This is a genomic window from Paracoccus actinidiae (genome assembly GCF_030863885.1).
In the GTDB taxonomy this organism is placed as follows: domain Bacteria; phylum Pseudomonadota; class Alphaproteobacteria; order Rhodobacterales; family Rhodobacteraceae; genus Paracoccus; species Paracoccus everestensis.
On the sequence record NZ_CP132956.1, the window covers coordinates 1675140 to 1730335 of the forward strand.

Sequence of the window (55196 nt, forward strand, 5' to 3'; positions counted from 1 at the left end):
CTGGCCGCCGCCGGAGGGATTTGGCTGACCGCCAGCCGCCCGCTGTTGCTGATCGCCCCGGAAGGCGAGGCGGTGGGCCTGATGACCGCGCAGGGCCGGGCGGCGTCGAAACCGTCGGGCGGGGCCTTTATCGTCGATACCTGGCTGCAAGAGGATGGTGACATGGCCAGCCAAGAAGAGTCAGCCGCCCGGCCTGCGTGGCAGGGTGACAAGCGCGACCGGATGGCCGCGCTGCCGGGGGGCTGGCAGATCTGGCACTTTACCGGAAAGGGCGCGGCCGACCGCGCGCCAGCCGCGTGTCAGCCGCGCAGGATTGTGGTTCTGTCGGAGAAGCTGCCAGCGCGCGCCGAGTGGCCCTGCGTGATGCTGGACCTGGGGCGCCTGCGGGTCACAGGCGCCGTGACGGTCGAGATGGACGAGGCCGGCCCCGTCCTCCGCGGCGTCAACCAGATGCTGCGCAGCCCGGGATGATGCCGAGAATCAGATCCCGGTGTCGATGATGGCGCGGGCCAGGACCGGCACGGTGTGCTGGTTCAGCCCGGCGATGTTCAGCCGCGAATCGCCCACCATATAGATCGCGGCCTCGGATTTCAGCTTGGCCACCTGTTCCGGCGTGGCGCCCAGCCGGGAAAACATCCCGCGATGCTGTTCGATGAAATCGAAGCGGTCGCTGCCTGACAGGTCACGCAGTTCCGATGCCAACTGCGACCGCAGGCCCAGCATGGTGCCCCGCACTTCCTCAAGCTCGGCGGCCCAGTCGGCGCGCAGGGCATCGTCGGTCAGGATGGTGCTGACGATGCGGGCGCCGTGATCGGGCGGGAAGGAATAGTTCTGCCGGTTCAGGAAGGCCATCGACCCTTGGGCCAGATCGCGCGCAGCCGCATTGTCAGCCAAGGCGAACAGGATGCCGGTGCGTTCGCGATAGATGCCGAAGTTCTTGGAACAGGACGCGGCGATCAGCACTTCGGGCAGGCGTGCCGCGATCATGCGGGTGGCGGCCGCGTCTTCCTCCAGCCCGTCGCCGAAACCCTGATAGGCCAGGTCGATCAGCGGGATCGCGCCGGATTGCTCCAGGATCGCCGCGACTTCGTTCCACTGGTCCATCGACAGGTTGGCGCCGGTCGGGTTGTGGCAACAGCCGTGCAGCAGCACGATGTCGCCCTTGCCCGCCTTGGCGATGTCGGCCTTTAGCCCGTCGAAATCGACGCCCCGGCTTTCCGCATCGAAATACCGGTATTCGACAAAAGGCAGGCCCATGAACTTCATGATCGACAGGTGGTTGGGCCAGGTCGGGTTCGACACATAGACCGTCACCCCCGGATTGGCCAGGCGCGCCAGTTCCAGCGCCTGCCGGATCGCGCCAGTGCCGCCGACCGTCGCCAGCGAGGCCAGCCGGTCCCCCGGCACATCCTTCAGCACCATCCGGGCCATGGCATTGCGATAGTCCGCCTCGCCCGCAAGACCGGTATAAGCCTTGGTCGTCTGGCTTTCCCAGATGCGCTGTTCGGCCGCCTTGACCGCCCGCATGACCGGCGTCACCCCCTGCGGATCCTTGTAGACGCCGACGCCCAGGTCGATCTTGCCCTGCCGGGTATCGGCCTTGAACTCCTCGATCAGCTTCAGGATCGAATCGGGGGCTTGGGGTTTCAGGTTCGACAGCATTCAGGCGTCTCCGGTTGCGATGGGCAGGTCGGGGAAGCTGCCCCATTCGGTCCAGCTTCCGTCGTAAAGCGAATGGTTGCGGTGCCCGATCCGTTCAAGCGCCAGCGACAGAACGGCGGCCGTGATGCCGCTGCCGCAACTGGTGATGACGGGCTTTTTCAGATCCACCCCGGCGGATTCGAATTCGGCGCGCAGGGCATCAGGCGATTTCATCGTGCCGTCCGTGTTCAGCAGCCGCCCAAAGGGAACGTTGCGCGCACCCGGGATGTGCCCGGACCGCAAGCCGGGGCGCGGTTCTGGTGCTTCGCCCCGGAATCGTTCGGGGGCGCGGGCGTCGATGATGCCGTGATCGGCCAGCTTGCTGGCAGACGCCACCTGCGTCACGTCGCGCACCAATCCCGCCTGGCGCTGCACGGTGATGTGGCGGTCGCGCAGGATGGGGGGCATATCTTCAACCGGGCGGCCCTCGGCCTGCCACTTGGCGAAGCCGCCATCCAGCACGGCCACGTCGGTCTTGCCCATCAGGCGGAAGGTCCACCAGACCCGCGCGGCGCTGCGCACGTCGGAATTGTCATAGACCACCACCTGATGCCCGTCGCCCACGCCCATGGCGCGCATCCGGGAAATGAACATCTCGACCGGGGGGGCCATGTGCGGCAAGGCGCTGCGCTTGTCCGAAATCGCATCGATGTCGAAGAACCGCGCGCCGGGGATATGGGCCGCCTCGTATTCGGCCCGCCCGTCGCGGCCCGTGGCCGGCATATGCCAGCTTGCATCCAGGATGCGCAGGTCGGGATCGTTCAGGTGGGCCGCCAGCCACTCGGTCGAAACCAGCGTTTTCGGATCGTCCTGCAAGGCCCCCTCCTGTTCATGGCGCGGGACCGATCTACAAGGGCGACCGGACTGGTGCAATGCTAACCCTGCTTCAGAAGCCGCTGCTTTTGCCGGTTCCAGTCGCGCTTGGCGTCCGTTTCACGCTTGTCGTGGTTCTTCTTGCCCTTGGCCACGCCGATCTTCAGCTTCACGATGCCGCGGTGGTTGAAATACATCACCAGCGGGATCAGCGTCATCCCCTCGCGTCCGATGGCCTGCCACAGCCGCGCCAGTTCCTTGCGCGATACCAGCAGCTTGCGGCGGCGGCGCTCCTCGTGGCCGAACACCCCGGCCTGCTTGTAGGCGGCGATATAGCCGTTGATCAGCCACAGCTCTCCTCCCTCGACCGAGGCATAGCTTTCGGCGATGTTCGACTGCCCGGTGCGCAGGGACTTCACCTCGGACCCGGTCAGCATGATGCCGACCTCGAGGTCGCTTTCGATGAAGTAATCGAACCGCGCCCGCCGGTTTTCGGCGATGATCTTGTAGTTCTTGTCGGGATCTGTGGCCATGACGGGGTTAGATAGGGGGCGGCAGGGGGCGTGTAAAGATGCGCGTTGCGCCCTGGCGCCCGCAGGGGATAGCCCTTGCACTATGCACGGGGGGCATCGCCATGCTGGGACAGATTGCGTTAGGATCGTGCCTGATGCTGGGCAGCATCGCCATTGCCGGTTTGTGGATCTGGCTGCTGGAGGGGGCCTTTGCCCGGTGGGAAGGGTGGCTTGTGCGCGCCCCGCACCGGCCCAAGTTGATCCTGATCGTGCTGGCCTCCAGCCTGGCGGTGCTGGCAATGGTCACGATGTCGGTCTGGTTGTGGGCCTTGACCTTTCACCTGCTGCGCATCTTCGCCAGTTTCGAGGAGGCGATGTATTTCACATTGGTGACGTTCACGACGCTGGGTTATGGCGATGTGCTGATGCCGCGGGACTGGCGCATCCTGGGTGGGCTGGCCGCCGCCAACGGGCTGCTGAGCTTTGGCCTGATGACGGCGCTGATGGTGGAATCGCTGCGTCATGTCCGGGTGCGCCAGATCGAGTTCACAAGGGAATAGCATGGAACCAGGACCGCTGAACCTGATCACGGACATCCCCGGCCTGCGGGTCGGCAATGCCGCCGATCCGCGCCTCAAGTCGGGCGTCACCGTTCTGACCGCCGATGCGCCCTTTGCGGCGGCCTTTCATGTGATGGGCGGGGCGCCGGGAACGCGGGACACCGAATTGCTGGCCCCCGACAAGCTGGTGGGCGGGGTCGATGCGCTTGTGCTGTCCGGCGGTTCGGCCTTTGGACTGGCGGCTTGCGACGGGGCGATGGCGGGGCTGCGCGCGGCGGGACGGGGCTTCGCGGTCGGCACGACGCGGGTGCCGATCGTGCCGGGGGCGATCGTCTTCGACCTGCTGAACGGCGGGGAAAAGGACTGGGCCGACAATCCCTATCCTGCGCTTGGGCGGGCGGCTTACGATGCGGCGGGGGCGGATTTCGCCATCGGAACGGCTGGCGCGGGGACGGGGGCCACGACGGGGAACCTGAAGGGTGGGCTGGGTTCGGCCTCGGCCATCCTGGCGAACGGGCTGACTGTGGGTGCCCTGGTCGTGGTCAACGCGCTTGGACGGGCAACCGTTGGCGATACCCGGCATTTCTGGGCGGCGCCCTGGGAACTGGACGGCGAACTGGGGGCGCTTGGCCTGCCCGTCCGCTTTCCCGCCGCCGATGAGCCCCGGCCCGCGAAACGCCTGGGCGAGGCCACGACCATCGCCATTGTCGCCACCGACGCGGTTCTGGACAAGGCCGCCCTGCAACGTCTTGCCATTGCCGCCCATGACGGCATGGCCCGCGCCCTGGTGCCCAGCCACACGCCCTTCGACGGCGACCTGGTCTTTGCGGTATCCTCTGGCACCAAGCCCTTGGCCGACCCGGCGGTCGATCCCTTCCTGCTGGGCCATGCCGCCGCCTCCTGCCTGGCGCGGGCGATTGCACGGGGAATCCATGCCGCCAGCCGGGCACCGGGCGACCTGCAACCCGTCTGGCGCGACCTGCAGGCATGAAAAAGGGCGGTGCGCCACTGGCCCACCGCCCCGATCAGAGAGAGGGTCGCCAAGAGGGAAGGCTTGACGATGCCCTTTCAACGCATCCGGTCCCGGTCGGTTTCACGGCAAAGGCGATTTTTAGCGATTGCCACACGCGCCGCGTTGCGCCCCGGCTTTGACAACGTCCCGTCTGCGTGATGATCATGCCCCAACCGCCCAAAGGGAGCCATGCCATGACCAAGCATTCCACCGACCTCAAGACCCTGCTGCGCGACCCCTCGTTGCTGGAAACCCGCGCCTTTGTTGCCGGCGAATGGGTGGACGCGCCGGACGGCGCGACGTTTGACGTGATCAACCCGGCACGCGGCGATGTCATTGCAAAGGTCGCCGACCTGTCCCGCAAGGACGCGGCCCGCGCCATCCAGGCCGCTGCCGAGGCGATGAAGGGCTGGACCGCGCGCACCGCCAAGGACCGTGCGGGGGTCATGCGCAAGTGGTTCGACCTGATGATGCAGAACCAGGACGACCTGGCCCGCATCCTGACCGCCGAAATGGGCAAGCCCTTCCCCGAGGCCAAGGGCGAGATCGCCTATGGCGCCAGCTTCATCGAATGGTTCGGCGAGGAAGCCAAGCGCGTGTACGGCGAAACCATCCCCGGCCACCTGCCTGACAAGCGCCTGACCGTGATCCGCCAGCCGATCGGCGTGGTGGGCAGCATCACGCCCTGGAATTTTCCCAATGCCATGATCGCGCGCAAGGCCGCCCCTGCCCTGGCCGTTGGCTGCGGCTTCGTTGCCCGTCCTGCAGCGGAAACCCCGCTGTCCGCCCTGGCCATGGCGGTTCTGGGCGAACGCGCGGGCCTGCCCAAGGGCATCCTGTCCGTCGTCACCTCGTCGCGATCCAGCGACATCGGGAAGGAGTTTTGCGAGAACCCCTTGGTTAGGAAGCTGACCTTTACCGGCTCGACCGAGGTGGGGCGCATCCTTTTGCGCCAGGCCGCCGACCAGGTGATGAAATGCAGCATGGAGCTGGGCGGCAACGCGCCCTTCATCGTCTTCGACGACGCCGACCTGGACGCGGCGGTCGAGGGGGCGATGGCGTCCAAGTTCCGCAACAACGGCCAGACCTGTGTTTGCGCCAACCGCATCTATGTCCAGTCCGGTGTCTATGACACATTCGCGCAAAAGCTGGCAGCGGCGGTGGACAAGCTGCGCGTCGGCGACGGACTGGAGGACGGCGTGACCACCGGTCCGCTGATCAACCAGGATGCGGTGGAAAAGGTCGAGGAACATATCCGCGACGTGCTGGATGGTGGCGGACAGGTCGTCACGGGCGGCGAACGGATGGAAGGACTGTTCTTTCAGCCCACGGTCGTGACCGGCGTCACCGACCGCATGAAGGTCGCGACCGAGGAAACCTTTGGTCCCCTGGCCCCCCTGTTCCGCTTCGACACCGAGGAGGAGGTCATTCAAAAGGCCAATGACACGATCTTCGGCCTGGCGTCATATTTCTATGCCCGCGACATCGGCCGCATCACCCGCGTCCAGGAAGCCCTGGAATACGGCATTGTCGGCGTGAACACCGGCATCATCTCGACCGAGGTGGCGCCCTTTGGCGGCGTCAAGCAGTCGGGCCTGGGCCGGGAAGGCAGCCGCCACGGGATCGAGGATTACCTGGAGATGAAATACATCTGCCTGTCTATCTGACAGATCGTAACGATTTCCGGCGCTTGGGGGGAACGCAAGGCGGGCATAATGCATTGACACGCGAAGGCCCCGCCATTCTGGCTTCAACGGGGTCGTTTGCAAAAAGGGGAAGTGCATGGAAGGTTTCGGCTGGATTCTGTCGATCATCCTGGGGGCCATCGCAGGCTGGATCGCGGAAAAGATCATGAAGACCAATACCGGGCTGCTGATGAACATCATCGTCGGCATCGTCGGCGCCCTGATCGGTAACTTCCTGTTCGATATGCTGATTGGCCGCAGCGGTGAAGGCAGCGTCATTGGCCAGCTTGTGGTCGCGGTGATCGGCGCCTGCATCCTGATCTGGATCGTTCGCATGGTGCGCGGCCGGGCCTGATCCCCGGTCTGCAAAGGAAAAGGCCGGTGCGGGATCATCCGCACCGGCCTTTTTTCATGGACCCCGATCAGCGGGCCTGATCGTCGTCCTCATCCTCGTCATCGCCCGCATCGGGCAGGTTGAAGAAGCTTTCCGCGTCCAGTTCACGGTCCGGCGTCTTTCCCTCGTCCCGCGTCAGCGTGAAATTCTCAAGCCCTGCCATTGACGACGGCAAGCGCGGCTCGTCGCTCATCGCCAGAGAGGTTTCGGTGCTGACCAGCTTGCGGCGTTCGTCATCGCTCATCACCTCGCCGGTGCCGCCTTTCTTGGCGGCCTTCTGCACCGCCGCGTCCAGTTCGGTCTGGCGGCACAGGCCCAGGGCCACCGGGTCGATGGGCTGCATGTTCTGGATGTTCCAATGCGTCCGTTCGCGGATCGAGGCAATGGTGGGCTTGGTGGTGCCGACCAGCTTGGCGATCTGCGCATCGACCAGTTCGGGGTGAAACTTGACCAGCCACAGGATCGCGTTCGGGCGGTCCTGACGCTTGGACAGCGGCGTGTAACGCGGGCCGCGGCGCTTTTCCTCGCCTTCCGAGGCGGGATTGTGCTTCAGCTTCAACCGATAAGCCGGGCTGGCCTCGCCCTTCTTTATCTCATCGGCATCAAGCTGGTGCGAGGCAACCGGGTCATAGCCCTTGACCCCCGCCGCCACGTCGCCATCGGCGATGCCCTGCACCTCCAATTCGTGCAGACCGCAGAAATCGCCGATCTGCTTGAAGCTCAGCGTGGTATTGTCCACCAGCCAGACGGCAGTCGCCTTGGCCATCAGCGGCTTGCTCATGTCAATCTCCTTCGCGTGTCTGCCCCCGAACGATAGCAGGCTTGGGCCGGAAAAACGGCTTTGGCGGGTGCCATTCCTCGTTTTAGGGGGGAATTGTCAGCCGATATAGCGATTCTCACGTCCGGGGAAAAGAGGATTCGCATCGGCCCGTGGACGTGCCTGCCCAGGCCGGGCATGGTGAGGCCATGAAACCTGCATTCCTGATCCCGCTTGCCCTGGCCCTGTGGCCCGGCGCAGTCCCCGCGGACGGCGTCGCCGGCGATTTCGATTACTATGTCCTGGCGCTCAGTTGGCAACCAAGCTGGTGCAGCAGCACCGGCGACGCGCGCGACGCCGCCGAATGCGGCCCCGGCAGCAGCCGGGATTTCACCGTCCACGGGCTTTGGCCGCAGCATGAAAAAGGCTGGCCGGATCATTGCGACACCCCCGAACGCGACCCCTCGCGCCGAGAGGCACAGGCCCTGGACGACCTCATGGACCCCGGTCTGGCCTTGTACCAATGGCGAAAGCACGGCCGTTGTTCGGGCCTGTCGGCAAGGGATTACTATGCGACGATGCGCAAGGCGGTGGAGGGGATCACGATCCCCGGCCCTTTCGACGATTTGCCCCGCGACATCACCCTGCCCCCGACCGGGGTCGAGGATGCCTTCATCGAAGCCAATCCCGGCCTGACCCGCGATGCCGTCACCGTCACCTGCAAGGCCCAGGCCTTGGCCGAGGTCCGCATCTGCCTGACCCGCGACCTGCGCCTGCGCGATTGCGCGCCGGACGTGCGCCAGGATTGCCCCTTGCCACGAGTGCTGATGGAAAAAGTGCGGTGAAGCGGTTCCCGAAAGCCGGGGGCTTCACGCCCCCGGACCCCCGTGGGATATTTCCGTGAAGAAGATAATCGCCGAATTCTTCTTCACTTCAAATATCCCCGCCAGAGGCTCCTGACCGTGCCTCAGGCACTGTCGCCTCCCACTTTCAGGACGATCTTGCCAATATGCTGGCTGCTTTCCATCCGGCGATGCCCCTGGACCACGTCCGCCAGGTCGAATTCGCTGTCGATCCTGACCTTCACCGAACCTGCCGAGATCAGCGGCCACAGCCGTTTGCGCAACGCTTCGGCTATTTCGGCCTTGGCGGCATCCGATTGCGGGCGCAGGGTCGATCCGGTCACCGTCAACCGTTTCGCCATGATCTGCGCGAAATTCAGTTCGACCTTTGGTCCCTCCAGGAAGGCGATCATCACCAGCCGCCCGTCCGGGGACAAGGCCTTGATGTTCTTCGGGATATAACTGCCGCCCACCATGTCCAGGATCAGGTCGGCCCCCTCCTCGGCGGCCATGATCTTGGTGAAATCCTCGGTCCGGTAATTGATCGGCGTCGCGCCAAGCGCTGCGATGGCCGCGCATTTCTCGTCGCTGCCGGCGGTCGCGAAGACACGCGCGCCAAGGCTGCGGGCGATCTGGATCGCCATCATGCCGATGCCCGACGTGCCACCATGAACCAGGAAACGCTCGCCCCCGGTCAGGCCGCCTCGCGTCACGACGTTCGACCAGACGGTAAAGGCCGTTTCCGGCAGGCAGGCACCCTCGCGCAGCGACAAGCCATAAGGAATGCGCAGCGCGTGATCGGCGTGGCAGGCGACATATTCGGCATAGCCCCCGCCGGGCAGAAGCGCGCAGACCTGTTCGCCCTTGCGCCAGCGCGTCACGCCCGCGCCCATGCCGACGATCTCGCCCGATGCCTCCAGCCCCGGCAGGTCGGATGCGTCGGGCGGGGGCGCATAGCTGCCCATGCGCTGCAGTACGTCGGGGCGGTTGACCCCTGCATAGGCCACGCGGATCAGGATCTGGTCGTGGCGCGGTACGGGGACCGGGCGGCGGGTCAGGTGCAGCACGTCGGCATCACCGGGCGCGGTGATCTCGACCGCGTTCATGGCGTCGGGGAACATCGTTTCTCCTGCTTTCAGGGGCGGGTTCGGCCGGGAAGATCGCGCGACCGGGGCGCGCGGATCCAGCCAAAGGCAAGGTTCGTCATGGTTTCCGCCCCCGGCAGCTTGCGCAAGGTGGATTTCAGCGACTCGATCCGCATGACCCCGTCGATGCGGCGGTCGATGAAGGCGCGGGTCTCGGCATGGTCGGGCGAAGTGTCGCCCAGCCAGAACAGCACGCTGGCGCTGATCACGGCCGCCAGGGTGGCGCGCTTGGAATACCAGTTCACGTCCCGGGACGTATCGCCCAGGCCCGTCCAGATCACATCCGCCGTTTCCCAGACAAGGCGCGCGGCAAGCGCGGCGTTCTGCGGCAAGGACAAGGTGGCCGCACCGGCGCGCACCAGTTCGGCATCGACCAGCATCAGGCGGCGCCAGATCGCCTCGGCCACGCGGTCGCGGAAACGGCCGCCCGGCGGGGTCTGGGCCAGGCTGTCGCGCAGCATGGCATCGGCGCGGCGATGATAGGCCGCAGCCAGCCCCGCGCCCCCTTGCGGAAAATGCACCCGCGCCAGGTCGGGCGAAAGGCCCAGGTCGCGCGCCCCTGCCATCAGGGCGCGATCGTTCATCCCTTCGAACGGGACATGGGTCAGGGCAGCGTCGAGAAGGGCGTCACGGTCGGTTCGGGTCATGGACAAGCCTCTGGCTGGACAAGGGCGCCCGGCTTTGATAGGGGGGCGCATCCTGCAATCTTGCAACTCTAACCTAGGAAGGTGGTGACAACCACATGCAGGTCAATGTTCGCGACAACAACGTCGAACAGGCGCTTCGTGCCCTGAAGAAAAAACTTCAGCGCGAGGGTGTGTTCCGCGAAATGAAGCTCAAGCAGCATTTCGAGAAACCGTCCGTCAAGAAGGCCCGTGAGCAGGCTGAGGCCGTGCGCCGCGCCCGCAAACTGGCTCGTAAAAAAGCACAGCGCGAAGGCGCACTGTAAGACGACGCGATCCGCGTTATCCGCAAACCCCCGCAGCGCAAGCCGCGGGGGTTTGCATCCCAAGCCTGCCAAAAGGTTGTTGCCTGACCCGTTGACCTGTGTGACGTTTCCATGAACGCCAGTTTGTGTGTACGGGTCACGAGTTCAAATGGTTTTGCAAACGTCGGCCGATCCTCAGGGCTCGGCTTCATGAGCTTTCATATTCCCGTCATGCTGGGACTAGTGCTGGCCGACTTTGTGCTGATCCTGGTTCACGCGCTTCTAGGCGCGTTATCCGTAACGGGAACGATCGCCGTCTTCCCTGACGCTTTGAGGATCGACCGCGACTGGGGCGTGGGCGAAGTCCTGAATTATGCGAAGTGGCTTGCCCTCGCCGGGATTTCGGCCATGCTCTTTCATCAGCAGAAAGCGATGATATTTCTGGCATTCGCTAACCTATGCGTAATCGCCCTTCTGGATGACAGCCTTCAGTTGCACGAACGGTACGGGATCATCCTGACTGACGCCTGGCTCCAAGGGCTGAAACTGCCGAACGGTTCAGGAGAGATAATCTTCCTGGCCCTCGAAGGGGCAATAGTTGCCGGACCCCTAGTATATGGCTGGATTGTTGCGCCCTCGCCGGTCCGGCGACAGGTCATGTCCCTGTTCCTGCTGCTTGGGTGGGCGATATTCTGCGGCGTCGCTGTCGACTTCGTTCATGCCCAGGCCATGGGCGGCTCGATCAAGGCCGGCATCCTCGGCATCATCGAGGATGGGGGCGAGATGATATTTCTGTCGCTGACAGTAAGCCATGCAGCCAGCCTGTTGATCCGGGCCAGACCTGCAACCGCCTGACATGCTATCGCCACAGATGCAGGTCCAATGCGTCTGCCGTGGATGGCACCATCAGCGAACCGTGGTCTTCCTGCGGATAAGGGCGGTACAGAACCTCCAACCCCCGGACCCCTGACAGGATCCGCACCAGGGCGGTGGGATCATGGGGATGGTTCTGACGCGCCCGGCCCGCCTGGGCGATCATCACCTGGATGCCAGGGTCGATCACCCCGCCCGCCGCCAGGACGCCGCCCACAAAGGCCGCCGCCTCGCGCTGCGATTCGCCCGCGTTCCACCATACCGACGGATCGGCGGCGACATGGCGCGCGAACAGACGGGGGCGGGTGAACAGCGCGTGCAGCACGAACAGCCCGCCCAGCGAATGGCCATAAAGGGTCATCTGGCTGCGATCCAGGGGATGACGGCGGGCCAGTTCGGGCAGCAGTTCATCCCCGATCATCGCCAGGAAGTCCGCGCGCCCACCGGTCAGCCGGTCCGCAGGCGCCGCGCGATAGCCAAGGATCGGCGCGATCGGCTTCATGGACCGCGAGGTCAGGTCGCGCCAGCGCCGGTTGGGGCCTTCATAGCTGATCGCGACCAGGATCACCGGAGCCTGCGGTGCCCGTGCTTCGCGGTGCCGCCAGAACAGGGGAAAGGTCCGCTGCCCATCCAGCGACAGGATGACCGAATAACCCTGGGGCGGCGACGGCGCATCGGGAAGGCCCACAAGGATGCGCCATTGATCGCCTGCGGGACCAAAGGCGAAATGGCTGGCGCGGGGGTGGACGATGTCTTCGGGCGGGTCGCGGCCGGGCTGCGCCAGGGCGGGCGCGGCGGCACTTGCCGCCAGCAGGGCCAGCAGGCTGCGGCGATCCATCGCCGTCAGACCGGAATCGCGGTGGTGCGGAACACCGTGCGCAGCGCGAAGGACGAATGCATCTGCGCCACCCCCGGCAGGCGGGCCAGGTGCTGGCGGTGGATGCGGGCGAAATCGTCGGTATCCTCGACCACGATCTTCAGCAGGTAATCGGCGGTCCCGGCCATCAGGTGGCATTCCAGTACGTCGGGGATGGCGCGTACGCCTTTTTCGAACGCCTCCAGCACCTCGTCCGCCTGGCCAGAGAGGGTGATTTCCACGAAGACCGTGGTCTGGCGGCGCAGTTTGCGGGCATCCAGCAGCGCGACATAGCCGTGGATCACGCCTGCTTCCTCCAGCCGCTGCACGCGGCGGTGGCAGGCGGACGGCGACAGGTGGACGCGCAGCGCCAGGTCGGCATTGCTGATTCGCCCTTCCTTCTGAAGCAGGGCCAGGATGCGGCGGTCTATTGCATCAAGATCGGACATGACGGGATATTCTTCGACCGGCATCCCGGTTGCCAGTGTTTTTTGTCGCGCAAGGCCGCCATGGGGCAACAGCTTCGCAGCACCTTGCGGGCGGCGAGTGACACAGTGGTGCGCAAGACAAGGGAGGATAAGCATGAAGATCGGTTGCCCGAAGGAAATCAAGCCGCAGGAATTCCGCGTGGGCATGACGCCCGCCGCCGTGACCGAGGCGGCCTTTCGCGGCCACGAGGTCGTCGTGGAAACCGGCGCGGGCCTTGGCGCGGGCTTCACGGATGACGATTACATCGCCGCCGGGGCCGGCATTGCGGCGGATGCCAAATCCGTTTTTGACACGGCGCAGATGATCGTGAAGGTCAAGGAACCCCAGGCCGCCGAACGGGCGATGCTGCGCGACGGGCAGGTTCTGTTCACCTATCTGCACCTGGCCCCCGACCCCGACCAGACCCGCGACCTGCTGGGATCGGGCGTGACCGCCATCGCCTATGAAACCGTGACCGACGCGCGGGGCGGGCTGCCCCTGCTTGCCCCCATGTCCGAGGTGGCCGGGCGCCTAGCCCCGCAGGTCGGTTCCTGGGCGCTGCAAAAGGCCAATGGCGGGCGCGGGGTGCTGATGGGCGGGGTGCCGGGGGTCCGGCCCGCCAACGTGGTCATCATCGGCGGCGGCGTGGTGGGCACGGCGGCGGCGCGGGTGGCCGTCGGCATGGGGGCCAATGTCACGGTCATGGATCGGTCGGTGGCGCGGCTGTCTTATCTGGACGACATCTTCATGGGGCGGCTGACCACCCAATATTCCAGCGCCGCAGCGACCGCCGACCTGATCCGCACGGCGGACATGGTGATCGGCGCAGTGCTGATCCCCGGCGCGGCGGCACCCAAGCTGGTCACGCGCCAGCAGTTGTCCACCATGCAGCCCGGCGCGGTGCTGGTGGACGTGGCCATCGACCAGGGCGGCTGTTTCGAGACCTCGCGCCCGACCACCCACCAGGATCCGATCTATGAGGTGGGCGGGATTGTGCATTACTGCGTGGCGAATATGCCGGGGGCGGTGGCGCGAACATCCACGCAGGCGCTTGGCAATGCCACGCTGCCCTTCCTGCTGGCGCTTGCAGACAAGGGCTGGCGTCAGGCGGTGCTGGAGGATCCGCATCTGCGGGCGGGCCTGTCCACCCATGGGGGCCGCTTGACCTCGCCCCCGGTGGGCGAGGCCTTGGGACTGGAGGCGATCACCCCCGATCAACTGCTGGCAGGCTGAACACCCGGCCCGGCGCGGATCATGGCCGTGCGGGGCTGACGCCGCTATGGCCGGGGCAGCGGATAATCCGCCATCACGGACCGGTCGGCCAGCAGGTCGCGGATCTGGGCCAGCAATTCTTCCTGCGTGGGGGCCGCCACGACGACTTCCTCTTGCTTGCGGACCGCCATGCGTTGCAAGCGGTTGACGGCCTTGACCAGCAGGAACACCGCCCAGGCGATGATCAGGAAGTTCAGCACCGCCATCGCAAACGATCCATAGGCAAAGACGGCGGCGCCCGAATCGCGGGCCGCAGCCAGGCTGGCGCCTTCGGGGACGTTGCCGGACAGGACGAAATACTTGTTGGTGAAATCGACGCCGCCGGTCAGCAGGCCGAGGAGCGGGTTGATCAAGTCGGCGACCAGCGAGCTGACGATTGCCGTAAAGGCCGCGCCGATGATGATCCCGACCGCAAGGTCGATGACATTGCCGCGGGCAATGAATTCCCGGAATTCTCTGATCATGGACAAGCATCCCCCTATGACAAGCGCCGTGCGGGCGCAGGCCAAGAATGCGGCCGGTCTTGCTGAAAAGCAATTCCCCGTGATACCGGAGGCCCGCCCGGCGCCGGACGGGCCGCGGTCGTTGCTTACTGGCTGCCCGCTTCGGCCAGCTTGGCGTCGATCACCTGCTTCATGTCGTCCCAGGGCTGGTTCATGACCTTTTCGCCATCGATGATGAAGGTCGGCGTGGCCTCGATCTCGTCGGCGGTGGCGTTCTTCTGGAAGGTCGCGATCAGCTGTTCGGCCTTGGCGGTATCTTCCCAGCAGGCATTCATCTGGTCTTCGGTCATGCCTGCCTTCAGGCCGATCTTGCGCAGGTTCGCGGCGATTTCCTCGCCCGTGCCGCCAGCCAGCCATTTCTGCTGTTCCTCGAACAGCATCGAGGAGACGGGATAGAACTTCTCATCCCCGCCGCAACGCGCCAGCACCCCTGCCCACAGGCCCGGCTGGTCGAAATAGACATCGCGCTGGATGAATTTCACCTTGCCGGTATCGACATACTCGGCCTTCAGCCTGGGCCAGCTTTCGGTATGGAAATTCGCGCAATGCCCGCAGGTGAAGCTGGCATATTCGACAATGGTCAAGGGCGCGTCCTCGGCGCCCAGCGCGATGTCGGGCAGGGTTTCGGCTGCAGGGGCGGCGGGCGCATCCTGGGCCATCGCGGCGGGGGCGGCCAGGGCCAGGGCAAGGGCTGCGACGGCAGAGCGGATCAGCATGGAAAATCCTTTCAGTGGTTCCGGTGTCGTTTGGTTTCGATGTTCAGCGCCAGTTGGGCCATCGCCTGGGCCAGGATCGGATCCTGGAACTGGCGGGCGACCTGATCGGCCTTTTCGATGATCTGCGGGTCGGGGGGCGCCACCTTTGCTGCGGGCGCGGCAAAGACCGCCTGCCCTTCGGCAAATCCGCTGGCCGCCGTCTGGGTCAGCACGATCCGCTGCACCGCGTTATAGCCATAACAGGCGTTCACCCGTTCTCGCAGTTGCGGCAGTTGCATTTCCACCAGCGGCGCGGCGGGCCCGGTGGTCAGCAGGGTCAGCGTCGCGCCGAACCCGCCGCGCGCATGGCTGATGCGAACGGGCCGCGTTACCCGGGCAAGCTGGGCACCGGCGATTTCGGGCCAATGGGTCAGCAGGCGGGCCATGGCAAAGCCACGCCCCTCGGCCGCCTTCTGCACCCGGTCGGCCAGCAGGATTGCCGCCTGCTGAAACCCGCGCCTGCGGCGGGTGGGCGGTTTGCGGGTGCGGTCGGGCGACTGTGCCATCATTGCCTGTCCTGATATCACGCCCATATCCTTACGCAGACGCGTGGCCGGATGAAAGCGCGGGATCGGAACAAGGGCCTGAATATTGCGTGACGCCAAGGTGATCGCCCCGCAACTGCTGGAATGGTACGACCGCCATGCGCGGGTTCTGCCCTGGCGCATCCCGCCGGGCGCAGGCCCCGCTGATCCATACCGCATCTGGCTGTCCGAGGTGATGCTCCAACAAACCACCGTTGCGGCGGTCAAGGCCTATTTCGAACGCTTCACCGCCCTTTGGCCCACCGTGCAGGATCTGGCGGCAGCCCCCGACGCGCAGGTGATGGCCGAATGGGCGGGGCTTGGATACTATGCCCGCGCCCGCAACCTGCTGGCCTGCGCCCGTGCGGTGACAGCGGCAGGTGGGTTTCCGATAACGCGAAAGGAACTGCAGGCGCTGCCGGGGATCGGGGCCTATACCTCGGCCGCGATTGCGGCGATTTCCTACGATGCGCCGGAAACGGTGGTCGATGGAAATGTCGAACGCGTGGTGGCGCGTCTGTTCGCGGTGGAAACGCCCTTGCCTGCCGCCAAGCCCGACCTGGTGGTCCTGGCGGAAACGCTGACGCCCGTCGGGCGCCCCGGCGATTATGCGCAGGCGATGATGGATCTGGGCGCGACGATCTGCACGCCCCGCAGTCCCGCCTGCGGCATTTGCCCGCTGATCTACGATTGCGACGCCCGTGCCCAGGGGATTGCCGCCAACCTGCCGCGCAAGGCCCCCAAACCCGCCAAGCCCGACCGCACCGGCATCGCCTGGGTCGCCCGCCTCGGCGACGCGGTAGTGTTCGAGGAACGCCCGGCCAAGGGGCTGCTCGGCGGCACGCTGGCCTTTCCCTCTGCCCATTGGGACGGGCGCGACCTGCCGCCGCCCGGGATGGCCGAATGGCGCGATGTCGGCCAGGTCCGCCATGTCTTCACCCATTTCAACCTGTCCTTGCAGGTGATGGTGGGCGATCTGTCCGCCGCCCCCGATCGTGGCCATCTGGTCGCCCTGGCGCAGATCGACCGCGAGGCCTTGCCCGGCCTGATGCGCAAGGTCTGGGATATGGCGCAGGCCCAGATCGCCGCGTAAGGTCGCGCGCATGAGCGTTTCAACCCCCGGCAGATTGCCCGCCGCAGCCCCCTTCTGGATGTCCCTGGTCATGCTGCCCTTGGTCGCGCTTGCCGCGGCCCGGGGCGGGTTGTGGTGGATGCTGTTGCCCGCCTATGCCTGGTATCTGACGACCGCGCTTGACGGCCTTCTGGGTGAAAGCAAGGCCAACCCCGATCCGCACACCGAAACCCGCGCCCTGTTCTGGCACCGGGCCGTTACGATTGTCTGGTTCCCGCTGCAATGCGCCGCGATCTTCGGGACGATCTGGTATGCGGCCCAGGCGGGCCACCTGTCGGGCCTGGAAAAGCTGGGCCTGTTCTTCGGCGTGGGCGTGCTGTCGGGCACCATCGGCATGGTCTATGCCCATGAACTGCTGCACCAAAGGACGGCGGTGGAACGCTGGATGGGCGACCTGCTGCTGGCCTCGGCGCTGTATTCGCATTTCAGGACCGAGCATCTGCTGGTCCACCATGCCTGGGTTTCCACCCCCCGCGACGCGGTGTCGGCGCGTTACAATGAAGGGTTCTACCGCTTTTTCTGGCGCGTCCTGCACAAGGGTCCGGCCAGCGCCTGGCGGGCCGAGGCGCGCCTTCTTGCACGGGCCGGGCGCAGACCCTGGGACCGGCGCAACCCCTTCTGGCGATACGCCGCGCTGCAGGCGGGAATGCTGGGGCTGGCGCTGATGCTGGGCGGCCTGCAAGGCCTGCTGCTGTTCGTCTTCCAGGCCCTTGTCGCGATCTGGCAGTTGGAACTGACGAACTATGTCGAACATTACGGCCTGACGCGAAAGCATCTGGGCCAAGGGCGATACGAACATATCCTGCCGCGCCACAGCTGGAATGCCAGCCACAGGGCCTCGAACTGGCTGCTGATCAACCTGCAGCGCCATTCGGACCACCATTACAAGCCCGACCGCCGGTTCCCGCTGTTGCAGACCTATGGCGCGGACCAGGCGCCGCAACTGCCCCTGGGCTATCCGGCGATGACCTTTGTCGCCATGGTGCCGCCCTGGTGGCGCCGGCGCATGAACCCGCGCGTCCGCGCCTGGCGCAAGCAGTTCTATCCCGAGGTGACGGACTGGGGGCCCTATAACCGGGGCGAGCTGCCCATGCCGAGGAACGCTCTTTAGGCCACGATCACCCGCGTCCCCGGCCGCGCATGGCGCGCGATCCAGATCAGGTGCGGACGCGCAAAGGCGATGCAGCCCTCGGTCCCGTATCCCGGCCTGCGCCATTGATGCAGGAAGATCGCCGAGCCCCGGCACGGCACGGCATCCGGCCAGTTCCAGTCCGTGGTCAGGATCAGGTCATACAGCGGATCGGCCCGGCGCAGGTTTTCGTGGCTGGCCGCCAGAGGCGCGCGGGCATGGTGGTTATAGGCCGGATGATCGGGTGCATCGCACCACAGGTCGCCCGGCCTGATGGGCCGCGCCCAAGGGGCAGGCCGCGCCAGCCGGTCGGGCCGATACCAGAGGCCCGTGATCCGCATCACCCCTGCGGGCGTGGCCCCGTCGCCTTCGCGCTTGTCGCGCGTCACGCCGCGCTTGCCGATGATGCACGGGAACAGGCGCCCGCGATACCGAACCCCTTGCGGCGTCAGGACCAGATCGTCGGGCCTCACAGCAGATGCCCCGACTTTTCGGCCTTGGTGTCCAGATAGCCTGCATTGAAAGGATTGCGGCCCACCGCCAGCGGCACCCGTTCGGTGACGGCGATGCCATGGCTTTCCATCATCGCCACCTTGCGCGGGTTGTTGGTCATCAGCCGGGCCTTCGAAAACCCCATCCGCCGCAGCAGGGCCGCGCCGATGCGGAAATCGCGCTCGTCATCCTCGAAGCCCAGGCGGTGGTTGGCCTGGACCGTGTCGAAGCCCTGGTTCTGCAGGGCATAGGCGCGCATCTTGTTGGCAAGCCCGATCCCGCGCCCTTCCTGGTTCAGATACAGCAGCACCCCCTGTCCTGCCTGCCCCATGGCCGTCAGCGCGGCATGAAGCTGTGGGCCGCAATCGCATTTCAGGCTGCCCAGAACGTCGCCGGTGAAACAGGCCGAATGCAGCCGCGCCAGGACCGGCGCGTCGCGGGGCGGATCGCCGATCTCGATGGCGTAATGCTCGGCCCCGCCGTCGTCGGGGCGGAAGATGTGCAGCCGCGACCGTTCCGCAGCCAACAGCGGCAGGTTCGCGGCGGCGACCGGGGCCAGGGCCGCCTCATGCGCAAGCTGGGCCAGCAGCGGGCCGGGCGTGATCTGCGTCAGGCCGGGCAGCGGCTCTACCTCCACCACCAGCACGGCGGGCAGAAGCTGCGCGGATTTGGCAAGCGCCAGCCCGGCCAGATGCGGCGTGGCGTCCCCTTCGCGTTCGGTGAACAGCGGCCCCTTCATCGGCGTCATCAGATCGCCCGCAGGATCGGCCATGGCCCGCAGCCAGGCGTGATCGGCATCCCCCGGCACGATCACCCGCGCCAGGCCGTCGTCATAGGCCCGCGCCTTCAGCGTCTCGGCCCGCCGTTCGGTCAGCGCCAGCACCGGACGCCCAAGCGCGCGGATGTCGGCCAGCCGCGCGGGCGCCAATGTCTCCACCGCCGCGACCAGATGACCGCCGATCATCACCGGCAGGCCCATGCGCAGATCGCTGCGCGCGCGCGACACGGTTTCGGCCAGGGTGGGGATCAGGCTCATGGATGGTCCCGATAAATTGAAACATATTGAAACATAAGCGCCCTTGCCGACAACTCCATGTGAGATTTCCGACATGAGGCTGGACGGGACCGCGCGCCGCGCCCACCTACTCTCGCAACAAGCGAAGGGAGGCAACATGCCCGGACTGAAAAAAATCCTGCTGGTCGATGACGAGGAAGACCTGCGCGAGGCCCTGGCCGAACAACTGACCGCCACCGAGGATTTCGACGTGACCGAGGCCGGCACGGGTGCCGCCGCCGTGGATGCTGCCAAGGGCGCGATCTTCGACCTGGTGATCCTGGACGTGGGCCTGCCCGATACCGACGGGCGCGAATTGTGCAAGAAGCTGCGCAAGCTGAACGTCAAATGCCCCGTCGTCATGCTGACCGGCCATGACACCGATGCCGACACCATCCTGGGCCTGGACGCGGGCGCCAACGACTATATCACCAAGCCCTTCAAGTTTCCGGTACTGCTGGCCCGCCTGCGAGCGCAATTGCGCACGCATGAACAGTCCGAAGACGCGATCTTTCAATTGGGGCCGTACACCTTCAAGCCCGCGATGAAGATGCTGATCGACAGCAAGGACCGCAAGATCCGCCTGACCGAGAAGGAAACCAATATCCTGAAATTCCTGTATCGCGCGCAGGACGGGGTGGTCGCCCGTGACGTGCTGCTGCACGAGGTTTGGGGATACAACGCGGGCGTCACCACGCATACGCTGGAAACCCACATCTATCGCCTGCGCCAGAAGATCGAGCCGGATCCCAGCAATGCGCGCCTGCTGGTGACGGAATCGGGCGGGTATCGGCTGGTGGCGTGACCACATTCGACGCCCGTGAATGGCCCGGCATCATGCCGGGCCTTTTTACGTTCCGCCTGGTACGCGCAGGCAATCGCCGTTTTGGAATTTCCACCTCAATGGTCGGCCTGCAACAGGGTCCAGACGATTAACCATTAAACCAGAATGGCAACCCTTTTCCCGCCGATCCTTTTATCATAATCGGGCAGGCAACTGATTTGAGGGTAGTTACCAGTGTATATTTTCAGTCACGGCCTTCGCAGTCATGCGGCCTGAAGGCGTCTTCAACAAGGATACGAACCGCTCACACGATCCTTGCTGGCGACAGGATTTTCAAGAAAGGCACGAACCCGGGTTCTGATCTTTCATCATCCCAACCGGATTTGCTGGGCCAGCATCTATCCTTATTTTCATCACGGCGCCGAACTGGCGGCGCGCTATGGCACCGACTTGCGCGCCCGACCGATCGCCGATCTGTTCGGCGACGACGCTCCGCCTGCCGATATCGTGCTGGTCCAGCCTTGGTTTACAGAAAACATCGACCGATTGGCCCAGGCGATCGCCCGTTATCGCGCCCGCCACAATTCGGCCCGTGTGATCTTTCTGGACAGCTTCGCCCATGTCGACCTGCGTTTCGGCCGCGCGCTTGAACCGCTGGTCGATCTTTATCTGCGCAAGGCCCTGTTCCGCGACCGCCGTGACTTCCTGACGCCGCGCCTGGGCGACACGAACCTGACCGAATACTACATGACCCTATATGGCATTCCGGGGAAGATCGTGGACCGGCAGGTGCCTGTTGCCTTGCTGGACAAGCTGGGGCTGATGCCGAACTTTCTGACCGCACCGCATCTGATGCCGCAATTCCTGGGGGAACTGCCGGACTTGAAGGGGCGCCCGATTGATCTTCATGCCCGCATCGCTACCCAGGGAACGCCTTGGTATCAGGCAATGCGAGAACACGCGGCCCGGGTCACCTGCGACTTGCCCGGTATCGTCACCACCCCGAAGGACCGCATCGCCCAGACGCGCTTTCTGGAGGAGATGCGTCAGTCCAAACTATGCTGGAGCCCATTCGGCTATGGAGAACTCTGCTGGCGCGACATCGAGGCCTATATGACCGGCGCGGTGCTGATCAAGCCCGATGTGTCCCATCTGGACAGCCTGCCCGACCTTTATCGCCCGCATGAAACCTACCTGCCGGTCCGCTGGGATTTTTCCGACTTCGAGGATGTCGTGCGAAATGCGTTGGCCAATCCTGAAGACTTGCGCCGGATCGCCCTGACTGCATTCCAAGCCTGCCGCGATTATCTGAACAAAGGCAGGTTTGTCGATGATTGCGCGGGGCATCTGACATTCGCGGACGCTTCTATCGTGACGGATGCCGCCTAGCCGCCGATGATTTTTCCCTGACAAAGGGGCCAGTTTCTCGCGTGCCTGGATATCAAGGCACGGGAACCTTTGTCCTGTTTCCGCGTTACAGCCTCGAAGCCCAGTGGCCGGCGGACGCGGCCACATTCTCTCCCTCCTCTCTCTGATGCCCCGGCGTTGTCCCGCGCCGGGGCTTCCTTTATCCCCTGTCATGCGGGGCGGACCAATCGGCGTCCGGTCCGATGGGGATGATCCGGTGCGGATTCACGGTGTCGTGGCTGAAATAGTAATGCCGCGTGAAATGGTCGGGCCGCACCGTTTCGGCCACGCCGGGCCGTTGATACAACTCGCGCGCCCAGGCCCACAGGTTCGGATAATCGACGATCCGGCGGCGGTTGCATTTGAAATGGGTGTGATAGACCGCGTCGAAACGGGCCACGGTGGTGAACAGGCGCCAGTCGGCCTCGGTCAGCCGGTCGCCTGACAGATAGCGGCTCTCGGCCAGGATCCCCTCGATCCAGTCTAGGCTGTCGAACAGCGGATGGATGGCCTTGTCATAGGCTTCCTGCGACGTGGCGAAGCCCGCCTTGTAGACGCCGTTGTTCACCGTGTCATAGATCCGGGTGTTCAGATCCTCGATCCGGTCGCGCAGATCCTGGGGCCAGTAATCGTCCGTGTTGCCGGTGATGCCGTCGAAGGCGGAATTGAACATACGGATGATGTCGCTGCTTTCATTGGACACGATCCGGTCTCCATCGCGGTCCCACAGCACCGGCACCGTCACCCGGCCCGAGGCCTTGGGATCGGCGCGCAGATACAGCTTGTACAGATAAGGCTCTCCGAACAGCCGGTCGCCGGTGGCGCCGTCGAAATCGGTCCGAAATTCCCACCCGTTCCACAGCATATCGGGATGCACGGCCGAGATGTCGATGTGGTCCGCCAGCCCCTTCAACGCGCGGAAGATCAGCGCCCGATGCGCCCAGGGGCAGGCATAGGACACATAGAGGTGATACCGCCCGCTCTCCGCCTTGAACCCGCCCTCGCCCGTCGGGCCGGGGCTGCCGTCGGCTGTCACCCAGGTGCGATGCTTGGCGCTGTCACGGACGAACTCGCCGCCGCTGGCCTCGGTATCGTACCATTCGTCCTTCCAGACGCCGTTGACCAACTGGCCCATTGCCCTATCCTCCGTGCTGGTTGACAGGGAAACGGGCTACACTGGCCTGGGGTTTCAGGCGATGGCCTGATCGCGCGTTTCGGTTTTCACCAGCAGCAGCGCAAGCGCCCCCAGCAGCAGCAGCGCCGCGAAGACGCCGATGGCGAAACCAAAGCCCTTGGCAAAGACGAATGCCAGCAGGCTGGGCGCCAGGATCCCGCCAAGCCGGGCCATGGCGCTGGCGGTGCCCATCCCGGTGCCGCGCAGGTGGGTGGGGTAAAGTTCGGGGGTAAAGGCATAAAGCGCCCCCCAGGTGCCCAGCAGCGAAAAGCTCATCAGGATCAGCGCGCCCGCGACCATCGCGGTGCCGCTGGCCACGGCGAACAGCGCGCAACCGGCGGCGCTGAGCAGCAGAAAGCCCAGCAGCGTCGCACGGCGACCGACAGCCTCGACCCCCCAGGCGGCCAAGGCATAGCCCGGCACCTGCGCCAAGGCGAGGATTACCAAGAACTCATAGCCGCGCACAAAACCGAAACCCTCGGTCGCCAGCTGCCCCGGCACCCAGACGAAAACGCCGTAATAGGACAGCGAGACCAGAAACCAGACCGCCAGCACGCCAATGGTCCGCGCCCGCAGCATATCCGAAAAGATCGAGGTTTCCGCCCCTGTCGGCACGGCCGCGGGGACCAGTTCCGCGTCGGCGGGCAGCGCCTGCATCCCGTTCGTGACCAAAACCCGGTCAATCACAGCCTTCGCCTCGGCCGCGCGTTCCTTGCGGACCAGATACATGGGGGATTCGGGCACCCAGAGGCGCAAGAAAATACCGACCAGCGCCGGAACGGCGGCCACGGCGAATATCCACCGCCAGGGTGCCACGGCCCCTTGGGACACGGCGATCCAGGCAGTCAGGGCCACGACAATGGTGCCCACGGCCCAGAACCCTTCCAGCCAGACCAGCCAGCGGCCCCGATTCCGGGGCGGCAGGAACTCGGCCATCATCGCATAGTCCACGGGCAAGGTGCCGCCCACGGCGACGCCAGTCAGAAAGCGCAGCACCAGCAGCAGCGTGAAGTCCTGCGCAAAGACCGATGCCAAGCCAAAGATCGCGTCCATGCCGACCGTCAGAACCAGGATGTTGCGTCGCCCGATCCGGTCGGCGATCCGGCCAAAGGCAAAGGCGCCCAGGAACATGCCCGCAAAGAACACCGTGCCGATCTGGAACGCCGTCACGCGCTCGATCCCGAAGGTAGCGGCGACAGAAGGTGCCGCAAAGCCCACGGCGATCACCTGCATGGCATCCGCCGCCCAGACCAGGCCAAAGATTCCCAGAAGCCGCCACTGGAACCGCCCGGCCCCGCCGCGCGCCAAAGCCTCGTCCACCGTCAACTGCATCTCGTCCCCCTTTGCGGATGGCATTGCTTAGCGGCAGTTTCCCTGATCACCAAGCCGTGACTGCGCATCCGCAGAAAAAACTTGCCCCTGCGTCAACTCGACAGCGTGGCGCGCTGCCATTAGGGTCCGCGCCGATCAAAGGAGCCTGCCCATGTTCACCATCGCCACCTGGAACATCAACTCGGTCCGCCTGCGCGAAGGGCTGGTCGCGCGGTTTCTGACTGAGGAAAGCCCCGACGTCCTCTGCCTGCAGGAATGCAAGTCGCCGGTGGACAAGATTCCCTTGGATCAGTTCCGGGCGCTCGGCTACAGCCATGTCGTCGCACGCGGGCAAAAGGGCTATAACGGCGTGGCGATCCTGTCGCGCCTGCCGATCACGGATGCGGGCGACCGCGATTATGCGCGCCTGGGCCATGCCCGCCATGTCGCGGCCCGGCTGGAAAACGGCGTGACGATCCACAATATGTATGTTCCCGCGGGCGGCGACATTCCCGATCGCACGGTGAACGAGAAGTTCGGGCAAAAGCTGGATTTCGTGGCCGAGATGCGCGACGTGTTTCATGCCGCCAACCCGCAAAGGTCGATCTTGGTCGGGGATCTCAACATCGCGCCGCGCGAAGACGACGTGTGGTCACACAAGCAGATGCTCAAGATCATCAGCCACACCCCCATCGAGATCGATCATCTTCTGTCGGCCCAGGATGCCGGCGGATGGGTGGATGTGACGCGCCAGGATATCCCAACGGGCCTGCTCTATTCCTGGTGGAGCTATCGGGCCAAGGACTGGCACACCGCCGACAAGGGTCGCCGCCTTGACCATATCTGGGCCAGTTCCGACATCGCCAACGCCGCCCATGCCAGCCGTATCCTGCGGCCCTGCCGGGCCTGGGACCAGCCCAGCGACCATGTGCCGGTGCTGGCATCCTTCGACCTTTGACGTCCTTTCATCTTGGCTTAAATATCCCACGGGGGCCTGGGGGTGTGAAACCCCCGGCTTCGCCACCGGAAACAACCCTTCCCCTTGGGCGTCCCAGCCCCCATATTGCCGCAAACCGTTCAGACCGGAACCACTTGGGATCCCACCGCCATGCTTTTCGACACCGCAGCCGACGCCCCCAAACCTGCCGACTTCATCATGGACGTGACCGAGGCGACCTTCATGGCCGAGGTCGTGCAGGCCTCCATGCAAGTGCCGGTCATCGTCGATTTCTGGGCGCCTTGGTGCGGCCCCTGCAAGACCCTCGGCCCGCAGCTCGAGGCCGAGGTGGCGCGCCACAAGGGCCGCGTCCGCATGGCCAAGGTCAATGTGGACGAAAACCAGATGATCGCCGCGCAACTGCGGGTGCAGTCGATCCCCACGGTCTATGCCTTCTTCCAGGGCCAGCCGGTCGATGCCTTCCAGGGCGCCGTCCCGCAAAGCCAGATCAAGCAGTTCGTGGACAAGCTGGCCGCGCTCGGGGGCGATGACGGCGGCCTGGCCGATGCGCTCGCCGCCGCCGAACAGATGCTGGAGGAAGGCGCCTTTACCGACGCCGCCGAAACATTCGCCGCCATTGCAGAGGAAGACCCAACCAGCAATGACGCTTGGGCGGGCCTGGTCCGCGCCCATCTGGCCGCCGGCGATCCCGATGCCGCACAGGCCGCCTTGGATCAGATCCCTGCCCCCGCCGCCGCCAGCGCCCCGGTCGAGGCCGCGCGCGCCCAGTTGCACCTGGCCCGGCAGGCCGCAAAGGCCGGTCCCCTGGATGCCTTGCAGGCCCGCGTCGATACCGATCCCGCAGACCAGCAGGCGCGGCTGGAATACGCCCAGGCCCTGCACGCCGCCGGCCGGGTGGAAGATGCCATCGATGTCCTGCTGGACAGCTTCCGCCGCGACCGCGACTGGAACGAAGGCGCGGCCAAGGCGCAGCTGCTGACGATCTTCGACAGCCTCAAGCCCAACGATCCCTTGGCCCAGAAGGGACGCCGCCGCTTGTCGTCCCTGATCTTCGCCTGATCCGGCCATGCGGTTCCGCTTCGATCTGCCCGCGCGCCTTCCGCTGTTCCCCTTGTCCGGGGCGGTCCTGATGCCGCGCGCGCGGATCCCGCTGCATGTGTTCGAACCGCGATACCTGCAGATGCTGGACGATGCCCTGAAAACCGATCACCGCCTGATCGGCCTGATCCAGCCCGAGGGAGAGGGGCTGGCGGCCATCGGCTGCGCAGGCCGGGTGGTGGCGTTTTCCGAAACCGATGACGGACGGCAGATGATCTCGCTGCTGGCCGTATCGCGCTTCCGCCTGACCGAGGTGCAGGAAGGCTTTACCCCTTACCTGATGGCCGAGGTGGACTGGTCGTCATTCACCCACGACCTGAAAGGGACCGAGGACGACCCCGGCCTGGATCGCGACACGCTGTTTCCCTTGTTGCGCCGCTACATGGATGCGCACGAGCTTTCCACAGATTGGGACGCCGCCTCCGAGGCCCAGGACGAGGCGCTGATCAATTCGCTGTCGATGGTCCTGCCCTTTTCGCCCGGCGACAGGCAGGCGCTGCTGGAAAGCCCGACCTTGTCGGACCGGCGCGAACTGTTGCAGGGCTTGATCGAATTCGCCCTGCATGGCGGCGACACCGAGGATCGATTGCAATGACCCAGAACCCGCCCCCTTTCGACCGCCACATGATCGAGGCGCTTGTCTGCCCCGTCACCCACGCCACCCTGTCCTATGACGCGGCTCGCCAGGAACTGGTCTCGCGCGCGGCGGGGCTGGCATTCCCGATCCGCGCGGGCATTCCGATCATGCTGGTGGCCGAGGCGCGCCAGATCAAGGCGGATTGAATGGTGGCCCAGTCTGACCCCCTTGTCGCCGTCCGAAACGGGGTTCAGCCCCGGCTGCCCTTCTGGGTCAAGGCCGTGATCGGGTTGTGCTGCGCGATGCAGGTGGCGGCCATGGCCGGAGATCTGCTGGGCTATCCGATCCTGCGTCAGGCCTTGATGATCTTCGGGGGCTTCTGGTCGCCGGTGGTCTGGGCAGGCCACGGGATCTTTCCGGGCCATATCCTGTCGATCTTCGTGACCTATGGCTTCTTGCACGCGGGCCTGCTGCATCTGGGCATGAACATGCTGTCGCTGGTGGCCATCGCGCGGGAACTGAACCGCCTGATCGGGCCGGGGCGCATGGCCCTTGTCTATGCCGTGACCCAGGTCGCCGCCGCCCTGCTGTTTGCGGTAATGACCCCGGATGGCGGGCCGATGATCGGCGCGTCAGGGGCGATCTTCGGGCTGGCCGGTGCGCTGATCGGATATGCCGCCGTCACCGGCTGGCGCCGCCGCCGCCCGCTGGGGCAACTGTGGCGGGGTGTCGGGCTGATGGTGGTGCTGAACGTCGCGCTGACCGTCCTGATGCCCTCCATCGCCTGGGAAGCGCATCTGGGCGGAGCCTTGGCCGGGCTGGCAATGGGCGCGGCCATGGCAATGCGCCACAACCCGCGCACCTCAACCTTCTGACGGCGCATCCGTCTGGTCTTGGGGCGACGGTTCATCCGTCGCCTGCCCTTCGGCCGCCGCGATCCGGCGCAGGATCTGGCGGAACGGGTCGGCAGGCGCCATCGCCAGCGAGGCCGCCGAATCGCCGGGCCTCTCGGCCAGATGCTCGGCGATCAGCCGATGGCCCAGGCTGTTGCCCGTTCCCTTGCGCAGATCGCCCTTGCCGCCAAACCAGCGGCCCTGATCGTAATCCCGCCGCGCCCATTCGTTCATCGCCTGACGCATGGCGCCCTGCGCGGGCCTGACGGTATCAACGCCGTCCGCCTGCCCGCCCATGACCTGCACCACGAAATGCCCGGCCAGTCCTTCGCTGACCAAAGCCTCGCCCAGAGACTTGCCATAGCCCGGCCCCGCCCAACGGACCAGATGCGCCATCTGCCGGACCAGGATACGGGTGAAGAGGGCCGGATCGAAGCGGTCGGGGGTCATTGCAATCTCGATCACGCCGGGCGCGGGGGCGCTGCCCTGGACCGCACCATCAGCCGAGCGATCCGAATGCGCGCGGACGACCAGATCGAAATCCGGCAGATCGGCATGGCCCGAGGCCCGCGCCACCGCATCCCGGCTGGCCTGCCGGACCTCGGACAGGACAGGCGTCAGGGCGTGGCGCGTGTTCAGAAGGTGAAGAGTCCAGAAGGTCATAAGGTGGATATAACGGCTTTGCAGGGCTGTTGCCAGCAACCGGGTGCCCGATGGACGTCGAAAACCAAAGGCTGCCGCCAGGCATCAAACTCGCCAAAGGAAAGGATATGACGCATAGTCAACCAAGAACAGGCGCGCCTGCTTCGCGAAGGGGTGGTGTCAGTCAACGCCGATCACGGTCGTCGCCGCGCTTTGTCCTTGCCTGAACCGCCCTCCTCAAACCTCCGGCACCAGAACCTCTCGCTTGCCGACATGGTTCGCCGACGACACGACGCCCTGCTCCTCCATCTGCTCGACCAGCCGGGCGGCCTTGTTATAGCCGATGGCCAGTTTCCGCTGGATATAGCTGGTGGAGCACTTGCGGTCCTTGGCGACGATCATCACCGCCTGGTCATACAGCGCAGCGTCGCTGCCGTCGCCGCCAAGGCCCAGGACGGTGTCGATGTCGTCGGCCTTGTCATCCTCGACCCCCTCGACAACGCCGGACTTATAGGACGGCGGACCAAAGGATTTCAGGTGCGTCACGACCTCCTCGACCTCCTCGTCGGACACGAAGGGGCCGTGGATGCGGGTGATGCGGGCGCCGTTGCCCATGTACAGCATATCGCCCTGGCCCAGCAGCTGCTCGGCGCCCTGTTCGCCCAGGATGGTGCGGCTGTCGATCTTGGATGTGACCTGGAAGCTGATCCGGGTCGGGAAGTTCGCCTTGATCGTGCCGGTGATCACATCGACGGACGGGCGCTGCGTGGCCATGATCAGGTGGATGCCGGATGCGCGGGCCATCTGGGCCAGACGCTGGATGCAGGCCTCGATCTCCTTGCCCGCGACCATCATCAGGTCGGCCATCTCGTCCACGATCACGACGATATAGGGGAAGGTCTCGGGCTTGAATTCCTCGGTCTCGAAGATCGGCTCTCCGGTATCCTCGTCAAAGCCGGTCTGGACGGTGCGCTTGAACAGCTCGTTCCTGGACAGTGCCTCGCGGACGCGGCCGTTATAGCCCTCGATGTTGCGCACGCCCATCTTGGACATACGGCGATACCGGTCCTCCATTTCGCCCACGACCCATTTCAGCGCGACAACGGCTTTTTTCGGATCGGTGACGACCGGGGACAGCAGATGCGGGATGCCGTCATAGACCGACAGTTCCAGCATCTTGGGGTCGATCATGATCAGCCGGCATTCATCCGGCGTCAGTTTATACAGCAGCGACAGGATCATGGTGTTGATGGCGACGGACTTCCCCGACCCGGTGGTCCCCGCGATCAGCAGGTGGGGCATCTTGGCCAGGTTCGCCACGACCGGATCGCCGCCGATGTCCTTGCCCAGCGCCAGGGGAAGCGGCTGCGTGCCGTCGCCGAATGCGCGCGACGCCAGGATTTCGCGCAGCAGCACCTTTTCACGCCGCGCATTGGGCAGTTCGATCCCGATCACGGTGCGGCCCGGCACGGTGCTGACCCGCGCCGACAGGGCCGACATGGACCGGGCGATATCGTCCGACAGCCCGATCACGCGGCTGGCCTTCAGCCCCGGCGCGGGTTCCAGTTCGTACAGCGTGACGACCGGGCCGGGCCGGACTTCGGTGATCTGGCCCTTGACGCCGTAATCGTCCAGCACCGCCTCCAGCATCCGGGCGTTTTCCATGAGCGTTTCTTCGGACACGGTCTGCTGATCATTGGCCGAGGGCGCGGACAGCAGCGCCAGCGGCGGACGCTCATAGGCGTTCAGCACGTCTTCAAAATGCAATTCCGGCCCCGGTTCATCAGAAGGCCTCTGGACGGGGGCAGCTTTCTTCAGGGACGGGACGGCCGTGCGGGGCGCCTCTCCTCCGGGGACATCGGGCATGGCTGCCTCGTCGCGCCCTTCCTTGCCGCCCTCGCGCGACAAGCGCGCGGCGACCACCGCCAGAACCGAGGGCTTGGCCGACCGGGTGCGGATCGCGTCGTTGATGCGGCCGCTGACCTCCTCGGCCGAGGGGGCGTCGCCCTCGTAATCGGAGTCCCGCTCGATCAGCTCGGGTTCGGGCAGGTCTTCCTCCAGTTCCAGAAAGTCGGGCTGGGCAGGCTTGCGCCGGGCCACGACCGGGGCGCGCAACGCGGGCATGTCGGATGCCGCCTTTGCCGCGCGCCGCGCCTGCAGCCGTCGCCGGATCCCGGCGGATGCCGCCGCGCCCTGCCCCACCGCGCGCATGGCCAGGTCAAAGGCCGTCAGCAGCCCGGCCACGAACCGGCGCCACAGCCCCTGCAGTTCCGACCGTTCGAAGCCCAGGGAAAAGGCCGTGATCGCCAGCACGCCCACGGCCGTGACCAGCCCGGCCAGGCGGATGCCGATCTGCGCCTTGACCGGCAGCAGGTTCAGCATCGCGCCCATGATCATGTCGCCGAAATGCCCGCCCAGGCCATAGGTTTGCTCCCATCCCGCCACGGGCATCAGGGTGCTGCAATAGACCGAGGCAAGCGCCACCGCGATGGGCGTGAACAAGGCCCGCATGAAGCGGTCCTCGCCCCGGTGCAGCATGAAGCGCAGGCCCCAGACAAGCGCCGCAACGACCAGCATCCAGGATCCATATCCTGCGATCATCATCAGGGGCGATGCGGCATAGGCGCCGAAACTGCCAAGGATGTTCTGCGCGGGTTCATCGGTGGCCGACAGGAAGCTGGGATCTTCGGGCGACCAACTGGACAGCATCAGCGCGACGATGATGCCGATAACGACCAGACCGGCGCCCAGCAGTTCCTTGCCGCGCCGTTCCAGGGCTGCCTGCGTGGATTGGTCGAACAGCGGATCGCGGTGTTTTGCCTGCCAGCTTGCCATCGTCCCTAGCCTTCCCCGCCCGTCGTTTCGTCATAAAGCACCGCGCGCAACCGGGTCAGCGCCGATTCGGTCTGCTTGGCATCCGCCACCAGGGCGACCCGGATGAAGCCGCGGCCGGGATTGTGCCCGTCCACCTCGCGCGACAGATAGGCCCCCGGCAGCACCTGGACACCCGCCCTTGCCCACAAGATCCTGGCCGCCTCCTCGCCGTCCGGGACGGGCAGCCACAGGAAGAAGCCGCCCTGAACGGGGCGGTATCCCGGCACATTGCCCAGCACGCGGTCGGCAATCGCGTATTTTCTCTGATACAGCGCCCGGCTGGCCGCCACGTGCGATTCCTCGCGCCAGGCGGCCTCGCTGACGGCTTGGGCAGGCAGCGACAAGGGCGCCCCGGCATAGGCGCGAAGGCGGCGGATCTGGGCGATGTTCGCGGCACTGCCCGCGACGAAACCCGATCGCAGGCCGGCAAGGTTCGATCGCTTGGACAGCGAATTGAAGATCACAACCCGGTCCGCCAGTCCCATGCCGGTCGCCACCGCCAGGGCACCGGGCGGCGGGGCGTCGCGCCATATCTCGGAATAGCACTCATCGGCAAAGATCAGAAAATCGTGGCGGTCCGCCAGCGCGATCAGGCGTTCCAGGTAATCACGGTCCGCAATCGCGCCTTGCGGGTTGGCGGGCGAACACAGATAGGCGATGGCCGTGCGGTCCAGGACGGCGGACGGCAGAGCGGCGTAATCGGGCAGGTTGCCGGTGTCGGGCGTGGCCGGGACAAAGACCGGCTGGGCCTGCACGGCCGCGGCGGCTACGGCGTAAACCTGGTAAAAGGGATTCGGAATCAGGATCGCGGGATGCTGGCCGTTCTTTTGTTCCGGGCACAGGGCCAGGGCCGCGTTGAACAGCCCTTCGCGCGTGCCGTTCAGCGCCATGATCCGGTCCGGGGCGACATCCAGGCCGTAACGTCTGCCCAGCCAGCCCGAAATCGCGTCCAGCAACCCCGGCGTGCCTTCGTTCTGGGGATACTTGGCGAATCCCCCGATATTCGCGGCCATGACCTCTGCCACGAAATCCGGCATGGCATGGCGCGGCTCGCCGATGGTCAGGATCGCCGGGGCCTCGCCCTCGTGTAGGCCCGGCTGGATACCGGCCAGCAGCGTCCGCAGACGCGGGAACGCGTATTCCGGCAGGTTCGAAAACCGCTCGGGGATTGCCATCTCTGCCTCGCTTTCGGGATCTGCGGCCCCGTTTATCAAGGGATAACACTAGCCGGATCGCAGTCTTGCGTCCAGCGAAAGCCAGCCTGCGGCACGCGGCTTCTTCTTCATCCAAATATCCTCGGGGGTGAATTGGCCGCAGGCCAAGAGGGGGCGGAAGCCCCCTGCCCCGTCCCATCACCTCACGGACAATGCCGCCTCGACCCCGGCAGCCAGATGCAGCAGATGCCCGTCCCGCCCGGCATGGCCCATGACCGAGATCCCGCAGGCCCGGTGGCCAGTGGGCAGCGTGCAAGCCGGCAGGCCCAGCAGGTTGCCGATCCGGGTATTGCGCAGGGTCAGCAGGTTCGCGCGCACGAATTCCTCCTCGTCCGCCATCAGCCGGGCGGCATTCGGCGGCAGGATCGGCACCGTGGGCAGCAGGATCGCATCAAAGCCCGAGGCGATCTCCTTGATCCACTTGCGCCGGATCCGCACAAGGCTTTCCCAGGCGGCGATGTAATCGGGGGCGCTGACGCCCGCGCCGCTGCGGAACCGGTCCAGGATCGGCCCCCACATCAGTTCGGGCGCATCCTCGATCTGGGCGCGCCAGATGCCATAGGCCTCGGGTGCGAACAGGGCGGCCGACAGCAGCATGGCCTTGGCAACCCAGTCGGGCGACTGCCGCTCGATCCGCGCCCCTGCCCGGGCCAGCCGGTCCACGGCATCCTCGAAGGCGGCAACCGGGCCTTCCTCGGCACCCTCGAATGGCACGCCGTCCAGCACCAAAAGGCGGCGGTTCGCGACATCGGCACCCCGAAGATCGGCGGTCTTGCGGCCCCCCATCAGGGCGAACAGCTCGGCACAATCCTCGACCGTGCGGGCGATGGGACCGATCACGTCGAACCGGCGGCACAAGGGCACGACGCCCTTTTCGGGCAGCGAATCGGGCGTGGGGGCAAAGCCCACAAGATCGTTCCAGGCTGCAGGCACCCGGATCGACCCGCCCGTATCCGTCCCGATGGCCGCCGCCGCCAGCCCCAGGGCCACCGACACCGCCGCCCCCGATGACGACCCGCCCGGCGCCAGGTCCGGGTCCAGGGCATTGGGCGGCGTTGCCGTGCGGGGATTCAGGCCCAAGCCGGAAAAAGCCAGTTCCGTCATGTGGGTCTTGCCCAGGCAGATCGTGCCCTGCCGCGCGGCGCGGGCCAGCACGATGGCATCCTTGCGCGGGACGCGACCCTCCAGCAGCCTGGATCCGGCTTCGGTCACGGTGCCGCCGCTGTCGATATTGTCCTTCCAGCTGATCGCCACGCCGTCCAGCAATCCGCGCCTTTGTTCCAGCTTGGCACGGTCATGGGCGGCCACGGCCTCGGACCGGGCGCGCACGTCGGTCACCCGGGCATAGATGCGCCGGGCATCGGGATGGGCCTTGATCGCGGCCAGATAGGCCTCGGACTGGTCCAGCGGATCCAGCAGCCCCGCCATGATCGCACGGCCCTGCTGGGCGGCGGGCGCGCGCAGCCAATCCATTCAGAAATCCACCGCGAGGCCGTTCTTTTCGTAATCGCCATACCGGACGGGCTCCGGCCCGTCGCGGCCGCCGTATTCCTTGGGCAAGGGTTGCGCCGCGGCCTTGCGGCGTTCTTCGGCCTCGGCCAAGGCGCGGCGGGCTGCGGGGGGCAGGTCGGCCTGGTCTGGTTGCGGTTGTTCGCTCATGGAAAGATCTCCCATCTGGGCGTAAGGGGTCGGGATCAGTCTTCCAACAAGACTTAGGTGAAGGAAAGCGATTTGGCAAAGCGGGGCATGGATATGGCACGGGGGGGCGCATTGCGCCTGCTGTCGGGGGTGCGGGACGGATTGTCGCTGTCCGATCAGGCAGGCGCGCTGAAGGCGCTGCCGCCAGCGGACCAGGCCCGCGCCGGGCGTCTGGCAGGAGCCGTGCTGCGCCACCAGTCGCGCGCCGACGCGGTGATCGCAGGTCATGTCAGCCGCAAGCCCAGCCCGCAGGTGGCCGACATCCTGCGCCTGGCCGTGGTTGAGATGCTGGATCTCGACGGCGCCGCGCATGGCGTGGTCGATGCCGCCGTGACCCTGACGCGCGGGCTGGGCCAAAAGGGCCAGGCCGCGTCGGGCATGGTGAACGCGGTGCTGCGCAAGGTGGCGGGCTATCAAGGCTGGTCCGACCTGCCGCCGCAGGCGATGCCCGACTGGCTGCGCGAGCCGGTGGCACTGGCTTGGGGCGAGGCCGTGGCCCAAGCCATCGAGGCCGCGCATCAGGCAGGCGCGCCGCTGGACCTGACCCCCAAGCCCGGCGCTTCGGTCGAAGGATCCGAGGTGCTGCCGACCGGCTCCCTGCGCCTTCATGGCCCGGCGCAGGTGTCCGCCCTGCCCGGTTATGCGCAAGGGGATTGGTGGGTGCAGGATGCCGCCGCCGCCCTGCCCGTGCGCCTGCTGGATCCGAAGCCGGGGGAACGAATCGCTGACCTGTGCTCGGCGCCCGGCGGCAAGACCTTGCAACTGGCCGCTGCGGGCGCACAGGTCGCGGCGGTGGACATCAGCCCCGCCCGGCTTCGGCGCGTGGCCGAGAACCTGCGCCGCTGCAACCTGGATGCCGATCTGGTCGCAGCCAATGCCCTGGAGTGGCGCCCCGATGCGCCCCTGGACGCGGTCCTGCTGGACGCGCCCTGTTCGGCCACCGGCACGATCCGGCGCCATCCCGACCTGCCATTCCTGCGTGACGGGTCGGGCATCCCGCCGCTGATCGACCTGCAGGCGCGGCTGATCGACCATGCCCTGTCCCTGATCGCGCCGGGCGGGCGGATGGTTTACGCCGTCTGTTCGCTGCTGCCGGACGAAGGCGAGGCGCAGGTGGCCGCCGCGCTGGCCCGCCATCCCGGGCTGATGGTGGAAACCCCGGATCTTCCGGGCATCGACCCCGCGTGGATCACACCCGAAGGCGGCTTGCGCACCCGGCCCGATTACTGGGCGGATCGCGGCGGCATGGATGGCTTCTTCATGATCCGGCTGCGCAAGGCGGTTTAGAACAGGAGCGCTGCCCCTCTTGGCCTGCGGCCAATTCACCCCGGGATATTGAGGTGAAGAAGAAATTGCCGCGCTTCTTCTTCACCGAAATATCCCGCGGGGGTCCGGGGGCGCGAAGCCCCCGGCGGCGCCACTGGACCTTTGGCCTGCTTGGCGCTAAGCCACCGCCGAACCAGATGCGAGGCCCCCATGTCCCGTCCCTTGCCGATCAGACGCGCGCTGATTTCCGTTTCAGACAAGACCGGGCTGATCGACTTTGCCCGCAAGCTGGACGCCCGGGGTATCGAGATCCTGTCCACCGGCGGCAGCGCGAAGTCGCTGCGCGAGGCGGGGCTGACGGTGGTGGACGTGGCCGATGTGACGGGCTTTCCCGAAATGATGGACGGCAGGGTCAAGACGCTGCACCCGGCGGTCCACGGCGGGCTGCTGGCCTTGCGCGACAATGCCGAACACCTGGCCGCGATGGAGGCGCATGGCATCGGTCCCATCGACCTGCTGGTCGTGAACCTTTATCCCTTCGAGGAAACGGCAGCGAAAGGTGCAGGCTATGACGACTGCATCGAGAATATCGATATCGGCGGCCCTGCGATGATCCGGGCTGCGGCCAAGAACCATGGCTTTGTCACCGTGATCGTGGATGTGCAGGATTACGACGCGCTGCTGGCGGAACTGGACGCCAACGATGATCGCACCACCCTGGCCTTTCGCCAGCGCCAGGCCCAGATTGCCTATGCCCGCACCGCCGCCTATGACGCTGCCGTCAGCACCTGGCTGGCGGGCGCCATCGGCGACGAAACGCCGCGCCGCCGCGCCTTTGCGGGCACCTTGTCCCAACCCCTGCGCTATGGCGAGAATCCGCATCAGGGGGCGGCCTTCTATGTCACCGGCGAGAACCGCCCGGGCGTTGCCACGGCGCGTCAGTGGCAGGGCAAGGAACTGTCCTACAACAACATCAACGACACCGACGCGGCATTCGAGCTGGTGGCGGAGTTCGACCCGGCGGAAGGCCCTGCCTGCGTGATCATCAAGCACGCCAATCCCTGCGGCGTCGCGCGGGGCAACAGCGCGCTCGATGCCTATAAGCGCGCCTTCGATTGCGATCGAACCTCGGCCTTTGGCGGCATCATCGCGCTGAACGGGACGCTGGACGGCGCCACTGCAGAGGAGATCGCGAAGATCTTCACCGAGGTCGTGATTGCCCCCGACGCTGACGAGGATGCGAAGCGCATCTTTGCCGCCAAGAAGAACCTGCGCCTGCTGACCACCGGCGGGCTGCCCGATCCGCAGGCGCCGGGGCTGGCCTTCCGCCAGGTCGCGGGCGGGTTCCTGGTCCAGGGCCGCGACAACGGCCATGTGGGGCTGCCCGACCTCAAGATCGTCAGCGACCGTCAGCCGGATGACGGGGAACTGGCCGATATGCTGTTCGCCTGGACCGTCGCCAAGCACGTCAAGTCGAACGCCATCGTCTATGCAAAGGATCGCGCGACCGTGGGCATCGGTGCGGGCCAGATGAGCCGCGTGGACAGCACCCGCATCGGCCGCCGCAAGTCCGAGGACATGGCCGAGGCGCTTGGCCTGGCCCAGCCCCTCACGGTCGGCGCGGTTGTCGCCTCCGACGCCTTCTTCCCCTTTGCCGACGGCATCGAGGCCCTGGCCGAGGCTGGTGCCCGCGCCGTGATCCAGCCCGGCGGGTCCATGCGCGACGACGAGGTGATCGCGGCGGCGAACCGCCTGGGTCTGGCGATGGTGTTCACCGGCCAGCGGCATTTCCGGCACTGATGCAACAGGAACTGCCCTTGGACCCGCCGGCACCGACTGCCGTCCAACCGGCTGCAAAGGCCCGGCGCCCCCGCGCGCCGAAAAAACCGCAGCCCCCGGCCCGCACCGACATGAGGCTGGTGATCTGGGTCGCGGCGACGATCTTCGTGGTCGACCAGGTGCTGAAATACTGGGTAGTCCATGTGCTGCAACTGGACCGCATCCGAGCGATCGACGTTCTGCCCCCCTGGCTGAACCTGCGCATGGCCTGGAACCAGGGTGTCAATTTCGGGCTGATGGCATCCGACACCGGTGTGACGAAATGGATCCTGGTCGCGGTCGCGCTTGCCATCGTCGCCTGGGTCTGGATCTGGATCTGGCGCAGCGATGCCGGGGCGCTTGCACGCATTGCGGCGGGGATGCTGATCGGCGGCGCGCTTGGCAATGTCATCGACCGGTTGCTGTATGGCGCGGTCGCGGATTTCCTGAATATGTCCGTGCCCGGCTGGCAGAACCCCTACAGCTTCAACGTGGCCGACATCGCCATCTTTGCGGGCGCCATTGGCCTGGTGCTGGTGCCGCAGAAGAAGGAGCCAGAAAAGCCGGTCCGAAAGCCTCGCGACAAGACCCGTGACGGCACCGGCAAATCCGGCTAGAACAGGCGCAAGAAATAAAGGGGCAGGTTCATGCAGGCTTTCGTCAAGGGCATCGCCATCGCGGGCGTCATGGGGCTGGGCGCCTGCGGCAGCAACCATCTGATGAATATCGAAACCGGCCAGAACAGCCCGGACGAATTCGCCATCCTGCCGACCCGCGCCTTGTCCATGCCGCCCGACCTGGCGCTGCTGCCCGCCCCCACGCCGGGCGGGACCAACATCACCGACCCGAACCCCAATGCCGACGCGGTTGCCGCCCTTGGCGGCAATCCCGCGCGGCTGGCGAACCAGGGCGTCGCCGCAGCGGACGGGGCGCTGATCGCCCATGCCACACGGCGCGGGACCGACCCCGCGATCCGCGAACGCCTGGCCGAATCTGACGCCGAATGGCGGTCGCGCAACAAGCGCCGCCCGCTGGAGGCGCTGTTCGGCACCACCGTCTATCAGCGGGCCTATCGTCCCCTGGCGCTTGATTCGCAGACCGAACAGCAACGCTGGCAGCGTGCGGGCGCGATCACCCAGACCTCGCCCGCCCTGCCCGAGGAATGACGGCGGATTTCGATCCGGCGCATCCCGATTTCGGCGAAAACCTCTGGCCTGCCTATGCGCGGCTGCGGGCGGCACCCGGCCTGCCGCTGTGGAACGGGTTTCACCTGGCCGCGCGGTTCGCGGATGTGCAGGCCATCGCCTTCGACCGACGGATGGTGCGGGGTACGGGCTTCATGGACCCCGGTGCCAGGCGGCAGGTGCAGGTGGCCGAGAATTTCCACGATATGCCGTTTCACGAACGCTTCGTGCAGACATCAATGCTGGAACTGGACGGGCCGGACCATGACCGGCTGCGGCGCGCGGTGTTTCCATTCTTTACCAAGACCCGGCTGGAAAGCCTGCGGCCCTTTGTCACGCAATGGGTCGATGCCGCGCTTGACCGCCTGCTCCCGCAGGGCGGCTTTGATTTCGTCGCCGATCTGGCGGCCCATCTGCCGGGACAGGTGATCGGCCACCTGATCGGCACCGACCCCGCGCTGGCCCCGCAGATGACGCGGTGGTCGGACGACACCGTCAGCTATTTCGATGTCAGCCGCCGCACGCCAGACCGCAAGAAGCGGGCCGAGACGGCGGTGCGGCTGTTCCATGACGCGCTGCAAGACCTTTATGCCGCCCGCAAGGCCCGGCCTCGCGACGACCTGATAAGCGCGATGATCGGGGCCGAGGACGCGGGCCTGCTGTCCCATGACGAACTGATCGCCACGGTGATGCAGATCCTGCACGCAGGCCACGGATCGACGATCGACGTGATGGGCAGCGGGCTGCACGCGCTGATGTCCCACCCCGACCAGTTGGCCCGGCTGCGGGCGGGCCCCGGCCTGATGCCGACGGCGGTTCAGGAAGTGTTCCGCTTTGCGCCGCCGCTGATCTTCTTTCACCGCCACGCATCCGAGGATCTGGCGATCTGCGGGCAGGACTGGCCAAAGGGAACGACCTTTGGCCTGCTTTATGCCAGTGCCAACCGCGATCCCGCCGCCTTTGCGGATCCCGACCGTTTCGATTTGGGCCGCAAGCCGAACCTGCATCTGGCCTTTGGGGCCGGTCCCCATGTCTGCCTGGGCAACAACCTTGCGCGGTTGAACATGGAGATCCTGTTCACCGCCCTGCTGGCCCGGACCCACGGCATCTTCCCTGCGGGTTCGGCGACCTGGAAGACCGGGCTGCAATCCCATGGTCCGGCCAGCCTGCCCGTTCATGTGACGACACATTAGCGTGTGACAGGTTGCGCAAGCGGCCTTCATTGGTCAGATTTTGCCCTGACCAAGGAGGTTCCGCCCCCATGCTTCGACCGACCCTGCCCGCCTTGCTGGCCCTGGCCGTCAGCACCCTGCCCGCCCTTGCCGAAACGCCGTCCCCCGAAAACAACGGCGTCACCCATTTCACCCTGCCCAACGGCCTTGAAACCGTCGTGATCGAGGATCACCGCGCCCCTGTGGTGGTGCAGATGGTCTGGTACCGGATCGGATCGGCGGATGAGCCGCCCGGAAAATCGGGGATCGCGCATTACCTGGAACACCTGATGTTCAAGGGCACCGAAAAACTGGAGCCGGGCGAGTTGTCCAAGACCGTGACCGCCAATGGCGGCATGGACAACGCCTTCACCAGCTATGACTATACCGCCTATTTCCAGCGCATCGCCTCGGACCGCCTGCCGCTGGTGATGGAGATGGAGGCCGACCGGATGGCCAACCTGCGCATCGGCGAGGATGACTGGCAGGCCGAACGGCAGGTCGTTCTGGAGGAACGGGCGCAGCGCGTGGACAGCGATCCCGGCTCCCTGTTCGCCGAGGAACGCAACGCCACGCTGTTCTATAACCACCCTTACGGCCGCCCGGTGATCGGCTGGCGTGCCGAGATGGAGGGGCTGACGCGCGACGATGCCTTGGCCTGGTATGACAACCATTATTCCCCGAACGAGGCTATCCTGATCCTGGCGGGCGACGTGACGCCCGAAAAGGCCCGCGAACTGGCCGAGAAATACTATGGCCCGATCCCCGCCAAGGGAGAGGCCGAGCCGCGCATCCGCCCGCAGGAACCCGACCAGCGGTCGCCGCGCCGGATGGAGATGACCGATCCCCGCGTGCCGCAACCGGTGATGACGCGCAGCTATCTGGCCCCCGAACGCAACCCCGGCGACCAGGCGGATGCCGCCGCCCTGACGGTGCTGGCGGAACTGCTGGGCGGTTCCATGCAGACATCCGTCCTGGGGCAGGAGCTGGCCATGAAGGGCAAGGCGCTGTGGGTGAACGCGGGCTATGACGGGTTTTCCGTCGATCCGACCAGCTTCGGGATCTCGCTTGTCCCTGCCGACGGCATGGCGCCGGACAAGGCCGAGGCCGAACTGGACCGCGTGCTGGCGCAATTCCTGGAAACCGGCCCGGACCAGGCCGACCTGGACCGGGTCAAGACACAGATCGAGGCCGCGCGGGTCTATACGCTCGATTCGGCCCATGGGCGGGCCTATGATTATGGCCAGGGGCTGGCTACCGGGCTGACGGTCCAGGACGTGAACGACTGGCCCGATATCCTGGCCGCAGTCACGGCCGATGACGTGATGCAGATGGCCCGTCAGGTGCTGGGCAGCGAGGCCACCGTGACCGGCTGGCTTCTGCCCCCTCCGGCGGATGCGGTCCCAACGCCGGCAGCCAATACCCCCACCGACACCCCCAGCCCCGAGGTGCAAGGATGATCCGCGCCGCCATTGCCCTGTTCCTTGCCGTTCTGGCCGTCCCGGCCCATGCCATCGACATCCAGGCCGTCACATCCCCCGGCGGCATCAAGGCCTGGCTGGTCCAGGACGACACGATCCCCTTTGTTGCCGTGGAATTTGCCTTCAAGGGCGGCGCCAGCCTGGACCAGCCCGGCAAGCGCGGCGCCATCAACCTGATGGCCGCTACGCTGGAGGAAGGCGCAGGCGGCCGCGATTCCGTGGCATTCGCCCAGGCGGTCGAGGATCTGGGCGCCCGGTTTTCCTTCGACGCGGGCGACGATTCGCTGTCCGTCGGGATGCGCGCGCTGTCCGAAAACCGCGACGAGGCCGCAGCCCTGTTGGCCGAGGCGCTGACCCAGCCCCGTTTCGACGACGCGGCGATTGAACGCGTCCGCGCGCAGGTGCAATCGATCATCCGGTCCGAGGCGACGGATCCGCAGTCCATCGCCGCCAAGGAAATGTCGCGGCAGGCCTGGGGCGACCATCCCTATGCGACCTCCCTCAACGGGACGGAGGATTCCGTGGCGGCCCTGACGCGGCAGGATCTGGTGGCCGCCAAGAACCGCGTGCTGGCCCGCGACCGCGTGGTGGTGGGGGCCGCAGGCGACATATCGCCCGAGGAACTGGGCCTTTTGCTGGACAAGGTGCTGGGCGGCTTGCCTGAACAGGGGACTGCGCCCTTGCCGGAACCTGCCCGACTGCAACTGACCGGCGGGGTCACGGTGATCGACTGGGACAGTCCGCAGACCGTTGTCAGCTTTGCGGGGCCGGGCCTGCCCATCGACGATCCCGATTATTTCGCGGCCTTTGTCGCCAACCACATCCTGGGCGGCGGCGGCTTCAGCTCCCGCCTGATGGAGGAGATCCGCGAAAAGCGCGGGCTGACCTATGGCGTGGGCACGACGCTGGCCACCGGGGTTTACGGCCAGACCTGGCGGGGCGGCATGGCCGGGTCGAACGCGACCACCGGCGAGGCGGTCGATCTGATCAAGGCTGAATGGGACCGCATGGCGCAGGGCGTGACCGACCAGGAACTGACCGACGCCAAGACCTATCTGACCGGCGAATATCCCCTGCGCTTTGACGGCAACGGCAGCATCGCGGGGATTCTGGCCGGGATGCAGTTGATCGGCTTTCCCATCGACTATGTGAACACCCGAAACGCCAAGGTCGAGGCCGTCACGGCAGAGGACGTAAAGCGCGTCGCGGCAGAATTGCTGGCTGCGGACAAGCTGCGCTTTGTGCTGGTGGGCCGGCCCGAGGGGATCGAGGCCACGGACAGCACCGATGCGGCCGAGGTCGTGAACTGACCACCCGCTGGGGGACTTCACGTCCCCCTGACCCCCTGTGGGATATTTGGACCAAGGCAAGGACCGGCAGGGCAAGGGACACGGGAATCGCTGGCTCCACCGGCCTGCCCCTGCTAGATTTGGGTGCATGAACACCCATGACCCCCATATCCGGCCAGTCATTCGGCAACTGGACGAAGCGGTCGCCAACCGCATCGCGGCGGGCGAGGTGGTGGAACGGCCCGCCTCGGCGGTCAAGGAACTGGTGGAAAACGCCCTTGATGCCGGGGCCTCGCGCATCGACATCGCCATCGAGGACGGCGGCAAGCGGCTGATCCGGGTTTGCGACGATGGCTGCGGCATGGCGCCCGACGACCTGCCCCTGGCCTTGTCGCGCCATGCCACCAGCAAAATCGACGGATCGGACCTGCTTGCGATCCGCAGTTTCGGCTTTCGGGGCGAGGCGCTGCCGTCCCTGGGCGCGGTGGGCCGGTTGACCATCACGTCGCGGACGCGGGGCGGGGATGGCGCGGTGATCGCGGTGGCGGGGGGCAAGGTCGCGCCGGTGCGTCCGGCCGCAGCCAATCCTGGCACGGTCGTGGAACTGCGCGATCTGTTCTTTGCGACGCCCGCCCGTCTGAAATTCCTGCGCGGCGACCGGGCCGAGACGATGGCCGTGGCCGATTGCATCCGCCGCCTGGCCATGGCCGAGCCTTTCGTGGGCTTCACGCTGACGGCGGACGGCAAGGAAATCTTTCGCGCCGATGCCGAAGGGGGCGAATTGTTCGGTGCCTTGCAGACCCGGCTGTCGCGCGTGATGGGCAGGGCCTTCATCGACAATGCCCTTGCCATCGACGCCCAACGCGACGGGCTGGTTCTGACGGGCTTTGCCGCCCTGCCCACCTGGTCACGCGGCGCGGCAGTGGCGCAGCATCTGTATGTGAACGGCAGGCCTGTGCGGGACAAGCTGCTGACGGGCGCCTTGCGGGCGGGATACATGGATGTGCTGGCATCGGGGCGCCATCCGGCGGCGGTGCTGTATCTGGCCTGCGACCCGCAGCTTGTCGATGTGAACGTCCATCCCGCCAAGGCCGAGGTCCGTTTCCGCGATCCCCAGGCCGCACGGGGTCTGGTGGTCAGCGCCTTGCGCCACGGGCTGGCCGGTGCGGGGCATCGCGCCTCGTCAACGGTGGGGGACGCAACGTTGGCGGCGTTCAGCGCTGAACCCCGCGCCTATCAGGCGGATTATCGGCCCTCGGCCACGGCGATCCGGGCCAGCCTTGATTTGCAGGCACCGGTTCCGGGCTTTGCCGAGGCACCCTCGGCCCGGACCGAGGAACCCGCTGCGCCAACGGACGCCCCCTTGGGCGCCGCACGGGCGCAGATCCATGAGAACTATATCATCGCCCAGACCGGAGACGGCCTGGTGATCGTCGATGGGCACGCGGCCCATGAGCGGCTGGTTTACGAACGGCTGAAGGCGCAGGCGGCGGCCACCGGCATTGCCCGCCAGGCCCTGCTGATCCCCGAGATCGTGGATCTGTCCGACGCCGATGCGGCGCGGATCCTGTCAGTCGCGGGCGATCTGGCGGATCTGGGCCTGGTGATCGAACCCTTTGGCGGGGGTGCCGTTGCGGTGCGCGAAACCCCGGCAATGCTGGCAAGACTGGACGTAGCCGCGCTGATCCGCGACATCCTGGACGATCTGGCGGACCAGGGCGCATCGGACCGGCTGCAGGGGCGGCTGGATGCGGTTCTGTCGTCGATGGCCTGCCATGGATCGGTCCGGTCCGGGCGCCGCATGAGCGCCGATGAGATGAACGCGCTGTTGCGCGACATGGAACGCACGCCCCGTTCCGGCCAGTGCAACCATGGCCGCCCGACCTGGGTCAAGCTGCGCCTGTCCGATATCGAGCGGCTGTTCGGCCGCAAGGATTGACCGCCGCCCCGGACGGCGCGACAGTCGGCGCATTCAACGGAGCATCGCCATGCTGCATATCAGTCCCGACAAGATCGCCCATATCATCATCCGCGCCCGCCAATACGACAGCGGCGTCAACCCCTGGGCACATTCAGGCAGCAGGGCGCAGCATGGGGTGCAATCCGAACTGCGCGATTTCATCGCCAACCTGAACGAGGATGAACAGGCCAGCCTTGTCGCGGTGATGTGGATCGGCCGCGAAAGCTTCGAACCCGAGGAACTGGAGGAAGCCATCCAGACCGCCCGTGTCGAACGCACCACCCCGACCGAGGATTACCTGATGGGCGAACCCCGGCTGGCCGATCTGCTGGAATCCGGCCTGGAAGCCCTCGGCATCTCGCCCGAGGATGCCGAGGACGACCTGAACCGTCTGGTCTGATCAGCGCGCGGACGTGACGCGGATCAACCGGCCATTGTCCTCGTCCGTCAGCAGCATCAGGGCGCCGTCGCGGGCAACCTCGACCTCGCGCACGCGGCCGATGCCTTGCAGGTGGCGCGCCTCGCCGGTCACGCGGTCGCCGTCCATTTCCAGGCGCACCAGATCGTTGGACTTCAGCCCGCCGATCAGCAGGTCGCCCTGCCAATCGGGGAACATCTCGCCGTCATAGAAGGTCATCTGGCCGGGCGCGATCACCGGATCCCAATAATAGACGGGCTGTTCAGTGCCTTCCAGCTGGGTGATCCCTTCGCCGATGGGACGGCCGCTGTAGTCCACGCCATAGGTCACGCGCGGCCAGCCATAGTTGCGGCCCGCCTGGGGCAGGTTCAATTCGTCCCCGCCCTTGGGACCATGCTCGATGGTCCACAGCCTGCCCTGACCGTCAAGCGCCGCGCCCTGGAGGTTGCGGTGCCCCCATGACCAGATTTCGGGCAATGCCTCGGCCACGCCGGGATCGCCCATCGGCGCGCCCGTCTCGGGGTTGATGCGGACGACCTTGCCCAGGGTCGTGGTGACGTTCTGGGAATAGACGCGCGAATCAGGGTTCGAGCGCTCGCCAGTGGTCACGAACAGCCCGCCCTGCCCGTCATGGATCAGGACCGAGCCGTAATGCTTGGTCGAATCCCAGGCGGGCTGCTGTTGCCAGATCACCTGCGTGCCGTCCAGCGTGCTGCCATCGGCCGACAGGGTGCCGGTGGCGACGGCGGTGGCGGTCTTGCCGTCCTCGCGCGGCTGGGCGAAGCTGATCCAGACGCGGCGCGTATCGGCGAAGTCGTCGGCCACCGTCACGTCCAGCAGCCCGCCCTGGTCGCGGGTGTCGATGTCCGGCAGCCCGCCGATCTGATCGGACAGCGCGCCGTCCGCGCCCACCATGCGCAGGTTGCCCGCGCGCTCCGTCACCAGCCAGGCGTCGTCCGGCAATTCGGCAAGGCCCCAGGGATGGTCCAGCCCGTCGGCGATCACCGTCTGGTCCAGGGCGATGTCATCGGCCAGCACCGGCGCGCGGGTCTGGTTTTCAAAGGCGGGCTGCTGGTCGGGCGCGTTCGGCGGCGCCGTGTTGAAATCCTGGGCGGTTGCGGTTCCGGCCAGCAGGGCCGCTGCGGTCAAGGTCAGGTGACGGGTCATAGACATGGGGCGGGCGCCTTTTTCCGGATGGGAGTGGATTGGGGGTCAAACCCCCTTGCGGAAATGACGTTCCCCCCCTGCCTTCACGTCTGTGTCAGGCGATCCCGATGGGTCCGGAACAACGCCCCGGCCCGGCCCCACGGCCCCTCGTCGATCCGATCGAGCTGCGCCAGCACAGGCAACAACTGCCCCGCATAATCCTCCGAGCTTTCGCGCGGCAGAAGCGATGGCAGGTTGTCGATGGCCATCACGTCCAGCGGCGGATTGTCGGCCACCCGCAGCACCGGCTGGTCCCAGGTGGTCGTGCGGTCATAGACCTTGATGGGGGAAAAGTCGCTGGCGGGATCGCAGGCCACATCGCCGATGACCGTCAGCCGCCGTCCGGGGGCCACCGCGCTTTCGGGCACGAAGACCGGTGCGCCCGGCTGGGCCAGGATCGCATTGATGAACAGCTCATGCGCCAGAACCTGTGGGAAAGGGCCCCCATGCGCGGTTTCCGCCATGTCCCAGCGGGTGACGGGCACGCCCAAGGCGACCAGCAGGTCGGCCGCACCGGTGCCCACCCGGCCCTTGGCGCCGATCACAAGGGCGTGCGGGCGCGGACGGGCGGTGGCGTCCAGTTGCGCACGCAATTCGTCCAGCCAAAGCTCCTTGTCGGCATAGGCATGGACCGGCCCGCAAAGACCGCCCCCCTGTTGCGCGACCCATGCCTTCAGCGACACGGCCGCCCCCGCATAGCCCGCCCAGTACCCAAAGGCCGCAAGACGGCGTCCGGCATCGTCCGTCAGGTATTCAAGGTCATACAGGTGCCCGCCCCCGGCCTGGAACCGGCGCAGCAGAACCTGGCCCGCGGGCTGGCCCTTGAAGGCATGGCCGAACATGACATGGCGGTGGCGCAGGGGAAGGCCGTCGTCGGGCAGTTCCTTCAGGCCGAAGACGATCGCGTCGTCGGGCGCGGTGGGCCAGCTGCCTGGCGGCGCAATCACGGCCCCGGCGCGGGCATAATCCTCGGTCGGCAGGACGCGGTGGGGGCTGTCCTCGACCGTGACGCTGAAGCCTTGCGCGACCAGGCTTGCCACGCCCTCGGGGGTGATGCCTGCCCGTTCCTCGTTCGCGCGGCTTTCGGCCCGCACCCACAGATGTGTCATCATCGCCTCGATCCTTGGTGGCCCCGTCATCTAGCGCGGGGGCGCCGGGGGCAGCAAGGGAACCCCCATGGCCCGGATGGTGTTCCACCCTGTTCCCATTCCTGTTGCTTGGAGAGTCCGATGATCCTCAGCCGACGCGCCAGCCTGATGCTGGGCCTGGCCGCCAGTGCCGCCACCCTGATGCCGCGCCTTGCCATGTCCCAGACGGCGACGCCGACCTCGTTTTCCTTCCCGGTCGAAGGGGGGCAGGTCGTTTTCCACCCGGTCGATCACGCATCCATGGTGGTCGAGACGCCGGGCGGAGTGATCTATGTCGATCCGGTCGGCGGCGCGGATCTGTATGCCGGGATGCCGCAGCCCTCGCTGATCCTGATCACGCATGAGCATGGCGATCACTTCGACCTGCCGACCCTGCAAGCCCTTCCCGCCGTGGCGATCATCGCCAACCCGGCGGTCCACGGGATGCTGCCCGCCGAGATGCAGTCCCGCGCCACCGCCATGGCCAACGGCGATCAGGCCCAGGCCATCGGGATGGGGATCGAGGCCGTGCCCGCCTATAACACCAGCGCCGACAAGCAGCAGTATCACCCCCAGGGGCGCGACAACGGCTATGTCCTGACCATCGGCGGCAAGCGGTTCTATATCGCAGGCGATACCGAGGACACGCCCGAGATGCGCGCCCTGGACAACATCGAGGTCGCTTTCCTGCCCATGAACCTGCCCTATACGATGACCGTCCAGCAGGCAGCGGATGCGGTGGGGGATTTCCGGCCGGTTTCGGTATTCCCCTATCACCACGGGGGCAGCGACGTGCAGGAATTCGCCCGCCTGGTCGAGGGGACGGGCGCAGGCAGCCTGGTCGTTCTTGCCAACTGGTACCCGCGCGGCGAGGCCGGCTGACGGCCCTTCTTTACCGGCGCGGCGCGGCAGGATAGCTAGGCGGCCATGTTGCGATACCTTCTGCGCCGGCTGATCGTGATGGGGCTGAGCCTGCTGGCGGCCTCGGCCCTGATCTTTTCGATCATGGGCCTTGTGCCGGGCGATCCGGCCAGCTTCATGCTGGGGACGGGCGCACAGCCTGAAACTGTGGCCGCATTGCGCCAGCAGTTGGGATTGGACCAGCCCTTCACCTTGCGATACGCGGCCTGGCTGGGGGCGATCCTGCACGGGGATTTCGGGACCAGCTTCACCTACAAGACGTCGGTTGGCGGGATGATCCTGGACCGGTTGCAGGTCTCGCTGCCCTTGGCGGTATTGGCGTTGATGCTGGCGGTGGCCATGGCCCTGCCGGTCGGGCTCTATGCGGCGGGCCGCCGTGGCAGGCTGGGCGACGGGCTGGCGATGGGCGCGGCACATCTGGGCGTAGCGCTGCCCAACTTCTGGCTGGCGATGCTTCTGGTGCTGGTCTTTGCCGTCAACCTGCAATGGCTTCCCGCCGGGGGCTTTTCCGGCTGGACCGACCCTTTTGCGGCGCTGCGGTCGCTGATCCTGCCCGCCGTGGCCCTTGCCCTGCCGCAGGCCGCGATCCTGGCCCGCGTGCTGCGGTCCGCCTTGGTCGAGACGATGGGCCAGGACTATATCCGCACCGCCCGCGCCAAGGGGCTTGCGACAAGCCAGGCCCTGCGGCGCCACGCCTTGCGCAATGCGCTGATTCCGGTGCTGACGATCCTGGGGATGCAGTTCAGCTTCCTGCTGGCGGGCGCGATCATCATCGAGAATATCTTCTACCTGCCCGGCCTGGGGCGGATGATCTTTCAGGCGATCACCCAGCGCGACCTGATCGTAGTGCAGTCGGCGGTGCTTGTGCTGGTCGGCGCGGTCATCGCCGTGACCTTTGTGGTCGATCTGGCCTATGCCGCCGTGGATCCCCGGCTGCGCCGCGCATGAGGATCGGCCTGATCCTGGGCGCCGTCCTGGCGGGGCTGGCGCTGACGGCGGCTGTCCTGTCGGCCCTGTGGACCCCTTACGACATCACCCGACTGGCGATTGCGCAAAAGCTGCTGCCGCCTTCCTCGGCGCATTGGCTGGGCACCGATCACCTGGGCCGCGACATCCTGTCAATGGCGATGCTGGGGGCGCAGACCTCGCTGGCGGTGGCGCTTGCGGCGGTTGTGATCGGCATGGGTCTGGGGGTGCCGCTGGGCTTGCTGGCGGCGGCATGGCGCGGGCACTGGCTGGACGACCTGGTGATGCGCGGCAACGACCTGATCTTCGCCTTTCCGTCCCTGGTGATCGCCATCCTGATCACGGCCGTCTGGGGACCGTCGGCCACAAACGCGATCATCGCCATCGGCATCTTCAACATCCCTGTCTTTGCCCGCGTCACGCGCGGGGCGGCGCTGCCGATCTGGGTGCTGGACTACATCCGCGCGGCCCGGGTTGCGGGCAAGGGGGCGGCCCTGATCAGCCTGCACCACGTCCTGCCCAACATCGCCAGCCTGCTGATCGTGCAGGCCACGATCCAGTTCAGCCTGGGGATCCTGGCCGAGGCAGGCTTGTCCTATGTGGGCCTTGGTGCGCAGCCCCCTGTCCCAAGCTGGGGCAGGATGCTGGCCGAGGCGCAGACCATGGCGACGCTGGCCCCCCATGTGGCGATCATCCCGGGCCTTTGCATCGTGCTGACCGTGCTGGGGCTGAACCTTCTGGGCGACGGGCTGCGCGATGCCCTGGACCCGCGCCTGCGGGTGATGCGGTGATCCGGCTGGACGACCTGTCCGTCGCCATCGACGGACGGCCGATCCTGGACCGCGTGTCGATGGATCTGGCGCCCCGCACCATCACTGGCCTTGTGGGCGAATCCGGCAGCGGCAAGTCCATGACCGCGCTTGCGATCATGGGCTTGCTGCCGAACCGGGCACGGGCATCGGGCCAGGCAATGCTGGACGCAGGCAACCTGTTGACCCTGCCCGAAGCCAGGATGTGCCGCATCCGGGGCGCGCGGATCGGCATGATCTTCCAGGAACCGATGACGGCTCTCAATCCGCTGATGACCATCGGCGATCAGGTGGCCGAGGTGCTGCGCATCCACCAGGGCCTCGACCGCCCCGCAGCCCTGGCCCGCGCACGCGAACGGCTGGACCGCGTGGACCTGCCCAGCCGCCGATTTCCGCTGACGCTTTATCCCCATGAACTGTCCGGCGGACAGCGCCAGCGGGTCGCCATAGCCATGGCCATCGCCTTGCGTCCCGACCTGCTGATCGCCGACGAACCCACGACGGCCCTGGACGTGACCACGCAGGCGCGAATCCTGGATCTGCTGAAGGGCCTGGTCCGGGACGAAGGCATGGCGCTGCTGCTGATCACGCATGACCTGGCGGTGGTGGCGGGCATGGCCGACCGGGTGGCGGTGATGCAGGGGGGCCGGATCGTCGAAAGCGGCCCGACCGCCGACGTGTTCCGACGCCGCAGCCATCCCCATACCCGGCAGTTGTTCGCGGCCTCGCGCCACGTTCCCGCGCGCGCCCCCCGGCCTCTGGCGGAACCGCTAGTTCAGGTGACGGATGGCGTGCGCGAATACCGCCTGGCCGACGGCGGGTTGCGCGCGCTGAACGGGGTCAGCCTGACCATCGGGCGCGGCGAAAGCGTCGGGCTGGTGGGCGAATCCGGTTGCGGGAAATCGACACTGGCCCGCGCGATCCTGGGGCTGGATCCCTTGCAGGCTGGGCATATCCGGCTGGATGGGCAGGATGTGACGGCCGGTCGCCGGATGCCGCCCCGGTTGCGCGCGCGGATGCAAGCGGTGTTCCAGGATCCCTTTGGCAGCTTCAACCCCCGCTGGCAGGTGGACCGCCTGCTGGCCGAACCCTTCCACCTGACCGGTCGCCCGACCGACTGGCGCGACCGCGTGGCCGCCGCGCTGTCCGAGGTGGGCCTGCGGCCCGACGACGCGCGCAAGTTCATCCATGAATTCTCGGGCGGGCAGCGTCAGCGCCTGGCCATCGCCCGCGCCCTGATCATCCGCCCCGCCTTGATCATCCTGGACGAGGCCGTCAGCGCCCTGGATGTCCGTATCCGCGCGCAGGCTCTGGACCTGCTGGCGCGGCTGCAGGCCGATCACGGCTTGTCCTATCTGTTCATCAGCCACGACCTGTCGGTGGTGCGCGGCATGACAGACCGTGTCCTGGTCATGCAGGCAGGCCAGATCATCGAGGAAGGTCCGCCGGACCAGATCATCGACGCCCCCCGGCACGATCATACGCGCGCCCTGGTGGCAGCGATCCCGCAAATCCCCCCGGACTGGGCCTAGCTCAGGTAACCGCCATCCGCGTCATCGCCCGATTCCTCGACCAGGCGGCCATAATCGGGCAGGATGATGGCACGCTTGCCCGCCAGTTCGATCACGCCGTCGCGTTTCAGCGCGCTGACCTGGCGGCTGACGGTTTCCAGCGTCAAGCCCAGCTTGCCCGCCAGTTCGATCACGCCGTCGCGTTTCAGCGCGCTGACCTGGCGGCTGACGGTTTCCAGCGTCAAGCCCAGGTAATCGGCCATCGCCTCGCGCGTCAGGGGCAGTTCGATGCGCATCCGCCCGCCCGGATTGCGCTTCAGCAGCACGGCTTCGCGCCGGGCGATGATGGCGATAAAGGACGCGATCTTTTCCCGCGCGGTCTTGCGGCCCAGCAGCAGCATCCATTCGCGCGCCGCGTCCAGTTCGTCCAGCGTCATTTCCAGCAGCCGGTGCGCGACATGGGGCGTGGTGCGCATCATGTCCTCGAACGGCTTGCGGCGGAAACAGCACAAGACGACCTTGGTGGCGGCCACGGCATTATAGGCGGCAATTTCCCGTTTCGGGCGGCCCAGGAAATCGCTGGGCAGCAGCAGGCCCACCATCTGCGTCCGCCCGTCCTCCAGCGTCTGCGTCAGCGCCGCCACCCCGGTCACGACCGAACCCACGAATTCCATCCGCTCACCTTCCCAGACGATCGGCTGGCCTGGTTCGAAGGAACGATAGAACTTCATCCCTTCAAGCAGCGAAAGCTCGTCCGTTTCGCAATGCGCGCAGACGGCGCGATAGCGGATGGGACAGTCGCCGCAGCGTTCACCGCCGTCCTGACGGACGGATTTCTGATTGATCTGGGTCAAGGCAATCTCGCGCGTTTCCATCTAATCCTAACTGCATGAGCAATGTTTCGCAACTAAAGCGGTTGGGCTTGTTCGATTCGCGCGTTCCGCGCTACACGAGCTATCCCCCCGCGACACAATTCAAAACCGGCGTGAACGCCAATATGGTCACGGGATGGCTTGATTCCATCCCCGAGGGCGCGGCGATCTCGCTGTATCTGCACGTGCCGTTCTGCCGCAGGCTGTGCTGGTTCTGCGCCTGCCGGACGCAGGGTACCCAGACCCTGGACCCGGTCATTGCCTATGTGGACACGGTCCTTGCGGAACTGGCGCTGCTGCGCCGGCACTTGCCGCGCGGGGTGCGGCTGTCGCGGCTGCACTGGGGCGGGGGCACGCCCACGCTGCTGCCGCCCGACCAGATGCGCCGCGTGGCGGATGCGATCTTCGACGTGGTGCCGATGGCCGAGGGGGGCGAGTTTTCGGTCGAGATCGACCCGTCCGAAATCGACGGGCCGCGCATGGCCGCGCTTGCGGCATCGGGGATGAACCGCGCGTCCATCGGGGTGCAGGATTTCGATCCGAAGATCCAGGAAGCCATCGGGCGGATGCAGTCCTTCGAACTGACCGGCCAGGCGGTCGATCTGATCCGCAGCCACGACATCGCCAGCCTGAATGCCGACATCCTTTATGGCCTGCCGCATCAGGACCGGAACCGGATCTCGGAAACCGTGCAAAAGCTGCTGGCCCTGTCGCCCGACCGGGTGGCGCTTTACGGCTATGCCCATGTGCCGTGGATGTCCAAGCGCCAGGTGATGATCCCCGAGGATGCCCTGCCCGGCAACGAGGACCGGCTGACCCTGTTCAACACCGCCCGCGACCTGTTCGTGGCCGATGGCTATGCCGAGATCGGGATCGACCACTTCGCCCGTCCCGGCGACGGGCTGGCCTTGGCGCAAAAGGCGGGCCAGTTGCGGCGCAATTTCCAGGGCTATACCGACGACCGGGCCGAGGTGCTGCTGGGGATGGGGGCGTCGTCGATTTCCCGCTTCCCGCAGGGCTATGCGCAAAACGCCCCCGCGACCGGCGCCTATACCGGCCATGTGCGCGAAGGGCGCCTGCCCTATACCAAGGGTCATGCCTTCACCCCCGAGGATCACTGGCGCGGCCGGATGATCGAGCAGTTGATGTGCGATTTCCGCGTCGATGCCGAGGAAATGGTGCGCGATTACGGCCTGACGCCTGCCCGCCTGCAACAGGTCTTCGACCCCGTGATCGCCCAGTTCGGCAACATGGTCGAGGTCGGTCCCTGGGGCCTGCGGATCACGCCCGAAGGCCGTCCGCTGGCGCGCATGGTGGCCAACATGATGGACAGCTATATGGCCGCGCCGACCAGCCATTCGTCCGCCGTGTGAATCCCGCGCGGTGCGTGCAAGCACGCACCCTACGAGTGATCATGCGCCTTGTGATCCGCGCAGCCTTCGGGCGGCTCGATCTCGATGGTGGCATGGGCTATGCCGTGTTCATGGGCCATCAATTCCTTGGCCGCGCGGGTGATCGCGAAATGATCGCCTTGGCCCACCACCAGGTGGACCGATGCCGCCGCGCGTTTCTCGTCAATCTGCCACAGGTGCAGGTGATGGGCATCGCTGACGCCCGGCAGCGCGCGCAGGGCTGACAGGACGGCGCCCGGATCGCTGCCGGGCGGCGCGGCCAGCATCAGGGTGCGAAAGACCGGGCCGATCTCGATCCCGATATGCCACAGGATCACGACGGAAATCACCAAGGTCAGGATCGGGTCGGCCAGATTCCAGCCAAAGGCCCAGATCAGCGCCCCGCCCAGGATTACGGCGACCGACACGCCCGCATCGGCCAGGTTGTGCAGGAAGGCCGCGCGGATATTGGCGCTGTCCTTGGCCGCCCGCCAGACAAGCGCGGCGGTGGCCAGATCGACGACCAGCGCGAAGGCGGCCAGCCCCATGACCAAGCCGCCAGCAACCTGAGGGGGATCGGACAGGCGGCCAAGCGCCTCGACCGCCAGCCAGACGGATATGCCGATCAGCGCCAGGTAATTGACGAAGGCCGCGACGATTTCCGCCCGGCCCCAGCCAAAGGACCAGTCGGGCGTGGCTGCCCTGCGCGACAGGCGGCGTGCGCCGAAGGCCAGCACAAGCGCCAGGGCGTCGGACAGGTTGTGGATCCCGTCCGCGATCAGCGCGGTGGAATCCGCCGCATAGCCGCCCGCAATCTGCGCCGCCGTCAGCGCTAGGTTGACAACGACCGCCCAGCCGATGGCCGCATCTCCGTGGTGACCATGACCGTGCGGATGGCTGTGGCCGTGGCCCATCAATGGGCCTCGGCCCAGTTCGCGCCCTGGCCCGCATCGACGACCAGCGGCACGGACAGCTTCACGGCGGGATCGGCGGCGCCCTCCATCACCGCGCGGGCAGCGACGATCAGGTCGTCCACCGCGTCATCGCGCACTTCGAAGACCAGTTCGTCATGGACCTGCAGCAGCATCCGCGCGGGCAGATGCGCAATGGCCGCGGGCATCCGGATCATCGCGCGGCGGATGATGTCGGCGGCAGCACCCTGGATCGGCGCATTGATCGCCGCGCGCCGTGCGCCGCCGGCGGCAGGGCCGGACTGATTGATGCCGGGCGTGTTGATGCGCCGGCCGAACAGGGTGCGGACCGATCCATCGGATTTTGCGTCGGCCAGCGTGCGGTCCATATAGGCGCGGATTTCCGGGAAACGCTGGAAATAGGTGTCGATGAACTCCTGCGCCTCGGCCCGCGGGATGCGCAGGTTGCGCGACAGGCCGAACGATGAAATCCCATAGATCACGCCAAAGTTGATCGCCTTGGCACGGCGGCGGATCATCGGGTCCATGCCTTCCACCGGGACGCCGAACATCTGGCTGGCGGTCATGGCATGGATGTCAATGCCGTCGCGGAAGGCCTGCTTCAGCGCGGGGATGTCGGCCACATGGGCCAGGATCCTCAGTTCGATCTGGCTGTAATCAAGGCTGACGAGCCGGTGCCCCTCGGCTGCGATGAAGGCCTCGCGGATGCGGCGGCCTTCCTCGGTCCGCACGGGGATGTTCTGCAGGTTCGGGTCGGTGGATGCCAGCCGCCCGGTCTGCGCGCCCGCGATGGAATA

General features: G+C 66.4%; 57 protein-coding genes (2 of these 57 cut by a window edge). 32 read left to right on the forward strand and 25 right to left on the reverse strand.

Features of this window, described 5'->3' with window-relative positions; all coding sequences use genetic code 11:
• On the forward strand, positions 1-471 hold the 3' end of the coding sequence (locus Q5701_RS08465; protein WP_306754817.1) for a ComEC/Rec2 family competence protein. The gene continues 1698 nt to the left of window position 1, outside the view; only the last 471 of its 2169 coding nucleotides appear in the window; its start codon lies off the left edge, out of view; its stop codon occupies positions 469-471.
• A gap of 9 nt (positions 472-480) precedes the next feature.
• Here the strand turns inward: Q5701_RS08465 and Q5701_RS08470 are convergent, their stop codons facing one another.
• The 3 genes from Q5701_RS08470 to smpB are packed head-to-tail and all read right to left on the reverse strand — an operon-like array spanning position 481 to position 3047.
• Positions 481-1662: an amino acid aminotransferase gene (locus Q5701_RS08470; protein ID WP_306754818.1), complete on the reverse strand. Its 1182-nt coding sequence runs from the start codon at positions 1660-1662 to the stop codon at positions 481-483.
• Positions 1663-2517: a 3-mercaptopyruvate sulfurtransferase gene (gene sseA / locus Q5701_RS08475; RefSeq protein WP_306754819.1), complete on the reverse strand. Its 855-nt coding sequence runs from the start codon at positions 2515-2517 to the stop codon at positions 1663-1665.
• Positions 2518-2576: 59 nt separating this feature from the next.
• The gene (gene smpB / locus Q5701_RS08480) at positions 2577-3047 is read right to left on the reverse strand and encodes an SsrA-binding protein SmpB (RefSeq protein WP_234854083.1); all 471 of its coding nucleotides are present in this window, start codon (positions 3045-3047) and stop codon (positions 2577-2579) included.
• 38 nt (positions 3048-3085) lie between these two features.
• Here smpB and Q5701_RS08485 point away from each other — a divergent pair, with 38 nt between their 5' ends.
• The 4 genes from Q5701_RS08485 (at position 3086) to Q5701_RS08500 (ending at position 6638) form a co-directional block, all read left to right on the forward strand.
• The gene (locus tag Q5701_RS08485; protein WP_306754820.1) at positions 3086-3586 is read left to right on the forward strand and encodes an ion channel; all 501 of its coding nucleotides are present in this window, start codon (positions 3086-3088) and stop codon (positions 3584-3586) included.
• A 1-nt stretch (position 3587) separates the two neighbouring features.
• The gene (locus tag Q5701_RS08490; RefSeq protein WP_306754821.1) at positions 3588-4577 is read left to right on the forward strand and encodes a P1 family peptidase; all 990 of its coding nucleotides are present in this window, start codon (positions 3588-3590) and stop codon (positions 4575-4577) included.
• 215 nt (positions 4578-4792) lie between these two features.
• Positions 4793-6265, forward strand: a complete 1473-nt coding sequence (locus Q5701_RS08495) for an NAD-dependent succinate-semialdehyde dehydrogenase (protein WP_306754822.1) — start codon at positions 4793-4795, stop codon at positions 6263-6265.
• 115 nt (positions 6266-6380) lie between these two features.
• Positions 6381-6638, forward strand: a complete 258-nt coding sequence (locus Q5701_RS08500; RefSeq protein ID WP_234854088.1) for a GlsB/YeaQ/YmgE family stress response membrane protein — start codon at positions 6381-6383, stop codon at positions 6636-6638.
• Positions 6639-6705: 67 nt separating this feature from the next.
• Here the strand turns inward: Q5701_RS08500 and Q5701_RS08505 are convergent, their stop codons facing one another.
• Positions 6706-7458: a DUF1013 domain-containing protein gene (locus Q5701_RS08505; RefSeq protein ID WP_306754823.1), complete on the reverse strand. Its 753-nt coding sequence runs from the start codon at positions 7456-7458 to the stop codon at positions 6706-6708.
• A gap of 185 nt (positions 7459-7643) precedes the next feature.
• Here Q5701_RS08505 and Q5701_RS08510 point away from each other — a divergent pair, with 185 nt between their 5' ends.
• Positions 7644-8279, forward strand: a complete 636-nt coding sequence (locus Q5701_RS08510; protein WP_306754824.1) for a ribonuclease T2 family protein — start codon at positions 7644-7646, stop codon at positions 8277-8279.
• 122 nt (positions 8280-8401) lie between these two features.
• Here Q5701_RS08510 and Q5701_RS08515 read toward each other — a convergent pair whose 3' ends face one another.
• Positions 8402-9397, reverse strand: a complete 996-nt coding sequence (locus Q5701_RS08515) for an NAD(P)H-quinone oxidoreductase (RefSeq protein ID WP_306754825.1) — start codon at positions 9395-9397, stop codon at positions 8402-8404.
• A gap of 14 nt (positions 9398-9411) precedes the next feature.
• Entirely contained in the window at positions 9412-10068 is a 657-nt protein-coding gene (locus tag Q5701_RS08520) for a COQ9 family protein (protein WP_306754826.1), read from the reverse strand.
• A 95-nt stretch (positions 10069-10163) separates the two neighbouring features.
• Between Q5701_RS08520 and rpsU the strand changes: the two genes are divergently transcribed.
• Positions 10164-10370, forward strand: coding sequence for a 30S ribosomal protein S21 (rpsU, locus tag Q5701_RS08525; RefSeq protein WP_126153662.1), 207 nt, complete (start codon positions 10164-10166; stop codon positions 10368-10370).
• Positions 10371-10481: 111 nt separating this feature from the next.
• Positions 10482-11204, forward strand: a complete 723-nt coding sequence (locus tag Q5701_RS08530; RefSeq protein ID WP_306754827.1) for a DUF8692 domain-containing protein — start codon at positions 10482-10484, stop codon at positions 11202-11204.
• A gap of 4 nt (positions 11205-11208) precedes the next feature.
• Here Q5701_RS08530 and Q5701_RS08535 read toward each other — a convergent pair whose 3' ends face one another.
• The gene (locus Q5701_RS08535; RefSeq protein ID WP_306754829.1) at positions 11209-12060 is read right to left on the reverse strand and encodes an alpha/beta hydrolase; all 852 of its coding nucleotides are present in this window, start codon (positions 12058-12060) and stop codon (positions 11209-11211) included.
• Positions 12061-12065: 5 nt separating this feature from the next.
• The gene (locus Q5701_RS08540; RefSeq protein ID WP_234854095.1) at positions 12066-12527 is read right to left on the reverse strand and encodes an Lrp/AsnC family transcriptional regulator; all 462 of its coding nucleotides are present in this window, start codon (positions 12525-12527) and stop codon (positions 12066-12068) included.
• Between the two features lie 133 nt (positions 12528-12660).
• Here Q5701_RS08540 and ald point away from each other — a divergent pair, with 133 nt between their 5' ends.
• Entirely contained in the window at positions 12661-13779 is a 1119-nt protein-coding gene (gene ald, locus Q5701_RS08545; protein WP_306754830.1) for an alanine dehydrogenase, read from the forward strand.
• A 44-nt stretch (positions 13780-13823) separates the two neighbouring features.
• Here ald and mscL read toward each other — a convergent pair whose 3' ends face one another.
• The 3 genes from mscL to Q5701_RS08560 all read right to left on the reverse strand — a co-directional run bounded on the left by mscL (position 13824) and on the right by Q5701_RS08560 (position 15582).
• Positions 13824-14282, reverse strand: coding sequence for a large conductance mechanosensitive channel protein MscL (gene mscL / locus Q5701_RS08550; RefSeq protein ID WP_234854097.1), 459 nt, complete (start codon positions 14280-14282; stop codon positions 13824-13826).
• A gap of 125 nt (positions 14283-14407) precedes the next feature.
• Positions 14408-15037: a DsbA family protein gene (locus Q5701_RS08555; protein ID WP_306754831.1), complete on the reverse strand. Its 630-nt coding sequence runs from the start codon at positions 15035-15037 to the stop codon at positions 14408-14410.
• A gap of 11 nt (positions 15038-15048) precedes the next feature.
• Positions 15049-15582 carry a DUF721 domain-containing protein gene (locus Q5701_RS08560; protein ID WP_234855845.1) on the reverse strand — a complete coding sequence of 178 codons (534 nt, stop codon included), beginning with the start codon at positions 15580-15582 and terminating at the stop codon, positions 15049-15051.
• An 85-nt stretch (positions 15583-15667) separates the two neighbouring features.
• Here Q5701_RS08560 and Q5701_RS08565 point away from each other — a divergent pair, with 85 nt between their 5' ends.
• Together Q5701_RS08565 and Q5701_RS08570 are read left to right on the forward strand one after the other, a co-directional pair.
• Positions 15668-16693 (forward strand): A/G-specific adenine glycosylase, encoded by a 1026-nt coding sequence (locus tag Q5701_RS08565; RefSeq protein ID WP_306754832.1) that lies wholly within the window; start codon positions 15668-15670, stop codon positions 16691-16693.
• 10 nt (positions 16694-16703) lie between these two features.
• Positions 16704-17843 carry an alkane 1-monooxygenase gene (locus tag Q5701_RS08570; RefSeq protein ID WP_306754833.1) on the forward strand — a complete coding sequence of 380 codons (1140 nt, stop codon included), beginning with the start codon at positions 16704-16706 and terminating at the stop codon, positions 17841-17843.
• Here the strand turns inward: Q5701_RS08570 and Q5701_RS08575 are convergent.
• Together Q5701_RS08575 and ribA are read right to left on the reverse strand one after the other, a co-directional pair.
• Positions 17840-18334, reverse strand: coding sequence for a L,D-transpeptidase family protein (locus tag Q5701_RS08575; protein WP_306754834.1), 495 nt, complete (start codon positions 18332-18334; stop codon positions 17840-17842). The genes Q5701_RS08570 and Q5701_RS08575 overlap by 4 nt on opposite strands.
• Entirely contained in the window at positions 18331-19389 is a 1059-nt protein-coding gene (gene ribA, locus Q5701_RS08580) for a GTP cyclohydrolase II (protein WP_306754835.1), read from the reverse strand. Before ribA ends, Q5701_RS08575 begins: the two co-directional genes overlap by 4 nt.
• Positions 19390-19525: 136 nt before the next feature.
• Between ribA and Q5701_RS08585 the strand changes: the two genes are divergently transcribed.
• Together Q5701_RS08585 and Q5701_RS08590 are read left to right on the forward strand one after the other, a co-directional pair.
• The gene (locus Q5701_RS08585) at positions 19526-20212 is read left to right on the forward strand and encodes a response regulator transcription factor (protein ID WP_234854103.1); all 687 of its coding nucleotides are present in this window, start codon (positions 19526-19528) and stop codon (positions 20210-20212) included.
• Between the two features lie 294 nt (positions 20213-20506).
• Positions 20507-21580: a glycosyltransferase gene (locus Q5701_RS08590; protein ID WP_306754836.1), complete on the forward strand. Its 1074-nt coding sequence runs from the start codon at positions 20507-20509 to the stop codon at positions 21578-21580.
• Positions 21581-21758: 178 nt separating this feature from the next.
• Here Q5701_RS08590 and Q5701_RS08595 read toward each other — a convergent pair whose 3' ends face one another.
• Both Q5701_RS08595 and Q5701_RS08600 read right to left on the reverse strand, forming a co-directional pair.
• A complete protein-coding gene (locus tag Q5701_RS08595) occupies positions 21759-22733 on the reverse strand; it encodes a glutathione S-transferase family protein (protein WP_306754837.1) in 975 nt (324 codons plus the stop codon).
• Between the two features lie 54 nt (positions 22734-22787).
• Positions 22788-24128 carry an MFS transporter gene (locus Q5701_RS08600; RefSeq protein WP_306754838.1) on the reverse strand — a complete coding sequence of 447 codons (1341 nt, stop codon included), beginning with the start codon at positions 24126-24128 and terminating at the stop codon, positions 22788-22790.
• A gap of 127 nt (positions 24129-24255) precedes the next feature.
• Between Q5701_RS08600 and Q5701_RS08605 the strand changes: the two genes are divergently transcribed.
• From Q5701_RS08605 to Q5701_RS08625, 5 genes are all read left to right on the forward strand, one after another.
• Complete coding sequence (locus tag Q5701_RS08605) at positions 24256-25041, forward strand: exodeoxyribonuclease III (protein ID WP_306754839.1); 786 nt, start codon at positions 24256-24258, stop codon at positions 25039-25041.
• A gap of 150 nt (positions 25042-25191) precedes the next feature.
• Positions 25192-26100 carry a thioredoxin gene (trxA, locus tag Q5701_RS08610; RefSeq protein ID WP_306754840.1) on the forward strand — a complete coding sequence of 303 codons (909 nt, stop codon included), beginning with the start codon at positions 25192-25194 and terminating at the stop codon, positions 26098-26100.
• A gap of 7 nt (positions 26101-26107) precedes the next feature.
• Positions 26108-26734, forward strand: a complete 627-nt coding sequence (locus Q5701_RS08615; RefSeq protein ID WP_306754841.1) for an LON peptidase substrate-binding domain-containing protein — start codon at positions 26108-26110, stop codon at positions 26732-26734.
• Positions 26731-26922: a Trm112 family protein gene (locus Q5701_RS08620; protein ID WP_234854110.1), complete on the forward strand. Its 192-nt coding sequence runs from the start codon at positions 26731-26733 to the stop codon at positions 26920-26922. Before Q5701_RS08615 ends, Q5701_RS08620 begins: the two co-directional genes overlap by 4 nt.
• Entirely contained in the window at positions 26923-27591 is a 669-nt protein-coding gene (locus Q5701_RS08625) for a rhomboid family intramembrane serine protease (protein WP_306754842.1), read from the forward strand. It begins immediately after the preceding gene.
• Here the strand turns inward: Q5701_RS08625 and Q5701_RS08630 are convergent.
• The 5 genes from Q5701_RS08630 to Q5701_RS08650 form a co-directional block, all read right to left on the reverse strand.
• On the reverse strand, positions 27580-28272 hold the full coding sequence (locus tag Q5701_RS08630) for a DUF2268 domain-containing putative Zn-dependent protease (RefSeq protein ID WP_306754843.1): 693 nt from the start codon (positions 28270-28272) through the stop codon (positions 27580-27582). The genes Q5701_RS08625 and Q5701_RS08630 overlap by 12 nt on opposite strands.
• Positions 28273-28488: 216 nt before the next feature.
• On the reverse strand, positions 28489-31086 hold the full coding sequence (locus Q5701_RS08635; protein ID WP_306754844.1) for a DNA translocase FtsK: 2598 nt from the start codon (positions 31084-31086) through the stop codon (positions 28489-28491).
• Positions 31087-31091: 5 nt separating this feature from the next.
• Positions 31092-32300, reverse strand: coding sequence for an aminotransferase class I/II-fold pyridoxal phosphate-dependent enzyme (locus Q5701_RS08640; protein ID WP_306754845.1), 1209 nt, complete (start codon positions 32298-32300; stop codon positions 31092-31094).
• A 177-nt stretch (positions 32301-32477) separates the two neighbouring features.
• Positions 32478-33812: an amidase gene (locus tag Q5701_RS08645; RefSeq protein WP_306754846.1), complete on the reverse strand. Its 1335-nt coding sequence runs from the start codon at positions 33810-33812 to the stop codon at positions 32478-32480.
• Positions 33813-33998, reverse strand: a complete 186-nt coding sequence (locus Q5701_RS08650; RefSeq protein ID WP_306754847.1) for a DUF1674 domain-containing protein — start codon at positions 33996-33998, stop codon at positions 33813-33815.
• Between the two features lie 87 nt (positions 33999-34085).
• Between Q5701_RS08650 and Q5701_RS08655 the strand changes: the two genes are divergently transcribed.
• The 9 genes from Q5701_RS08655 (at position 34086) to Q5701_RS08695 (ending at position 44646) form a co-directional block, all read left to right on the forward strand.
• Positions 34086-35324, forward strand: a complete 1239-nt coding sequence (locus Q5701_RS08655) for an RsmB/NOP family class I SAM-dependent RNA methyltransferase (protein ID WP_306754848.1) — start codon at positions 34086-34088, stop codon at positions 35322-35324.
• Between the two features lie 189 nt (positions 35325-35513).
• Positions 35514-37103, forward strand: a complete 1590-nt coding sequence (gene purH, locus Q5701_RS08660) for a bifunctional phosphoribosylaminoimidazolecarboxamide formyltransferase/IMP cyclohydrolase (RefSeq protein ID WP_306754849.1) — start codon at positions 35514-35516, stop codon at positions 37101-37103.
• A 110-nt stretch (positions 37104-37213) separates the two neighbouring features.
• Positions 37214-37738, forward strand: a complete 525-nt coding sequence (gene lspA / locus Q5701_RS08665; RefSeq protein ID WP_306754850.1) for a signal peptidase II — start codon at positions 37214-37216, stop codon at positions 37736-37738.
• A 30-nt stretch (positions 37739-37768) separates the two neighbouring features.
• Positions 37769-38287 (forward strand): DUF3035 domain-containing protein, encoded by a 519-nt coding sequence (locus Q5701_RS08670; protein WP_306754851.1) that lies wholly within the window; start codon positions 37769-37771, stop codon positions 38285-38287.
• The gene (locus Q5701_RS08675) at positions 38284-39498 is read left to right on the forward strand and encodes a cytochrome P450 (protein WP_306754852.1); all 1215 of its coding nucleotides are present in this window, start codon (positions 38284-38286) and stop codon (positions 39496-39498) included. The genes Q5701_RS08670 and Q5701_RS08675 overlap by 4 nt, the downstream gene beginning before the upstream one ends.
• Positions 39499-39566: 68 nt before the next feature.
• Positions 39567-40976, forward strand: a complete 1410-nt coding sequence (locus Q5701_RS08680) for a M16 family metallopeptidase (protein ID WP_306754853.1) — start codon at positions 39567-39569, stop codon at positions 40974-40976.
• Positions 40973-42307, forward strand: a complete 1335-nt coding sequence (locus tag Q5701_RS08685; protein ID WP_306754854.1) for a M16 family metallopeptidase — start codon at positions 40973-40975, stop codon at positions 42305-42307. The genes Q5701_RS08680 and Q5701_RS08685 overlap by 4 nt, the downstream gene beginning before the upstream one ends.
• Before the next feature lie 127 nt (positions 42308-42434).
• Positions 42435-44225 carry a DNA mismatch repair endonuclease MutL gene (mutL, locus tag Q5701_RS08690; protein ID WP_306754855.1) on the forward strand — a complete coding sequence of 597 codons (1791 nt, stop codon included), beginning with the start codon at positions 42435-42437 and terminating at the stop codon, positions 44223-44225.
• Between the two features lie 49 nt (positions 44226-44274).
• Positions 44275-44646 carry a DUF3775 domain-containing protein gene (locus Q5701_RS08695; RefSeq protein WP_306754856.1) on the forward strand — a complete coding sequence of 124 codons (372 nt, stop codon included), beginning with the start codon at positions 44275-44277 and terminating at the stop codon, positions 44644-44646.
• On the opposite strand, the gene Q5701_RS08700 is transcribed toward Q5701_RS08695, so the two are convergent.
• Together Q5701_RS08700 and Q5701_RS08705 are read right to left on the reverse strand one after the other, a co-directional pair.
• Positions 44647-45837, reverse strand: coding sequence for a PQQ-dependent sugar dehydrogenase (locus Q5701_RS08700; RefSeq protein WP_306754857.1), 1191 nt, complete (start codon positions 45835-45837; stop codon positions 44647-44649).
• Positions 45838-45914: 77 nt separating this feature from the next.
• Positions 45915-46979, reverse strand: coding sequence for a saccharopine dehydrogenase (locus Q5701_RS08705; RefSeq protein ID WP_306755376.1), 1065 nt, complete (start codon positions 46977-46979; stop codon positions 45915-45917).
• Between the two features lie 120 nt (positions 46980-47099).
• Here Q5701_RS08705 and Q5701_RS08710 point away from each other — a divergent pair, with 120 nt between their 5' ends.
• Genes Q5701_RS08710 through Q5701_RS08725 form a run of 4 tightly spaced genes read left to right on the forward strand, consistent with a single transcriptional unit; the run spans position 47100 to position 51225 of the window.
• On the forward strand, positions 47100-47879 hold the full coding sequence (locus tag Q5701_RS08710; RefSeq protein WP_306754858.1) for an MBL fold metallo-hydrolase: 780 nt from the start codon (positions 47100-47102) through the stop codon (positions 47877-47879).
• Between the two features lie 45 nt (positions 47880-47924).
• A complete protein-coding gene (locus tag Q5701_RS08715) occupies positions 47925-48866 on the forward strand; it encodes an ABC transporter permease (protein ID WP_306754859.1) in 942 nt (313 codons plus the stop codon).
• A complete protein-coding gene (locus tag Q5701_RS08720) occupies positions 48863-49675 on the forward strand; it encodes an ABC transporter permease (RefSeq protein ID WP_306754860.1) in 813 nt (270 codons plus the stop codon). Before Q5701_RS08715 ends, Q5701_RS08720 begins: the two co-directional genes overlap by 4 nt.
• Positions 49672-51225 (forward strand): ABC transporter ATP-binding protein, encoded by a 1554-nt coding sequence (locus tag Q5701_RS08725; protein WP_306754861.1) that lies wholly within the window; start codon positions 49672-49674, stop codon positions 51223-51225. Before Q5701_RS08720 ends, Q5701_RS08725 begins: the two co-directional genes overlap by 4 nt.
• Here the strand turns inward: Q5701_RS08725 and fnrL are convergent.
• Positions 51222-52058, reverse strand: coding sequence for a transcriptional regulator FnrL (fnrL, locus tag Q5701_RS08730; protein ID WP_306754862.1), 837 nt, complete (start codon positions 52056-52058; stop codon positions 51222-51224). The two genes, Q5701_RS08725 and fnrL, sit on opposite strands and share 4 nt — an antisense overlap.
• A gap of 35 nt (positions 52059-52093) precedes the next feature.
• On the opposite strand from fnrL, the gene hemN reads away from it, so the two are divergent.
• A complete protein-coding gene (hemN, locus tag Q5701_RS08735) occupies positions 52094-53449 on the forward strand; it encodes an oxygen-independent coproporphyrinogen III oxidase (protein WP_306754863.1) in 1356 nt (451 codons plus the stop codon).
• A 29-nt stretch (positions 53450-53478) separates the two neighbouring features.
• On the opposite strand, the gene Q5701_RS08740 is transcribed toward hemN, so the two are convergent.
• Together Q5701_RS08740 and polA are read right to left on the reverse strand one after the other, a co-directional pair.
• Positions 53479-54381, reverse strand: a complete 903-nt coding sequence (locus Q5701_RS08740; protein ID WP_306754864.1) for a cation diffusion facilitator family transporter — start codon at positions 54379-54381, stop codon at positions 53479-53481.
• Positions 54381-55196: the end of a DNA polymerase I gene (gene polA / locus Q5701_RS08745; RefSeq protein WP_306754865.1), read on the reverse strand. Its footprint extends 1983 nt past the window's final position; only the last 816 of its 2799 coding nucleotides appear in the window; the start codon falls outside the window, past its right edge; it ends in the stop codon at positions 54381-54383. Before polA ends, Q5701_RS08740 begins: the two co-directional genes overlap by 1 nt.

Excerpts from the sequence above, each read along its gene's own strand:
- Q5701_RS08470 (WP_306754818.1), bottom strand. The coding sequence starts at position 1,662 with ATGCTGTCGAACCTGAAACCCCAAGCCCCCGATTCGATCCTGAAGCTG.
- smpB (WP_234854083.1), bottom strand. The coding sequence starts at position 3,047 with ATGGCCACAGATCCCGACAAGAACTACAAGATCATCGCCGAAAACCGG.
- Q5701_RS08485 (WP_306754820.1), top strand. The coding sequence starts at position 3,086 with ATGCGCGTTGCGCCCTGGCGCCCGCAGGGGATAGCCCTTGCACTATGC.
- Q5701_RS08490 (WP_306754821.1), top strand. The coding sequence starts at position 3,588 with ATGGAACCAGGACCGCTGAACCTGATCACGGACATCCCCGGCCTGCGG.
- Q5701_RS08495 (WP_306754822.1), top strand. The coding sequence starts at position 4,793 with ATGACCAAGCATTCCACCGACCTCAAGACCCTGCTGCGCGACCCCTCG.
- Q5701_RS08500 (WP_234854088.1), top strand. The coding sequence starts at position 6,381 with ATGGAAGGTTTCGGCTGGATTCTGTCGATCATCCTGGGGGCCATCGCA.
- Q5701_RS08505 (WP_306754823.1), bottom strand. The coding sequence starts at position 7,458 with ATGAGCAAGCCGCTGATGGCCAAGGCGACTGCCGTCTGGCTGGTGGAC.
- Q5701_RS08510 (WP_306754824.1), top strand. The coding sequence starts at position 7,644 with ATGAAACCTGCATTCCTGATCCCGCTTGCCCTGGCCCTGTGGCCCGGC.
- Q5701_RS08515 (WP_306754825.1), bottom strand. The coding sequence starts at position 9,397 with ATGTTCCCCGACGCCATGAACGCGGTCGAGATCACCGCGCCCGGTGAT.
- Q5701_RS08520 (WP_306754826.1), bottom strand. The coding sequence starts at position 10,068 with ATGACCCGAACCGACCGTGACGCCCTTCTCGACGCTGCCCTGACCCAT.
- rpsU (WP_126153662.1), top strand. The coding sequence starts at position 10,164 with ATGCAGGTCAATGTTCGCGACAACAACGTCGAACAGGCGCTTCGTGCC.
- Q5701_RS08530 (WP_306754827.1), top strand. The coding sequence starts at position 10,482 with ATGAACGCCAGTTTGTGTGTACGGGTCACGAGTTCAAATGGTTTTGCA.
- Q5701_RS08535 (WP_306754829.1), bottom strand. The coding sequence starts at position 12,060 with ATGGATCGCCGCAGCCTGCTGGCCCTGCTGGCGGCAAGTGCCGCCGCG.
- Q5701_RS08540 (WP_234854095.1), bottom strand. The coding sequence starts at position 12,527 with ATGTCCGATCTTGATGCAATAGACCGCCGCATCCTGGCCCTGCTTCAG.
- ald (WP_306754830.1), top strand. The coding sequence starts at position 12,661 with ATGAAGATCGGTTGCCCGAAGGAAATCAAGCCGCAGGAATTCCGCGTG.
- mscL (WP_234854097.1), bottom strand. The coding sequence starts at position 14,282 with ATGATCAGAGAATTCCGGGAATTCATTGCCCGCGGCAATGTCATCGAC.
- Q5701_RS08555 (WP_306754831.1), bottom strand. The coding sequence starts at position 15,037 with ATGCTGATCCGCTCTGCCGTCGCAGCCCTTGCCCTGGCCCTGGCCGCC.
- Q5701_RS08560 (WP_234855845.1), bottom strand. The coding sequence starts at position 15,582 with ATGGCACAGTCGCCCGACCGCACCCGCAAACCGCCCACCCGCCGCAGG.
- Q5701_RS08570 (WP_306754833.1), top strand. The coding sequence starts at position 16,704 with ATGAGCGTTTCAACCCCCGGCAGATTGCCCGCCGCAGCCCCCTTCTGG.
- ribA (WP_306754835.1), bottom strand. The coding sequence starts at position 19,389 with ATGAGCCTGATCCCCACCCTGGCCGAAACCGTGTCGCGCGCGCGCAGC.
- Q5701_RS08585 (WP_234854103.1), top strand. The coding sequence starts at position 19,526 with ATGCCCGGACTGAAAAAAATCCTGCTGGTCGATGACGAGGAAGACCTG.
- Q5701_RS08595 (WP_306754837.1), bottom strand. The coding sequence starts at position 22,733 with ATGGGCCAGTTGGTCAACGGCGTCTGGAAGGACGAATGGTACGATACC.
- Q5701_RS08600 (WP_306754838.1), bottom strand. The coding sequence starts at position 24,128 with ATGCCATCCGCAAAGGGGGACGAGATGCAGTTGACGGTGGACGAGGCT.
- Q5701_RS08605 (WP_306754839.1), top strand. The coding sequence starts at position 24,256 with ATGTTCACCATCGCCACCTGGAACATCAACTCGGTCCGCCTGCGCGAA.
- trxA (WP_306754840.1), top strand. The coding sequence starts at position 25,192 with ATGCTTTTCGACACCGCAGCCGACGCCCCCAAACCTGCCGACTTCATC.
- Q5701_RS08615 (WP_306754841.1), top strand. The coding sequence starts at position 26,108 with ATGCGGTTCCGCTTCGATCTGCCCGCGCGCCTTCCGCTGTTCCCCTTG.
- Q5701_RS08620 (WP_234854110.1), top strand. The coding sequence starts at position 26,731 with ATGACCCAGAACCCGCCCCCTTTCGACCGCCACATGATCGAGGCGCTT.
- Q5701_RS08625 (WP_306754842.1), top strand. The coding sequence starts at position 26,923 with ATGGTGGCCCAGTCTGACCCCCTTGTCGCCGTCCGAAACGGGGTTCAG.
- Q5701_RS08630 (WP_306754843.1), bottom strand. The coding sequence starts at position 28,272 with ATGACCTTCTGGACTCTTCACCTTCTGAACACGCGCCACGCCCTGACG.
- Q5701_RS08635 (WP_306754844.1), bottom strand. The coding sequence starts at position 31,086 with ATGGCAAGCTGGCAGGCAAAACACCGCGATCCGCTGTTCGACCAATCC.
- Q5701_RS08640 (WP_306754845.1), bottom strand. The coding sequence starts at position 32,300 with ATGGCAATCCCCGAGCGGTTTTCGAACCTGCCGGAATACGCGTTCCCG.
- Q5701_RS08645 (WP_306754846.1), bottom strand. The coding sequence starts at position 33,812 with ATGGATTGGCTGCGCGCGCCCGCCGCCCAGCAGGGCCGTGCGATCATG.
- Q5701_RS08650 (WP_306754847.1), bottom strand. The coding sequence starts at position 33,998 with ATGAGCGAACAACCGCAACCAGACCAGGCCGACCTGCCCCCCGCAGCC.
- Q5701_RS08655 (WP_306754848.1), top strand. The coding sequence starts at position 34,086 with ATGGATATGGCACGGGGGGGCGCATTGCGCCTGCTGTCGGGGGTGCGG.
- purH (WP_306754849.1), top strand. The coding sequence starts at position 35,514 with ATGTCCCGTCCCTTGCCGATCAGACGCGCGCTGATTTCCGTTTCAGAC.
- lspA (WP_306754850.1), top strand. The coding sequence starts at position 37,214 with ATGAGGCTGGTGATCTGGGTCGCGGCGACGATCTTCGTGGTCGACCAG.
- Q5701_RS08670 (WP_306754851.1), top strand. The coding sequence starts at position 37,769 with ATGCAGGCTTTCGTCAAGGGCATCGCCATCGCGGGCGTCATGGGGCTG.
- Q5701_RS08675 (WP_306754852.1), top strand. The coding sequence starts at position 38,284 with ATGACGGCGGATTTCGATCCGGCGCATCCCGATTTCGGCGAAAACCTC.
- Q5701_RS08680 (WP_306754853.1), top strand. The coding sequence starts at position 39,567 with ATGCTTCGACCGACCCTGCCCGCCTTGCTGGCCCTGGCCGTCAGCACC.
- Q5701_RS08685 (WP_306754854.1), top strand. The coding sequence starts at position 40,973 with ATGATCCGCGCCGCCATTGCCCTGTTCCTTGCCGTTCTGGCCGTCCCG.
- mutL (WP_306754855.1), top strand. The coding sequence starts at position 42,435 with ATGAACACCCATGACCCCCATATCCGGCCAGTCATTCGGCAACTGGAC.
- Q5701_RS08695 (WP_306754856.1), top strand. The coding sequence starts at position 44,275 with ATGCTGCATATCAGTCCCGACAAGATCGCCCATATCATCATCCGCGCC.
- Q5701_RS08700 (WP_306754857.1), bottom strand. The coding sequence starts at position 45,837 with ATGTCTATGACCCGTCACCTGACCTTGACCGCAGCGGCCCTGCTGGCC.
- Q5701_RS08705 (WP_306755376.1), bottom strand. The coding sequence starts at position 46,979 with ATGACACATCTGTGGGTGCGGGCCGAAAGCCGCGCGAACGAGGAACGG.
- Q5701_RS08710 (WP_306754858.1), top strand. The coding sequence starts at position 47,100 with ATGATCCTCAGCCGACGCGCCAGCCTGATGCTGGGCCTGGCCGCCAGT.
- Q5701_RS08715 (WP_306754859.1), top strand. The coding sequence starts at position 47,925 with ATGTTGCGATACCTTCTGCGCCGGCTGATCGTGATGGGGCTGAGCCTG.
- Q5701_RS08720 (WP_306754860.1), top strand. The coding sequence starts at position 48,863 with ATGAGGATCGGCCTGATCCTGGGCGCCGTCCTGGCGGGGCTGGCGCTG.
- hemN (WP_306754863.1), top strand. The coding sequence starts at position 52,094 with ATGAGCAATGTTTCGCAACTAAAGCGGTTGGGCTTGTTCGATTCGCGC.
- Q5701_RS08740 (WP_306754864.1), bottom strand. The coding sequence starts at position 54,381 with ATGGGCCACGGCCACAGCCATCCGCACGGTCATGGTCACCACGGAGAT.